This window comes from Neorhizobium petrolearium, assembly GCF_017873175.1.
In the GTDB taxonomy this organism is placed as follows: Bacteria; Pseudomonadota; Alphaproteobacteria; order Rhizobiales; family Rhizobiaceae; genus Neorhizobium; species Neorhizobium petrolearium.
The window spans coordinates 1-55,933 of sequence record NZ_JAGGJW010000008.1 but is presented as its reverse complement, the minus strand read 5'-3'; the positions used below and the strand labels follow the sequence as shown (position 1 = coordinate 55,933).

Sequence of the window (55,933 nt, the reverse complement as noted above, 5' to 3'; positions counted from 1 at the left end):
CACCGCATCACCAACCGCCTTCTTCATTCTGAAGACCGGCGGGGCGGCCTATCTTCTCTGGCTGGCCATTCAGGCGATCCGTTTCGGCTCCAGCTTTTCGGTCGAGAAGATGGAACGAACGAAGAGCAGCGTGCTTGCCAACATTTCGACCGGCTTCTGGGTCAATATCCTCAACCCGAAGGTCATCATCTTCTTCATGACCTTCCTGCCGCAATTCGTCACCGCCGGCGATCCGGCCGTGACTGAGAAGCTGATCTTTCTCGGCTTCTATTTCATCGTAATCGGCATGCCGGTGAACCTGATCGTCGTGCTCGCGGCCAACTGGCTCGCCGGCTGGCTGCAGGCCAATCCGAGGGTTTTGCGCGGCATCGATTACACGTTCGCCGGCGTCTTCTCGATCTTCGCGGCAAAGATCTTCTTCACCCAGGCGCGCTGAGCGGATCAGCCGATCAGCAGCGCGTCATCATCCAGGGTTTGCCCGCGCATCTTGCGGAACATTGCGATCAGATCCTCCACCTGCAGGTTCTTGCGGCTGTCTCCCGCTACATCGAGGACGATCTCGCCACCATGCAACATGACCGTGCGATGGCCGAAATCCAGCGCCTGGCGCATGGAATGGGTCACCATTAGCGTCGTCAGCCTGCGCTCGGAGACGATCTTCTGGGTGAGGTTCATGATGAATTCCGCCATGCCGGGATCGAGTGCTGCGGTATGCTCGTCGAGGAGCAGTACCTCCGAGCCGGCAAGCGTCGCCATGACCAGCGAGACCGCCTGGCGCTGGCCGCCGGAGAGCAGATCCATCCGGTCGCCCATACGATTTTCGAGGCCGAGGCCGAGGTCGGCGATCCGTTCCCGGAAAAGTTCGCGGCGGCGTGGACCGAGTGCGGTCGCCAGACCGCGCCTCTCGCCGCGTCGGGCGGCAAGGGCAAGATTCTCCTCGATCGACAGCGATCCGCAGCTACCCGTCAGAGGGTCCTGGAAGACGCGTGCGACCAGCCCGGCCCTCGCAGCGGTTCCCTTCCGCGTGACGTCGCTGCTGCCGATCATCACCTGGCCTTCGGTGGCGATGACATCGCCCGCGAGAACCCCGAGCATAGTGGACTTTCCGGCACCATTGGAGCCGATCACCGTCACGAAGGAGCCATCCTCGATCGTGAGGTTGACACCGTTCAGCGCCTGCTTCTGCAGCGGCGTGCCACGCCCGAAAACAACCTTGATATCCCTGAGCGAAATCACGACGCAGCCCCTCCTCGGCGAAGGCGCGGCAAAACGAGCGCCACGGTAACGAGCACCGCCGTCACGAAATTGAGATCGGACGCCTGCAGCCCGAGCATGTCGGTCGAAAGCGCAAGCTGGATGGCGATGCGATAGAGGATCGAACCGAGCACGCATCCGATCAACGCGACGAGGATGCCGCGGGCGCCGAGCAGCGTTTCTCCGATGATCACGGCGGCGAGACCGACAACGATCGTGCCGACCCCGGATGTCACGTCCGCAAAACCGTTCGTCTGGGCGAAGAGCGCGCCTCCCAGCGCGACGAGCGCATTCGAAAGCGCCATGCCGAGATAGATTTGCCGGCTCGTATCGATGCCCTGAGCGCGGGCCATGCGGGAATTGGCGCCCGTCGCCCGCATCGAAAGGCCCATATCGCTTTCAAGGAAACGCCAGACGAGAATGACCGCAAAGAGGACGAGCACGCCGACGAAAAGCGGCCGCACATAGAAGTCCCTGAGCCCTAGCCCGAAAAACGGGCTGAGCATCGTATCCGCGTTGATCAGCGCGACATTCGGCTTTCCCATGACGCGCAGGTTCACGGAAAAAAGCGCGATCATCGTCAGGATCGAGGCAAGCAGGTTGAGAATGCGGAAACGGACGTTGAGAAGCGCCGTGACCATCCCGGCGATGGCCCCCGCGACCATTGCCACAGCCGCGGCAAGCCAGGGGTTGACGCCGGCAATGATCAAAACCGCCGTTACGGCCGCGCCGAGGGGAAAGGACCCGTCGACGGTCAGATCAGGGAAATCCAGGACCCGGAAGGCGAGGAGAACGCCGATGGCGACGAAGGCATAGACCAGCCCCAACTCCACGGCTCCCCAGAAAGCGATCTGACTCACGTTGTCAGCCCTTTGTTTCGCGTCTCTGCGCCCCAACATGCCGGAGCGGCAGCAACTTCGTTTAAAATAGCACGAACCGCTCCCACCGGGATGGGAGCGGTCTGCCTGACTATCTCCGGCGCGAGCTTACTCGATCACACGGCTCGCCCGGCTAAGAACGCTTTCCGGCAACGTGACGCCCATCTTTGCCGCGGCGCTTTTGTTGACGACCAGATCACTGCCTCTGGCGAGCTTGACCGGGATATCGCCCGGGTTTTCGCCCTTGAGGACGCGCACGACCAGTTCGCCGGTCTGCTTGCCGACATCGTAGTAGTTGAAGCCGAGCGCCGCCAGCGAGCCGCGCGAGACGGAATCCGTATCCGCCGTGAAAAGCGGCAGCTTGCTTTCCTGGGCAACGGCGACTGCGCCTTCCAGCGCGGATATGATCGTGTTGTCGGTCGGAATGTAGATCGCATCGGCGCGGCCGACCAGCGCGCGGGCAGCACCTTGCACCTCGGCCGACTTGGTGGCCGCCGATTCGACAATCTTCACACCTGCCTTTTCGGCTTCTACCTTCAGCACTGCGAGAAGCGCGACCGAATTGGCCTCGCCGGAATTGTAGAGATAGCCGATGGTCTTCGCTTCGGGCAGGATCTCCTTGATCAGAGCGACATGCTCGCCCACGGGAGACATGTCCGAAAGGCCGGTCACATTGCCGCCCGGCTTTTCCATGTCCTTAACAAGCTGCGCGGCGAGCGGATCGGAAACAGCCGTGAAGACCACGGGGATATCGCGGGTGGCGGATACGACCGCCTGCGCAGAGGGGGTGGAGATCGGAACGATCACGTTCGGATCTTCGCCGACGAACTGGCGGGCGATCTGCGCAGCCGTAGCGGGATTGCCCTGCGCCGATTCATACATGAACTTGAGGTTTTCGCCGTCCTTGTAACCGGCTGCGGCCAGTGCATCCCGCACGCCATCGCGCGTCGCATCAAGTGCTGGATGTTCCACGATCGCCGTCACCGCAACCGTCACATTTTCCGCCTGAACCGGCAGAGAGACCGCCAGAGTGGCGGCAAAGGCAAGCAGAACCGAACGCATGGGATTTCCTCCGTTTAGATTTCAGCGCTTTTAGGAAAAGGAAGCGCCAAAATCAATCGACGGGGCCGATGTAACCGCCAATCCGGCTTATTCTTCATCCTCGCCATGGCCGGCGATCATCATCGCCTCGAAGGCAAGCCGCTCGGTCTTACGCATGCGCTCCGATTCCGACTTCAACTGGCCGCAGGCGGCCAGGATGTCCCGGCCACGCGGCGTGCGGATCGGCGAAGCATAACCCGCCTGATTGATGAAGTCGGCGAATTTCTCGATCTGCGCCCAGTCGGAACACTGGTAGTTCGTGCCCGGCCAGGGATTGAACGGGATGAGGTTGATCTTGGCCGGAATGCCCTTGAGCAGTTGCACCAGCAGCTTGGCGTCCTCCAGGCTGTCGTTGACATCCTTCAGCATCACATATTCGAAAGTGATGCGGCGAGCGTTCGACAGGCTCGGATACTTGCGGCAGGCTTCAATGAGCTCTTTCAGCGGATATTTCTTGTTGATCGGCACCAGCATGTCGCGCAGTTCGTCACGCACCGCATGCAGCGAGATCGCCAGCATGACGCCGATCTCCTCGCCGGTGCGGTAGATTTCCGGCACGACGCCGGAGGTCGAAAGCGTGATGCGGCGCTTCGAGAGCGACAGCCCGTCGCCGTCCGAGGCGATCAGCAGCGCCGTCTTGACGTTCTCGAAATTGTAGAGGGGTTCGCCCATGCCCATCATGACGATATTGGTGATCTTGCGCTCGCCGGTCGGCACGAATGCGCCAGGCGGCGTATCCGTACCCGGGAAATCGCCGAGCCGGTCGCGCGCGAGCAGAAGCTGGGCAAGGATTTCCTCCGCCGTCAGGTTGCGCACCAGACGCTGTGTCCCGGTATGGCAGAAGGAACAGGTGAGCGAACAGCCGACCTGGCTCGATATGCAGAGCGTGCCCCGGCCTTCTTCCGGGATGTAGACGGTTTCGACCTCCACCGGGCGGCCTGCCCCCCGTGGCGGAAAACGTAGGAGCCATTTGCGGGTACCGTCATTGGAGACCTGTTCCTCGACGATCTCCGGACGCGCGATGGTGAAATGCACTTTCAGCATTTCGCGCATGTCTTTCGCGACATTGGTCATCGCATCGAAGTCCGATACGCCGCGGATATAAAGCCAGTGCCAGAGTTGGCTGACCCGCATGCGCACCTGCTTTTCCGGCACACCCTTTTCCTTCAACGCGTCCGCCATCGCCTCGCGCGTCAACCCGATCAGCGACGGTTTGCCGCTCATCAGGTCCGGACGCGGCACGAGCGGCGTCTTGAGGGGGGCCATCACGGCCTCGGAAACCGACATCTTGTTATCCCATCGAATACATCACCCCGTCCCGCGCTCCTGCAGGGAGAGGAAAGGCATGTCTGTCTGTGAAATCTGGATTGGTCCGGAAGGCAATTCAAGCGCCGCACCATTGTTGAGGCGGGGCTTTATCATCAAATTGCCGCCGCGTCACTATTCTTGCAGAAATACGAAAGGCCGGTCGAGGACCGGCCTTCACGGGATAGCATGGAACGGGCTTACTTGCAGGATTCGATCTGCTTGAGCGCAGCGGAAATGCCCGACAGCGAATAGGCATAGGACGTCTTGGTACCGCGGCTGGACGTCGCGCTCACACTCATGTTGTGACCGGTCTTCATCGCCGCAACCAGTGCCGGCTCCTCCGCCGCATTCTCGACCCAGGCAGCCTTGTCCTTGGTGAACATCACGAAATTCTTGCCGTCGATCGTCACGTTGACCTTCGAATTCGCCTGCAGCGGATAGCCCATCATCGCCTGTGGCTCGTAGGAGATGTTCTGGCCAGGGCGCTGCGACACGATGAAGAAGATATCGCCATGATCGACCGCAGCCGGTTCCTTGGTGGTCGGAACCGAAAGCACGTAGCAGACGGTGCTGCTGCCCGACTTGTAGGAATAGGCACCCCAGGCCTTGAACTGCTGTATGCGGGTGGGCGTCTGGGCTGAAGCGATGCCGGTGCCTGCCAGCGTCAGTGCCAATGCGGTTACAATTATTCTTACAGACATGGTCTCCTGCCGGTTTTGTCTTCTTACAACGGCCCGAGCGGGCAAGCCTTGCCAGGCATGATCCTGATTCGGCCCATTTTGACTTGTTTCTGGTTACCAAACCGTCAATCGCGCCGTTGGAATTCGATGAATGTCCCAATCCGCCACTTTACCCATGCGCGGTTTCTCTCTCCTCGCAATGGCCCCGACCCCTCACCCGGCAGGGAATTTCGTGCGTTTCGTCGATGCCAGTGACACAAGGATTGGGGCAAGAGTTTGTCCTTTTCCTAATTGTTCCAATGACATTAGAATGGTCGAATATGACGCGAATCTCATCAGAAAGTTTGCGCAGAATAAATGGACCTGGACAAGAAAGACCACTTCGTCAGCTTGGCAAAGGCAGTGGCCTATGAGCGCGATCAGATGGCTTTCGCGGCGCTGTTTGATTACTTTGCGCCGCGTCTTAAGTCCTGGCTCGTTAAACGCGCAATGAAGCCGGATGAAGCGGAGGAGCTGGTACAGGAAGTGATGACCATCCTCTGGCACCGTGCCCACCTCTACGATCCGGCCCAATCCTCCTTGTCTACATGGCTTTTCCGTATCGCACGCAATCGCCGCATCGATACGGAACGCCGCGCCAGATATCAGCGGATGGAAGCCTATGAGCCCTTGTTTCTCGTTACCGAGGCGCCGGGTGTCGATACCCTCTTTGAAAGGGAGGAGCGGGATGCGCGCGTGCGCGCAGCACTCTCCAAAATTCCCGACGAGCAGATGGAACTTGTACGGGCGGCCTTCTTCCTCGGCCAGTCCCATTCGGAAATCGCATCTTCCACCGGCCTGCCGCTCGGCACGGTGAAATCGCGGATCAGGCTCGCCTTTGAACGCCTTCGAAGGGCGCTGGAAGAGCCGTCATAAAAGCGCGAGTCTATCTGCGACCATCCGCCGCAGGTCCGGCAGCTACCTCCGGATCATCCGTGAGGGCCAGATCGGCGGCCTCATAGTGGCGGTCGGCGATGTGCCCCTGAATCATCCGGAAGGCTGCGGCCAGCACCGCGAGGTCGTCGGTGAATCCTACCACGGCAAAAAAGTCGGGCAGAAAATCGACCGGCAGGACAAAATAGGCGAGTGCTGCGAGCAGCACGCCACGCACGCGTACCGGTGTCCGGGGATCGATCGCGCAATAGTACGCGGCAATCAGGTCGCGGCTGAGCGGTATTTGCCGGACAGCCCGCTTGAGGGTTGGCCAGAATTTGGCGCGCACCTGCCGCTCCTGGCGGTTCTGTGTATCCTCGTCGCCCGGCAAGAGGATCTCGCCGATCTTCACGTCGTCCATACCTGCTCCGTTCGCTCAACGCATGCCTCAATATGGGAGCTGGACGGTGAAGTTCAATTGCGACGGAAGGATGCCTTGTCCATCGCACAGGCAAGCTTGCGATCGCAATCGGGCGGGCTTCCCGCCACGTGCGCGGTCAAAAGCACGTCCACCTTCGAGTGGCTGTTGAGCCATTCCGGCTCAAATTAAAGGAGGCCTTTCACCGGCGCGAGATCGGCACCATAGGCGTGACTGTAGCCAACCTCCCGCAGCGGGAAAACCTCTTCCGTGAGGTAGGGGCCGCCACCGACTGATTCCTTCGATGAGAGCAGCACAAAACGTCCCACGGTGAAGGGCGCCGTATAGAAATTGCCGCGACCGGAGAGGTAATGCACCACATCGTCCAGACGGCAATTTTTAAGCCGCGCCAGCGTCACATGCGGCATGAACTTGCGCGGATCGGGAGGCAGGCCGATCCGCTGGCAGATCCGCTCTATTTCCGCTTGGAGCGCATGTATTTCCGGCGAAGGAGCAACGCCGGCCCAGATAGAATGCGGCTTCTTGGAACCGAAAGAGCCGATCCCCGTCAACGTCGCCTGGAATTCCGGCCTGTCGATCCTATCCAGCCGGTCAACAATCTCGTCGGCCGTACGTCCATCGACATCGCCGATAAAGCGTAGCGTGATGTGGTAATTCTCGACATCGATCCATCGGGCCCCGGGAAGCCCGCCGCGCAGAAGTGAGAGGCTCATGGCCACGTTGCGCGGAATTTCGAGGGCGGTGAAAAGTCTCGGCATGGGGACCTCCTCGAATCTCTTGCAGATGCTAACAGCGAATCACGCAACAGGCTTCCGTGCAAGATATTATTTTCGTTTAGCCTTGATCTCCCCCAGGAAGCTTTCGACAGGTTGGATCGTCTTCTCGACCATCACCGAAACCCCTTTGGCGTTCGGATGCATACCATCATCCAGCTGCATGCCCTCCACCGTGGTCACACCGTCGAGGAAAAAGGGGTAGAGCGGAATTTCATATTTGTCGGCAAGCCGCTTGTAGATCGGATTGAAGCGTTCCCCGTAATCGCCACCCATGTTCGGTGGAGCGAGGATGCCGACCAGGAAAACCGGAATGTTCCGCTCCTTGAGGCGCGCGAGAATCGCATCGAGATTCTTCTCCGACTGCTCCGGCGAAATCCCGCGCAAGGCGTCATTGGCGCCAAGCTCCAGGATCACGCCATCCGTCCCATCCGGCACCGACCAGTCGATACGGGAAAGTCCCCCGGATGTCGTATCACCTGAAACCCCGGCATTGGTGACGGCGACATCATGGCCCTTCGCTTTCAGCGCTGCCTCGAGCTGCGCCGTGTAGGATTCGGAAGGAGCAAGCTGATATCCCGCCATCAGACTGTCCCCGAAGCCGACAAGCTGAATCGGCTCGCTCCGACCTCCAGTGTCCTGTGCGGCCGCCGGAAATTCAGCAAAGCAGAGTGTGAACATGACGATGAAGTGAAGGAGGCTTGCTTTAAAACTCACGATCCGTCTCCTAGATTGGACGCTACCGCAACGCGGCATTCGGGTTCAGCTTCACGGCTAATATAGGACGGTTCGCTTTGACTAAAACAATCATCACGCTGAAGAAGGCTGACCTGACATTGGGTAGTGCGGCAGCCTCCGTGCATGTATTGAAGAAGATCGACCTTGAAATCCGTGCCGGCGAAGCGGTCGGAATTGTCGGCCCTTCAGGCTCGGGCAAGTCAACGCTTCTGATGGTTCTGGCCGGCCTGGAGCGCCTGGACAGCGGTGAAATATTCATCGACGACGTTGCTCTCCACAGGCTCTCCGAGGATGCTCTGGCCGACTTTCGTGGCCGCAATATCGGCATCGTCTTCCAGTCCTTTCATCTGATCGCCAACATGACGGCGCTGGAAAATGTCGCCGTGCCGCTCGAACTCGCCAATGTGAAGAACCCATTCGATATTGCCAAAAGGGAGTTGACCGCCGTAGGCCTCGGCGAGCGGCTGACCCACTATCCGGGCCAGCTTTCGGGCGGCGAACAGCAGCGCGTAGCGATCGCCCGGGCGCTGGCTCCTTCGCCCGCCGTATTGATCGCCGACGAACCGACCGGCAATCTCGACACGGAGACCGGGCGGCAGATCGCCGATCTCCTGTTCGCCAAGCAGGCCGAACGCGGCATGACCATGCTGCTCGTCACCCACGACAATGCGCTTGCGGCCCGCTGCTCGCGGCAGATCCGTGTCCGTTCCGGCGAGATCGTCGGAGATACGGTGCCTCAGGTTCCGGTCCAGGCGGTTTCCGCATGAAACGCACACTCCCCCGCATTGCCATTTCCTTCCGCCTGGCGCTCAGGGAGATGCGCGGCGGCCTGGCGGGCTTCTATATCTTCCTCGCCTGCATCGCGCTTGGCACTGGCGCGATTGCGGCGGTGAATTCCGTCTCGCGCGCCATTACGGACGCCATCGCAAGCCAGGGCCAGGAGATTTTGGCAGGAGACGTCCGCTTCGAACTCAACAATAGGGAAGCGACGGGCGAGGAGCGCGCCTTCCTCGATAGCCTCGGCCAGGTTTCGGTTTCCACCAGCCTGCGCTCCATGGCACGCAAGCCGGACGGTTCGGATCAGGCTCTGGTGGAGGTTAAAGCTGTCGACAACGCCTATCCGCTATACGGCACCTTCGGTTCCGAACCATCGGCGCCGCTTCCCGATCTCCTTGCAAGGAACGGTGACGCGTTCGGCGCTCTGGCCGCTCCTCTGCTTTTGGAGCGCCTCGGCATCAAGGACGGCGACCCGATCCTTCTCGGCAATGCCAGGCTGATCTTGCGCGGCACCATCACCGCTGAGCCCGATGCTCTTTCCGACGGCTTCGGTTTTGCGCCGCGCCTGCTCGTCAGCCGCGATGCGCTCGTTGCGTCTGGCCTGATCACCACCGGCAGCCTCGTCGAACATGCCTATAAGGTGCGGCTTGACGATCCATCCACGCGTTCGACGCTTCAGGCTCGTGCCAACCGGGAGTTCCCAAGCGCTGGCTGGTCGATACGTGTAAGCGATCGTGCGGCGCCGTCGCTGACCGAGAATGTCGACCGTTTCTCGCAATTCCTGACGCTCGTCGGACTGACCGCCCTGATCGTCGGCGGAGTGGGTGTGGCCAATGCCGTGCGGGCCTTCCTCGATGCGAAGCGCACGACAATCGCGACGTTCAAATGCCTAGGCGCACCAGCTCCGGTTGTCACGCTGATCTACCTCATCCAGATTCTAGCTCTTGCCGGGATCGGCATCGTCATCGGGCTTGTCATCGGTGCAGCTGCACCTTTTGTTGCGCTGCAATTCCTGGAAGGCGTTCTGCCCGTACCGAAGGAGACGACCTTCTATCCGTCGGCGCTGGCGCTCGCCGCTCTGTTCGGCCTCCTGATCACCTTCGCCTTCGCCATCCTGCCGCTCGGTCATGCGCGTGAGGTGCCCGCAACGGCGCTCTTCCGCGAACAGACATTCGACAACACACGCCTGCCCTCCTGGCCCTATATTCTCGCCGCAGGTCTGGCGCTGGCCGCGCTCGCCGCGCTTTCGATCGCCTCGGCCGAAGATAGGTTCATCGCCTCGGTCTTCCTGGCCGCGGTGGCAGGCGCTTTCATTCTGCTTCGTCTCGTCGCTGTCCTCATTGCCACCCTCGCGAGAAGAAGCCCGCGTGTGAACTCGCCGGCCCTGAGGCTTGCGATCGGCAATATCCATCGGCCCGGCGCTCTCACGCCCTCCGTCGTCCTGTCGCTGGGTCTCGGTCTTGCCCTCCTCGTGACGCTGGCGCTGATCGACGGCAACATGCGCCGGCAGCTCACAGGCCAGATCGCCCGGCAGGCGCCGAACTTCTTCTTCGTCGATATTCAGGGGGCCGAACGGGATGGTTTTCTGAATATCCTGAAACAGCAGATGCCTGAAGGAGAAGTGACCCAGGTGCCGATGCTGCGCGGCCGCATCCTTGCCTTCAACGGTCAGGATGTGACGCAGATGAATGTGCCGCCCGCCGGCCGCTGGGTACTGCGTGGCGATCGCGGCATCACCTACGAGGAAAAGCTGCCCGAGAATTCGACGTTGACGGCAGGCGAGTGGTGGCCGGTCGACTACTCAGGCGAGCCACTCGTCTCCTTCTCGGCGGAAGAAGCCGGCGAGCTCGGCCTGAAGCTCGGCGACACCGTCACTGTCAATGTGCTCGGCCGCAACATCACGGCTCGCATCGCCAATTTACGCCAGGTGGAATGGGAATCGCTCTCCATTAATTTCGTGATGGTCTTCTCGCCCAATACGTTCCGCGGCGCTCCGCATGCCTGGCTAGCCACGCTGACCGATCCCTCCGCCACGGCTCAGCAGGAGGCCTCGATCCTCCGGGCCGTGACCAATGCCTATCCGACCATCACCAGCGTCAGGGTGAAGGACGCGATCGACATTGTCGACCGGCTCGTCGGCCAGCTGGCGACGGCGATCCGCGCCGCAGCGGCTGTCGCGCTCATCGCCTCCGTCCTGGTTCTGTCCGGCGCCCTCGCCGCGGGCAACCGGGCCCGCACCCATGATGCGGTCATCCTGAAAACCCTCGGTGGTACACGAAACATGCTGATGCGCGCCTTCAGCTACGAATACATGATTCTGGGCGCCGCGACCGCTGTCTTCGCCCTTTTCGCCGGCGGCATCTCTGCCTGGTTCGTGGTGAGCCGTATCATGAAGATACCGTCGGCCTTCCTGCCCGATGTCGCAGTCGTCACGCTCGTTGTCTCACTGGTTCTGACGGTCGGAATCGGGCTTGCCGGCACCTGGCGCATCCTCGGCCAAAAGGCCGCGCCGGTCCTTCGGGAGCTCTGATTCAAGCACCGGTAGCATTTTCCGTTAACTCTCGGATCAAATTCCTGTCAAAGCGTCCCATAGGTTGCTAAATTGCCGCTTTGGTTTGCGTTTTCGCTTCTCACGCCTCTTGTATGTAAATCGATCTCACATCATATTGACAGCAGGCTTGCTGGAGCTCCGCAGCGGCGCCTGGGTCTGTTGAAAAAGGGGGCCCGACACCGTGAATAATTCCGGAGCTTAAAGAGGAAACAATGGCTGACTTCAATAACTACCAGAACCGAATGGCGCAGACCCGCGCCCAATCCGGTGCCATGATCGACGAAGGCCTTCGCGCCTACATGCTCAGGGTTTACAACCTGATGGCGCTCGGTCTGGCGATCACCGGTGTAGCTGCCTATGGCACCTACGCTCTGGCGGTTTCCAATCCGGCCTTCGCCCAGCTTCTCTATGCTTCTCCGCTCAAGTGGGTGGTCATGCTGGCTCCGCTGGCGATGGTCTTCTTCCTGAGCTTCCGCATCCATAAGATGAGCGTCCCCGCTGCGCAAATGACCTTCTGGGTCTATGCTGCGCTGATGGGCCTGTCGCTGTCCTCAATCTTCCTGGTCTTCACCGGCCAGAGTATCGTCCAGACCTTCTTCGTCACCGCGGCCTCGTTCGGCGCCCTGTCGCTCTACGGCTACACGACCAAGAAGAGTTTGTCCGGCTTCGGCTCGTTCCTGATCATGGGCCTCTTCGGTCTGATCATCGCCTCGATCGTCAACATCTTCCTGCAGTCATCTGCGATGGGCTTTGCCATCTCGGTGATCGGCGTCCTGATCTTCGCAGGTCTTACCGCCTACGATACGCAGAAGATCAAGGAGATGTACTACGACGGCGACGAGGTCGCAGTCATGGGCCGCAAGGCGATCATGGGCGCCCTGACGCTTTACCTCGACTTCATCAACCTCTTCATGTTCCTGCTGCAGTTCCTCGGCAATCGCGAAGAATAACGGCGTGGAACAAGAACTGAAAAAGCGGCCTTCGGGCCGCTTTTTTATTGCCCGCTCGCGCGCCTCGGCATAGGTTCGATCGTCACCTTCCACAAACCCGCCCGCCAATGACCTTCCGCCTCCGCGACACCACAGAAGCCGATCTTCCAGCCATCACCGAAATCTATCGCGACAGCGTGCTGAACGGCACCGCGAGTTACGAGATCATCCCTCCCGATCAGGCCGAGATGACGAGCCGTTACGAGGCGATCAGGGCCAAGGCCTATCCCTATATCGCTGCCGAAGATGAGGAAGGCACGCTTCTCGGCTATGCCTATGCTTCGGCCTTCCGGACCCGCCCCGCCTATCGCTGGCTGGTAGAGGATTCGATCTACCTCGCCCCGGCGGCCCGTGGCCAGGGCGTGGGAAAGGCGCTTCTGCGAGAACTGCTCGCCCGTTGCACCGCGCTCGGCTTCCGGCAGATGGTGGCTGTCATCGGTGGCGCGAGCCCGACGTCCGTAGCGCTGCATCAAAGCCTCGGCTTCGAACTGACCGGCACGCTCAAGGGCACCGGCTTCAAGCACGGCAGATGGTTGGACACGGTCATGATGCAGATTGCACTGGGCGAAGGTAACACGACCAGCCCCGACCCGGCTGTTTATCCCGGGACGCTCTTCACCGAATAGATCAGTCGATGAGCTTCAGCATCTTGTCGAAGACCCTGAGGACCTGCGGCAGTTCGTGGCCGCGCTTCAGGGTCATGCCGTGCGTATTGAGCACACAGTAGGCGCCCTGCTTGTTGGCCAGTTTGGGATTCTTCTCGATCCGGAAGAGCGGCGTCTCGCCCGACCGTTTGAAGATGGAAAAGACCGCCCGATCCTTGAGGTGATCGATCGCGTAATCCTTCCATTCCCCTTCTCCGACCATGCGGCCGTAGATTTTTAAGATCGCGTCAAGCTCGCGCCGATGAAACGTCACCGGAACGGGATCGCGGCTCTGCCGGTATTCGCTGAGATTGACGACGACGGGTGCATCCTGGGATCTTTCTCCCCCGGGCAATTCCGGCTGATCGGTCATCAAGGCTCCCAAATCACTAGATGTCGGAGATGTGACAGTGTGCCCGAGAGCCTTAAAAAAGCAACCCCGGGCCGAAGCCAGCCTCATGCGCGTTCGTACGTTTTTATTCTTGCCCCATTTCGAACAAAACAGTGCCTGATTTCGAAGCGAGATTGCTTCGCGTTGGTTGGCGCGATTTCAGCGCCATATGGCCCGGTCTGGTGCATTGACCCTTACCCCCAGCCCCCCAATGTTCCTGGACCGGGCCGCCGACACCTTATTCCGAAAACACGGTGAGCCGGCGAACCGCTTCGCGGTCAGTATTTCTTGCGGCCCGCCATCAGGATCGTTGCGCCGAGGATTGCCGCCGGCTCACCACCCGGGCCGGACGTCTGCAACAGGATCGCGCAGCCATCTTTCTTGGACTTGCCCATCAGCTTGCCCGGCAGCGTGAGTTTCATGCTCTGGCCGTTCCACGTCCCGACTGACTGCACGTCATAGACGCTGTGCCAGTAGTCCATGGTCTTGCCGCTGTTCTCGCCCTTGGTGATTTCCACCTGCTGACGTTTTGTGAAATAGGCGACGACGACATCGGCCTGCCCCTTGCCTCCGCCGATCTCGATCTCGATCTCGTCGCCGCGCATGGCAGCCGTTACCGGCACGATGAGCCCTTTGTCCGTCTCGCGGAGTTCCTTCACCTTGCCGTTTATGATGGAGAGATCCTTGCCTTTGACATGATCCCGACCATTGATGACCGCCTGCGGCGTATAAACGCCGCTGCGGCCGAATGTCTTGGCATAGCCGTATTGCCGCTCGGTGTTTTCCTTCGAGCTCAACGTATCGGTCCAGCCGAGATAGTTCCAATAGTCCACGTGGTAGGAGAGCGCGATAATATCGCCCTGCGCCACCAGCTCACCTAAAGTGGCGTCCGCCGGAGGGCACGAAGAACAACCCTGAGAGGTAAAAAGTTCGACAACGCCCTTCGGCGCCCTCACTTCCCCCGCCGGAGCGACGCCCGCATAAAGCAGGCCCGCAAGCACGATAATGGAGCGGAGACGGAACAGCATGGGTGGCAGACCTTTTTTATCAGGGCAACTGTTATCCACGATTGCCCTTGGTGATCAAGAACAATCGAATGGCCTGGAGGATCGGATGGCGGAAGGTAACCGTCCCGCCCCCTCAAGAGAAAGTCACGAAGGGGTGAGGACCGGATAATTGATCGGCTTTGTCAGCGGCGATTGTGGGCATGCCACACCCTCCTCCACAGGTCCCGGCAAAGTCAGATCAGTTTCAGCAGCCCTTGGGTGAAATAGACGGCTCCGATGCCGGTGACGATCCAGCGTGTCCAGGCGCGGAAATTCTGATCCGTCATTCTTTGCAGGATGTCGTTGCCCGCCCGCGTGCCGAGGATGGCGATTGGCGCGGCGATCAGGATCGAGATCCAGTCGGTCGGCGGCAGTGCGGTTGCCGCGTTCCAGTAGAACGCCACCTTTGTTGCATGCGAGGCGACCTGCACCGCGGCTTTGGTGGCGATTACCTTGCGCCGGTCCATCATCGTTCGGATGAAGAAGATATCGATCGTCGGGCCGGAAACGCCAACGCCCACGATCAATGCTCCGGCGATCAACCCGCAGATGAGGGCATGGTGAGGCTTGGACGCATCGAGCTGCAGCTTCGAAACCGGCAGCCAGACGAGGATCGGCATCAGACCGATCGCGATCGATACGACGATGATATCCGGCTGATAGTCGACGATCAGGAGGATGATACTCGATATGACGAGGCCCAGGCCCAGGATACCGAGGATCCTGTAGTCGATATAGGCGCGGGAAAACCAGGCGCGCGAGCCGTTGGACACCATCTGGATGACGCCATGGATGGCGATTGCGGTCCCGACGGGAAACAGGAAAAGCAGCACCCAAAGCAGGATTAGCCCGCCCGCCATTCCGAAAATCCCCGAAAGCAGCGATGTCAGGAAAACGATAACGGCCATTCCAATGAGGATGACGACGGTCAAGGGCGGGACCTTAAGTTAGGGAATCTCACCTGGATGAGAAGAGATACATGTATTGGAGGCAGGGCTTACCCCTTCACCAACAAAATCAAGACTTAGCTACGCCAAGCTCTTGATTTTGTAACCTCTCCCACCAAGGGAGAGGTAGACTCGTGGCAGCGCGGCATCCCTATCTCTCCCCTTGCGGAAGAGAAAGCGATTTCAACATCTTAGCTGAAAGCTAAATGTTAGAAATCGCAAGTGAGGGGATTTGAGTGGGAATCTACACTCTTCCGCAATTCACCCGCCGACCTTCGCCGGCGGGTGACCATCCGACAAGATCAGGCGGCAAGATCGCGAAGAACGGTCTGCAGGATGCCGCCATTGTTCATGTAGATGACCTCGTCGAGCGTATCGATGCGGCAAAGGATGTTGATCTCCTTCACCGTGCCGTCGCCGTAGGTGATCTTGGCGGTCTTCCACTCGCGCGGCTTGATGTCGCCTTCCAGGCCCTCGATGGTGACGGTCTCGTCGCCCTTGAGACCAAGGCTTGCCCAGGTCATACCTTCCTCGAAAACGAAGGGTACGACGCCCATGCCGACCAGGTTCGAACGGTGGATGCGCTCGAAGGACTGGGCGATGACCGCTTTGACGCCGAGCAGGTTGGTGCCCTTGGCCGCCCAGTCGCGCGACGACCCGTTGCCGTATTCGACGCCGGCGAAGATGACGAGCGGAACGCCCTCAGCCTTGTACTTCATGGCCGCGTCATAGATCGACATCTCTTCCTTCGACGGATAGTGGATGGTGTAGCCACCTTCCTTGCCGTTCGGGCCGAGCATGTGGTTGCGGATGCGGATATTGGCGAAGGTGCCGCGCATCATCACCTCATGGTTGCCGCGCCGCGTACCGTACTGGTTGAAGTCGGCGACCGCGACCCCGTGCTCCGTAAGGTAGGCACCGGCAGGCGAAGCTGCCTTGATCGAACCGGCCGGAGAAATGTGGTCGGTGGTGATCTTGTCGCCGAAGAGACCGAGGACGCGGGCGCCCTTGATGTCCTTGATGCCGCTGCCCTTCTTGCCCATGCCAACGAAGTAGGGCGGGTTCTGGACATAGGTCGAGTTGTCGTCCCAGGCATAGGTCTGCCCCGGAGGAACGTTGACCGCCTGCCAATTTGCATCGCCCTTGAACACGTCGGCATACTTGGTTTCGTAAAGTTCGCGGGTGACGTATTTCAGGATGAATTCCTGCACTTCCTTCGAGGTCGGCCAGATGTCCTTGAGGTAGACCGGGTTGCCGTTCTGGTCTTCGCCGAGCGGCTCGGAAGTCAGGTCCTTCTGCACCGTGCCGGCGAGCGCATAGGCCACGACGAGCGGCGGCGACGCGAGGTAGTTCGCCTGCACGTCCGGCGAGATGCGGCCTTCGAAGTTGCGGTTGCCCGAGAGCACGCCCGAAACGATGAGGCCCTTGTCGTTGATCGTCTTGGAGATCGGCGCCGGCAGCGGACCGGAATTGCCGATGCAGGTGGTGCAGCCGAAGCCGACGAGGTTGAAACCGAGCTTGTCGAGGTCAGCCTGCAGGCCGGACTTTGCGAGATATTCGCCGACGACCTGGGATCCGGGTGCGAGTGAAGTCTTGACCCAAGGCTTGGTCTTCAGGCCCTTGACGACCGCATTGCGGGCGAGAAGGCCGGCAGCGATCAGCACCGACGGGTTGGAGGTGTTGGTGCAGGACGTGATGGCGGCAATCGCCACATCGCCATGGCCGAGATCGAAGTCGGTACCTTCGACCGGATAACGGTTACCGAGCTGGCCGGGCTTCTTGTAGTCGGTGTCCATCGAACCGGCGAAGCCGGATGCGATGTTTTCGAGCGCGATGCGGCCTTCGGGACGCTTCGGGCCGGCCATCGACGGCACGACATCGCCGAGATCGAGCTCCAGCGTATCGGTGAAGACAAGGTCGGAACCGTCACCCTCGCGCCACATCCCTTGCGCTTTCGAATAGGCTTCGACGAGCGCGATGCGCTCCTTCGTGCGACCGGACATGTTGAGATAGTTGATCGTTTCGCCGTCGACCGGGAAGAAGCCGCAGGTCGCGCCGTATTCCGGCCCCATGTTGCCGATCGTGGCGCGGTCGGCGAGCGGCATGTTGTCCATGCCAGGGCCGAAGAATTCGACGAACTTCGAAACCACGCCCTTCTTGCGCAGCATCTGCACGACGGTCAGCACGAGGTCGGTCGCGGTGACGCCTTCCTTCAGCTTGCCGGTCAGCTTGAAGCCGATAACCTCCGGCAAGAGCATCGAGACCGGCTGGCCGAGCATGGCAGCCTCTGCTTCGATACCACCCACACCCCAGCCGAGAACGCCGAGGCCGTTGATCATCGTGGTATGCGAATCGGTGCCGACGCAGGTGTCCGGATAGGCGATCGTTTCGCCATCCTCTTCCTTGGTCCAGACGGTCTGGCCGAGATATTCGAGGTTGACCTGGTGACAGATGCCGGTGCCGGGCGGGACGACGCGGAAATTCTTGAACGCCTGCTGGCCCCATTTCAGGAAGCGGTAGCGTTCGCCGTTGCGCTGGTATTCCAGCTCGACGTTGCGGGCAAAGGCCTGCGGCGTGCCGAATTCATCGACGATGACCGAGTGGTCGATCACGAGGTCGACGGGTACGAGCGGATTGATCTTTTCCGGATCACCGCCGAGCGCCTTGATGCCGTCGCGCATCGCGGCGAGGTCGACCACCGCCGGAACGCCGGTGAAATCCTGCATCAGCACGCGGGCCGGGCGATAGGCGATTTCGGCTTCGGTCAGGCCCTTGTTGTTCAGCCATTCGGCGACAGCGAGGATCTGTTCCTTGGTGACGGACTGGCCGTCTTCGAAGCGGAGCAGGTTTTCAAGCAGGACCTTCATGGAGAAGGGAAGCTTCGAGACGCCCGGAAGACCGTTCTGCTCTGCCTTGGGCAGGCTGTAATAAACGTAGTCCTTGCCGCCCACGGTCAGGACGGAACGACAATTGAAGCTGTCGAGAGATTTGGTCACGGAAAACAACCCCGCTGATATAGAGCCAACACGCGCGTGCGGACGCCTATGCACTTCATGCACATCAGGATGCGGGTGCGACCATTTCCGCTGTCCGCACGAGAAGATTTGTGAGTCTTCAGGTTCGGCGCAAGATGGAAATCACGCCGGCCGCTGGCGTGGTTGCAGTGCTTATAGATAATTTCTAAGAAGGGTTCCAGACACTTGAAGCCCCTTCTCGAACAATTTTTTGGGTGGGGGTGAGCGAAACCCGAATGAAGGTCTCCGACATGCGGCTAATGGCCGAAAATTTGAGCGCCAGACGCGGTCAGGACCTGATCTTCAAGGACATCTCCTTCAATTTGGAAGTCGGTGAAAGCCTCGTTCTGACCGGGCGGAACGGATCGGGAAAATCAACGCTGCTGCGTGTGGTGGCGGGATTGTTGCACCCGGAAACCGGTCGGGTGACGTGGCATTCCGACGCAGCCGAATCGGGGATGCGTGCGGCCGAGGCCTGCCACTACCTCGGCCACCGCAACGCCATGAAGGCGGAACTCTCGGTCTTTGAAAACCTCTCCTTCTGGAAGGAGTTCTTCGGCGATTTCCAGGGCAGGAAAGGCGTTTCCGTCGGCGAAGCGGCCGACGCGGTGGGCCTTGGCGGAATCGCTCATCTTCCCTTCGGTTACCTCTCGGCGGGTCAGCAGCGCCGCATGGCCTTCGCCAAGCTGCTTGTCGTTCATCGGCCGGTCTGGATACTCGACGAGCCGACTGCGGCACTCGATGTGAATGCAGAGAAAGTGTTTTCGACCCTGATCAAAGCGCATCTTGCAGAAGGCGGCATCATGCTCGCCGCAACTCATCAGCCGCTCGGGCTGGAGCATGCGAAGGAACTGCGGATGACGGGATTTGCGGGTGTGATGGAGGATAGGTGGTGATGAGTTTTCATTCTCCTGCCCGCGCTCTCGTTACTCCCCTCAGCCCTACCGGCAGCCACATCACACGATCACCCCTCATCCGGCTTGCCAGCCACCTTCTCCCCGTTTTGACAGGGAGAAGGAAATATGCCGCGCGCTTTTCCCCAGCCATAACTGTTCGATCGGGCACGTTCCCTCTCCCCGCTGGCGGGGAGAGGGTGAGGGGCAACCTCGAAAGCTCGTTCGCATGATCTCCCTCCTCCTTCGCGATCTCAAACTTTCGGTGCGCGCCGGCGGCGGGGCGCTGATCGGCGTCTTGTTCTTCATGACGGTCGTCGCCGTCATCCCCTTCGGTGTCGGACCGGACCTCAATCTCTTGTCCCGCATCGGCCCGGCGATCGTCTGGATCGGCGCGCTGCTTTCCGCCCTTTTGGGCCTCGACCGGATGTTCCAGACCGACCGTGAGGATGGCTCGCTCGACCTTCTCCTCATGCAGGAACACCCGCTGGTGCTGACGGTGCTCGTCAAATGCATGGCGCACTGGCTGGGTAACGGCCTGCCGCTCGTCATCGCCTCGCCGCTGCTCGGCCTCTTCATGAACATGAACGAGCTGGCGATCGGCGCCACCATGCTGACGCTACTGGTCGGCACACCGGCGCTCACCTTCATCGGCGCGGTCGGCGCGGCGGTCGCGGTGGCACTGCCTCGCGGCGGCCTTCTGGTCTCGATCCTCGTGCTGCCGCTTGCAATTCCGGTGCTGATCTTCGGTGTCAGCGCCTCTTATGCGGCAGTCGAGGATCCTGCCCCGTTTATGCCGCCTTTCCTGATATTAGTGGCGATCACGATGTTTTTTGCCGTTCTCGGCCCGGTCGGTGCGGCACTGGCGTTGAAGAATGCCGGCGATTGACTAGGATCAAGACATCCAGCGCTATGGCAGTTTAGAAAGATTCCATGTCAGAAAGCCTCGCCATCACTAAGTTCAGCGATCTCGCCAATCCGACACGCTTCCTGGCACTTGCGGCCCGGATATTGCCCTGGATGGCGTCGATCACGGCGATCCTTTTTGCCATAGGGCTTTATCTGAGCTTCACGACGGAAGGCGATTACCAGCAGGGCCAGACGGTGCGCATCATGTACATCCATGTGCCGGCCGCCTGGCTGTCGATGATGTGCTACACAGTTATGGCCGCTTCGGCGATCGGCACGCTGGTCTGGCGCCATCCGCTCGCCGACGTCAGCCACAAGGCGGCGGCTTCGCTCGGCGCCGCCTTCACGCTGATCGCGCTCGCTACCGGCTCGCTCTGGGGCAAGCCCATGTGGGGCACCTGGTGGGTCTGGGATGCACGGCTGACCTCCGTCTTCGTGCTCTTCCTCATGTATCTCGGCCTGATCGCGCTGAACCGCGCCATGGACGATCCCTCCAGGGCAGCGCGCGTCTCCGCCGTTCTCATCCTCGTCGGCTTCGTCAACATTCCGATCATCAAGTTTTCGGTCGACTGGTGGAACACGCTGCACCAGCCGGCGAGCGTCGTTCGCCTCGATGGCCCGACCATCGATCCGGAGTTTCTCCGGCCCCTGCTGATCATGGCCATTGCCTTTACGCTGCTCTTCTTCACCCTGCATGTTATGGCGATGCGCAATGAGATCTGGCGCAGGCGCATCGCCGCCCAGCGCCGCATGGCGGCGCGCATGGCCGGACGGGAGGCTTAAAGATGATGACGCATACGTTCTACATCTCCGTGTCCTATGCGGTCACCGCCTTGATCACCCTCTGTCTGATCGGCTGGGTATGGCTTGACGGCCGCGCCCGGCAAAGGGAGCTGGCCGAACTCGAAGCCTCCGGTATCCGTCGCCGTTCAGCACAGCCCAAGGGCGACCTGGCGAAGAGCGACGCATCATGAGCATCGAGACCGAAAACCAGCCGGTACAGCGCAAGGGCTTCGCACGCTATGCGCTGGCGCTGATCCCCCTCGTCGTTTTCCTCGGCTTTGCGGGCGTTGCCGGCAAGATGCTCTACGACCAGGATGTCAACGGCCGCGACATTTCCGCCATCCCCTCGGCGCTGATCGGTAAAAAGGCCCCGTCACTTTCGCTCCCGCCGCTCGAAGGCTCGAACACGGCCGCTCTGACCGACGCGGCGATCACCGGCAAGCTGACGCTGGTCAACGTCTTCGCATCGTGGTGCGTGCCCTGCCGGCAGGAACATCCGATCCTCAAGGCCCTGGCTGATGACAGCCGGCTGAATATCGTCGGCATCAACTACAAGGACCGCAATGACAACGCGCTGCGGTTCCTCGGCGAACTCGGCAATCCCTACAAGGCGATCGGCGTCGATCCGAACGGCAAGGCGGCGATCGATTGGGGCGTCTACGGCATTCCGGAGAGCTATCTCGTCGGGCCGGACGGCACGATCCTCTACAAGCGCGTCGGGCCTTTCGACGAACGCAGCCTAACCCAGGAACTCATGCCGGCGATCGAAAAAGCGACAGCCGCCACGAGCTGATCAAGGCAGCGCCGCCTGCCATTCGCGGATCGCATCGACCGGCCAGATGAGCATCAGCACGTTGAGGGTCAGGTTGTCGCGGATGATGAAGCCGGTCAGCAGCTCGAAGAAGATCGCCATCACGACCGTCAGCCAGACCGGCAGGCGCGCGGCGAACAGAAAGCCGATCACCATGAAGACGGTATCCATCGCCGAATTAATAATGCTGTCGCCGGTATACCCGAGCGCCATCGTCGCAGTGCGGTAGCGGTCGATGATGACCGGCGAGTTTTCCGCAATCTCCCAGGCCGCCTCGATCAGGATCGCCAGCGAAAGCCGGCCGGTGAGTGGCGCGCGGCGCAGGATCAACCATCCGAGACCGTAGAAGAGGAAGCCGTGGATGATGTGGGACGGCGTGTACCAGTCGGACAGGTGCTGCGAGTTGCCGCTGGTGTTCACCCCGCCTTCCCAGAGCTTCACGAACCCGCACTCGCAGATCGGAATACGGCCCATCCAATAGAGAATGGCAATCTGGCCCAGGAAAAGGATAAGCGCGGCAAGCAACCAGCGCTTTGAAGAGGAGCCGGAGGAGGAAAGGTCGACTGCCGTCACTTTTCGGTTTCCACAGCCGGCTCGGCAATCGTGTGCCGCATGATGAGCGGCATCTGGGCGAGTGTGAAGGCGATGGTGATCGGCATCGTGCCCCAGACTTTGAAGTTGACCCAGACCGCATCGGAGAAATTACGCCAGACCACCTCGTTCAGCACGGCGAGGAACAGGAAGAAGATGCCCCAGCGGAGGGTCAACTTTTTCCAGCCTGTCTCGTCAAGCTGGAAGGCTGCGTTGAAGACATAGCCGAGCAACGATTTGCCGAACATCAGACCCACAAGCAGCGTCACGCCGAACAGCGAATTGACAATGGTCGGCTTCATCTTGATGAAGGTCTCGTCCTGCAGCCAGATCGACAGCGAACCAAAAATCATGACCACGATGCCGGAAACGAAGGGCATGACCGGCAGGTGATGGAAAACGATCTTCGAGATGATTAGCGAAATGACGGTCGCGACCATAAAGAGGGCCGTCGCGATGAGAAGCGGCCCACCAATCGCCGAAAGCGCCGGGAATTTAGCGACGAGCCATTCTCCGCGCAGGTTGCCGAAGAAAAAGACGAGAAGCGGGCCGATCTCCAGCGCCAGCTTCAGCATCGGATGTTGCTTCTCTTCCTTGGTCGGCGTGATGTCGCTTTCAATCGTCTGCATGGGTTCCAACTTTAAACTCGTACCGGCAAAGCCAAATCGTCTTTCTGTGTCATCAATGCGTCAAACCGGCAATAGCGCTGGCAAAATCCTGCGCCTCGAACGGTTCGAGGTCGTCGACGCCCTCGCCGACGCCAATGAAATAGACCGGCAGCTTGTGCTTGGCGGCGATGGCGACCAGGATACCCCCGCGCGCCGTGCCGTCGAGCTTAGTCATGATCAGGCCGCTGACGCCCGCCACGTTGCGGAAGATTTCCACTTGGCTCATGGCGTTCTGGCCGGTCGTGGCGTCCAGCGTCTGGAGAACCGTGTGCGGCGCATCCGGATCGAGCTTACCCAGCACCCGGACGATCTTTTCGAGTTCGGCCATCAGCTCGGTGCGATTCTGCAGCCGGCCGGCCGTATCGATGATGAGGACATCCGATTTGTTGGCGCGCGCCTGTTCGTAGGCGTCATAGGCAAGCCCTGCCGCATCCGCACCGAGCCTGGTACCGATGAATTCCGATCCCGTGCGGTCCGCCCAGATCTTCAACTGCTCAATGGCCGCGGCACGAAAGGTGTCGCCGGCGGCGAGCATGACCTTGAGGCCGGCACCGGAGAGCTTTGCTGCCAGCTTGCCGATCGTCGTCGTCTTGCCCGTGCCGTTGACGCCAACGACGAGAATGACATGCGGCTTGTGATTGAGATCGAGCTGTAGCGGCTTGGCGACCGGAGACAGGACCTTGGTGATCTCGCCAGCCATGATGCGCGAGACGTCCTCGCCGGTGACGTCCTTGCCATAGCGCTCCGAGGACAGCGCACCGGTGATGCGCATGGCCGTCTCGACGCCGAGATCTGCCTGGATCAGCAGGTCTTCCAGTTCCTCCAGCGTGTCCTCGTCCAGCTTGCGCTTGGTGAATAGCGCCGTGATCTGGCCGGTAAGCTGCGATGAGGTGCGGGCAAGACCTGCCCGCAGGCGCTGGAACCAGGTGAGTTTTGGCGCCAGGGCGACGAGGGTGGGTTCCGGTTCGGGTTTGGTGGTGGAGAAGCCTTTGGGAAGGGAGGGCTCATTGGCCCGGCCCAGCCCCTCGCTTTCGCTCGGGGCGTTCGGCGCTGCAATCGATTCACCGGATCGATTGCTCTGCTCCGCAGACGGTAGATCTTGCTGTTCAGCCTCAGCCTCGGCTTCTGCCTCCAGCAGAGATAACGGCGCCACACCGATGTCCGATGTGTCCTCCACGCCCGGAAGCAGCGCCGGCTCTTCGTCCCCTGCTGTTTCCGGTTCGTAAAGCTGAATATTTTCCGCCGCCGCATCCGCCGCGGGTCCACCCGCCGTCTCGATCTCCGTTGGCGCGACCGGATCGACGGGCGAAACCGGCAGGTCTTCTTCGCGGGATTTGGGTTCGAGCTCCGCTTCTACGGCTGCAACGTCTTCCGGCCTTTCCGCCTCCGGTGCCGGCTCCTCGGCAGGCTTGCCGAAGGTGAAGACGCGTTTGATGAAGCCCAATGCCATGAGAGATCAATCCGTTCCGGTTATGCTGCCCAGGAGGGGACACTGGCAGGCATCACCTGCATGTCCAGATGTCTGCCGTCATGGCCGGTAATGATAACGCGCTTGAAGTCGCGGGGAATAAGGCCGGGTGCCGCAACCAGCGAAAAGTTTTCGGTATGGGCCATGCCATTGTTTTCGACGATGACCGACTGCTCGGTGCCGATCATGCGATCAAGGTGTGCCCGATGCAGCACCTCGCCACGGGCACGCAGCCTTGCTGCGCGGTCCTTGACCAGCGTCCGGTCGAGCTGCGGCATGCGTGCCGCCGGCGTGCCGGGCCGCGGGCTGTAGGGGAAGACGTGCAGGAAGGAAATGCCGGCTTCTTCCGCAAGCATCGCGGCGTTCTCGAACATTTCTTCCGTTTCTGTCGGAAACCCCGCGATCATGTCGGCCCCGAAAGCAATATCGGGTCTGAGGCGCCGCGCCTGCTCGGTAAAGGCGAGCGCATCGGCGCGCGAATGGCGGCGCTTCATCCGCTTCAGGATCAGGTCGTCGCCGTGCTGCAGGGAAAGATGCAGATGCGGCATGAAACGCGGCTCGTCGGCGATCAGGTCCCAGAGGTGCTTGTCCGCCTCGACGCTGTCGATAGAGGAGAGACGCAGGCGAAGAATCTCCGGCACCTGTTTCAGCAACGTCTTCGCCAGGTAGCCAAGTGACGGCTGACCGGGAAGATCGGCGCCATAGCTGGTGGCATCCACGCCGGTCAAAACGATCTCGCGATAGCCGCTTTCGGCGAGTTTGCGGGCCTGATCGACCACGGCGCCCATCGGCACGGACCGGGAATTGCCGCGGCCATAGGGGATGATGCAGAAAGTGCAGCGATGGTCGCAGCCGTTCTGCACCTGGATGAAGGCGCGCACATGCCCGTCGATGTGTCTGACCATCTGCGGCGCCGTGGCCCTGACACTCATGATGTCGTTGACGCGGAGCTTCTCTTCCGCCGAAACGCCGAAATCCGGCAGCCCGCGATAGGAGGCGCTTTTCAGCTTCTCATCGTTGCCGAGCACGGCATCCACTTCCGCCATGTCGGCAAAGGTCTGCTTTTCCGTCTGGGCGGCGCAGCCGGTGACGATGATGCGGGCATGCGGATTTTCACGCCGGGCGCGGCGGATCGCCTGGCGGGCCTGGCGGACGGCCTCGCCGGTGACGGCGCAGGTATTGACGAGGATCGCATTGTTGAGCCCCGCCTTTTCGGCTTCGGCCCGCATCACTTCCGATTCATACGTGTTGAGCCGACAGCCGAAGGTGATGACATCGACGCCGCTCAATTGACCCCGGCCTCCCGCTCCTGGTCTCGTGTGAAGCTGCCTGTTTGCGGATCGACCTTGCCGGACCATTCCCATTCGGCCGGGCCGGTCATCACCACATGGTCGTCTTCCCGCCATTCGATGACGAGCGGCTGGCGGACCGGGCTGGAAGCGACATCGATCGTCACCTTGCGGCCGGTGCGGCCGGTGCGCGCGGCGGAGACAGCAGAGGCGCAAGCCGCCGAACCGCAGGCGAGCGTCAGCCCGGCAGCGCGCTCCCAGGTGCGGGTGCGGAGCGACGAGGGGGATGTGACCTGCGCCAGCGTGATATTGGCCTTTTCCGGAAACATCGGGTGGTTTTCGAGGAGCGGCCCGAAACGTTCGAGATCGAAGCTCATCGGGTCGCGATCAACCCAGAAGATCGCATGCGGATTGCCCATCGACATGACCGACGGCGAATGCAGCACCGGCTGATCGATCGGCCCGATCTGCAGTTCGATACGGCTCGTATCGAAGAATTCTTCCGCGAGTGGAATGCGGTTCCATTCGAAGACCGGCTTGCCCATATCGACGGAGATGGTGCCGTCTTCGTGCTCCTGAGCGTTCAAAATGCCCGCGACCGTCTGGAAGGTGAAGGCCTTGCGGCCGGTCTCAGCGGCAAGCGCCTGGACGACGCAGCGCGTTCCGTTGCCGCAGGCCTGCGCCTTGGAACCGTCGGAGTTGAGGATGTCGATAAAGGCATCGGTGCCTTCCGCCTTCGGATCGTGGATTGCCATGATCTGGTCGAACCGGGTGGCGGGATCGGCGTTCAGAGCAATGGCGGCCTCCGGCGTCACCTTGCCGGTGCGGCCGCGCATGTCGATAACCAGGATCTCGTTGCCAAGCCCGTTCATCTTCGCGAATTCGACCATGTCTGCCATGACGCTCAATCCATTCCGGGCGAAATGCCCGTCTCTTGGGGCGTATATGGCGGAAATGCGGGGAAATTACCAGTGGGCGCAGATGGACAGACTCACCCCTTGGTGATGATCGAATCTTCGAAATCGGACGGGACACTGAAAGCTGCCTCTTAAGTTTTAGTTTTAGGTGACACCTCTCAGCGTCCCGTTCGGCGGTTTTTATCAGCGACTCCGGTCCCTCTGCCTTGGCCCTTCCGGACGGTTTTCTGCCGCCGGTTCCCGACGCGTTCGGCGGACTTTTGAAAAATCCGGCGAAACCAGCCGTCGGGCCACCATGTGTGCCGCCCCACCCCCCCCGCGATCAAAGATCGCGGAAAGCAGGCTTTGGCTCGTTGAGTGGAGCATGTACCTTTCGCCCGGCAAGGCGGGACATGCTTGCCACGCCCGGCGCGCTGTTCGGGCATCGGAAGCAGGCGGCCGGTCCGTAACCTTTTCGCTTCCCCCGTGTCGCCGGAGGGAGACCATTTTCCGCGGACCCGGACAATGAGGTTTCGCGTCCTACCCTCACCGCCCGCGCCGGCCCCGCCTCGCCGGAACGCCTTCCGGTGTATCCGATGCGGGACGGGATGATTGCAGGCACGGGTAAAGAGGGCGGGGAAACTGGAGCGATTTTTCCTGTCGATTTCTCGCAAGGCTTTGATTTGCCTCGCCACATCCCCCTCTGCCCTGCCGAGCATCTTCCCCCTCAAGGGGGAGATCGGATAGGCGCGCTGGTTTCCTCAGACAACCAATGCCGCCATATCCTTGCCGCAAACCGATTGCATAATACAATCAGATAAGAAGAGGGGTATATGGATAAGACGGAAACCGTTCGAAAGCTCTTCGCCAATTACCTGGCCAATCGAAAAGACCTGACCGATCCGCTGCTGACGGATGATTTTACCTTTTCGAGCCCACGCGACGACCATATCGACAAGGCCATATATTTCGAACGCTGCTGGCCGCAGCCGCCGGTCTTCAGCCATATCGTCGTGGAACGGCTATTCGTCAGTGGCGATGAGGTTGTCGTCGGATACAAGGGAGAAAAGGTTGCCGGCGGCGCTTTCCGCAATCTCGAACTGATGACCTTCCGGGGTGACCAGATCGCTTCGATCGAGGTTTACTTCGGGCGGGACGTTTAGGGACGTGCACTGGCAAGCCTTGACTTTCCCGCCCCTTTCCTGTTTAAGCCCGGCGATCTGCTGACAAGTCGAGAACTTGGAGCCGCCGACCGGGGCCGATAGACAGAGCCCGGAGGTCAACACCCGACAGCGCGTTGCGCCCTCGGGTGCTTTTTGGCTTTGTGTCTTGTTTTTGTCGTGGAGAGACCCGACGTTTCCGGAAATCCCCGAAACGCGAGAAGGAAGAAACGATGTTCGAAAGCCTCCAGGACCGTCTTGGCTCCATCTTGAGTGGACTGACCGGCCGTGGCGCATTGAGCGAAGCGGATGTTTCCGCCGCCCTGCGCGAGGTTCGCCGTGCGCTTCTGGAAGCGGACGTGGCGCTAGAAGTCGTCCGGTCCTTCACCGACAAGGTTCGTGAAAAGGCCGTCGGCGCCGAAGTCCTCAAATCGATCAAGCCCGGCCAGATGGTCGTCAAGATCGTCCATGACGAACTCGTCGAGATGCTGGGCTCGGAAGGTGTGGGCATCGACCTGCATGCAGTGGCTCCCGTCGTCATCATGATGGTCGGCCTTCAGGGCTCAGGCAAGACGACCACGACTGGCAAGATCGCCAAGCGGCTGACCGATCGCGAAAAGAAGAAAGTGCTGATGGCGTCGCTCGACACGCGCCGCCCGGCAGCCCAGGAGCAGCTCCGTCAGCTCGGCGTCCAGACCGGCGTCGACACGCTGCCGATCATCGCCGGCCAGTCGCCGACCGATATCGCCGCGCGCGCCGTGCAGGCGGCAAAGCTCGGCGGCCATGATGTCGTCATCCTCGACACCGCCGGCCGCACCCATATCGACGAACCGCTGATGCAGGAAATGGCGGAGATCAAGCGGAAGTCCAATCCGCACGAGATCCTGCTCGTCGCCGACAGCCTGACTGGTCAGGACGCCGTCAACCTCGCCCGCAATTTCGACGAGCGCGTCGGCATTACCGGCCTCGTCCTGACCCGCATGGACGGCGACGGCCGCGGCGGTGCAGCCCTTTCGATGCGCGCCGTCACCGGCAAGCCGATCAAGCTCATCGGCACCGGCGAGAAGATGACGGAGATGGAGGAATTCCATCCCCGCCGGATCGCCGACCGCATCCTCGGTATGGGCGACATCATCTCGCTGGTCGAGAAGGCTGCGGAAAACATCGATGCGGAAAAAGCCGCAGCGATGGCGAAGAAGATGCAGTCGGGCAAGTTCGACCTGAACGACCTCGCCGAACAGTTGAAACAGATGAAATCGCTCGGCGGCATGGGCGGTATCATGGGCATGATGCCTGGCATGGCCGGCATGAAGGACAAGCTCGCCGCCTCAGGCATGAACGACAAGATGTTCGACCGCCAGATCGCCATCATCCAGTCGATGACCAAGGCCGAACGCGCCAATCCTGATATTCTCAAGCATTCCCGCAAGAAGCGCATCGCTGCCGGTTCCGGCACCGATGCCTCCGACATCAACAAGCTTCTGAAAATGCACCGCCAGATGGCCGACATGATGAAAATGATGGGCGGCAAGGGCAAGGGCGGCATGATGAAGCAGATGATGGGCGGCCTTGCCTCGAAGATGGGTCTCGGCGGAATGGGCGGGATGGGCGGCATGCCCGACCTTTCCAAGCTCGACCCGAAGCAGATCGAAGCGCTGCAGAAGCAGGCCGAGGCCGCAGGCCTGAGGCCTGGCTCGATGCCGGGCCTGCCCGGCGGCGGCATGGGCGGACTTCCCGGCCTTGGCGGCAGCAAGCTGCCCGGCGGTTTGCCGGGTTTGGGCGGCGGCTTCCCGGGGCTTCCCGGCCTGCCCAAGAAGAAGTGATGAGGGAGGACGTTCGTGGTTGACCCCGAAGTCAAAGCAAGACTTTCAAGCTACCGCCAGTCCATCGACAACATCGATGCGGCGCTCGTGCATATGCTGGCGGAACGTTTCCGCTGCACCAAGGAGGTGGGCGTCCTGAAAGCCCAGTACGATCTGCCACCGGCCGACCCGGCGCGCGAGGAATACCAGATCCAACGCCTTCGTCGTCTGGCGAAGGAAGCGCATCTGGACCCGGATTTCGCCGAGAAGTTTCTGAACTTCGTCATCAAGGAAGTCATCCGGCATCATGAAGCCATCGCCGCCGAACATGGCGGCACGAAAGAAACCGCTTAGAACATATCGAAGACCAGCCCGCCTGATGGCGGCCTCAAGAAAAACCCAAGGAGTAAGTCAATGTCCCTGAAAATTCGTCTCGCCCGCGGCGGCTCCAAGAAGCGTCCGTACTATCATATCGTCGTTGCCGACGCCCGTTCGCCCCGCGACGGCCGTTTCCTCGAAAAGCTCGGCGCCTGGAACCCGATGCTCGCCAAGGACGATGCCAAGCGCGTCGAACTGAACGCCGAGCGCATCCAGGAATGGATCGCCAAGGGCGCCCAGCCAACCGACCGCGTGCTCCGCTTCCTCGCTGAAGCCGGTGTTGCCCAGCGCGAAGCCCGCAACAACCCGGAAAAGGCAAAGCCAGGCAAGAAGGCCCAGGAGCGTGCAGCCGAGAAGGCTCAGAAGGTCGCCGACGCAGCAGCCGAGGCCGCAGCGGAATAATTCTCCCTCCGTTCGGATCGCTTTTGACGGGTGGCACATCTTTGTGCCGCCCGTTTTGCTGTTTGCTTTTGATTGCACAAAGCTTAAATGAGGCGCGATACAACCGGAACGACCCGCATGACGAAGCTTGAAAACCCCGTTTTGATGGCAACGATCGGCACTGCTCAAGGCCTGAGGGGCGAGGTACGCGTGCGGTCCTATACGGCCGACCCGACGGCGCTCGGCGATTACGGTCACCTGTACAGCGAGGACGGGCGGGTTTTCGAGATCCTCGAAATCCGCGAAGCGAAGAATATGGCGATCGTCCGCTTCCGAGGCATCAACGACCGCAACGCTGCTGAAGCTCTGAACGGTCTCGAACTCTTCATCGAACGGGACAACCTTCCGGACGAGGAGTTGGAGGAAGACGAATTCTATTATGCCGATCTCGAAGGTCTCGAGGCGGTCGACGAGGCAGGCAAGAGCTACGGCACCGTGAGCGCCGTCTATGATTTCGGCGCCGGCGACCTGCTGGAGCTCAAAGGTCCCGGCCGTCGCCCGGCGCTGATCCCTTTTTCGGAAGCGGCAGTGCTGGAGATCGACCTCGAAAACGGCAAGATCCTCATCGATCCGCAGGCAGCAGGGCTGATCGAGAACCCGGATGACAGCCGCCGGGCCCCTCCCCACAAAGGCAAGTGATGACCTTCCGCGCGACGATCCTGACGCTCTACCCGGAAATGTTCCCGGGGCATCTGGCCTTTTCGCTGGCCGGCAAGGCGCTGGAGCGTGGCCAGTGGTCGCTCGATACGGTGCAGATCCGAGATTTCGCGGAGGACAGGCACCGCACGGTGGACGATACGCCGGCCGGCGGCGGTGCCGGCATGGTGCTGAGACCGGATATTCTGGCGAAGGCAATCGACCGTGTTTCCAAGGATGACGGCCGGCCTCGCCTGCTGATGAGCCCGCGCGGGCGACCGCTGACGCAGGCACGAGTGCGGCAGCTCGCTGCAAGCGATGGCGTGGTGATCGTCTGCGGCCGGTTCGAAGGGGTCGACCAGCGGGTGATCGATGCGCGCAACCTCGAAGAGGTGTCGGTCGGCGACTACATCCTCTCGGGCGGCGAGCCGGCTGCACTGACGCTGCTCGACGCCGTTATCCGCATCCTGCCGGGCGTCATGGGCAACGCGCTTTCGGGCACCCACGAGAGCTTCGAGGACGGCCTCCTCGAATATCCGCAATACACGCGGCCGCAGCTCTTCGAGGGCCGGGAAATCCCGGCCGTGCTCACCTCCGGCAATCATGCGGCGATCGAGAAATGGCGGCTCGAAGAAGCGAAGAAGCTGACGGCCGAGCGCAGGCCGGACCTTCTCTCCAATCAGCCCGTCACGAAATAATAGACCGTCAGGCCGATCCCGACGGCAACGACGCACCAGCGCATGACGGCCTGCGGCACGCGCCGCGCCATCCACACACCCGCATATCCGCCGAGTGCGCCGGCCGGAATCATAACAATGGCCTCGGCCCAGGCGATCACCCCGCCGCCCACGAAAACCACGATGGCGACTGCTGCGATCAGCACCGCCAACAGGTTTTTCAGCGCGTTGAGATGATGATACGTACCGCCGGTGGTGATGCCCAGCACCGCGAGCATCATGATGCCCATGCCGGCGCCGAAGAAGCCGCCATAGATGGATGTTAGAAACTGGCCGATGATGCAGGCGGGCGAATTTGCCGACCGTTCGGCGGAGGATTTCGGCTTCAGCCAGGGGCCGGCAGCAAATACAGCCGTCGCGGCAGCGAGCAGCCAGGGAACGATCTGTCGGAAGGAAGGATTGTCGAGCGACAGGAGCAGAAAAGCGCCGGCAAACGCGCCGACGACCGAGACGATGGCCAGTAGGAGGGCGCTGCGCCAGCGGTGGGCGATCTCATCCCGATAGGCGATCGTCGAGGTGATATAACCAGGAAACTGTACGATCGACGAGGTGGCGTTGGCGGAAATCGGCGGAACGCCCGCAAGCGTCATGGCTCCGAATGTCAGGAACGTGCCGCCGCCCGCGATCGCATTCACAGCACCGGACAGAAAGCCCGCGGCGGCGAGCAACGCTATCATCGTGATTGTCATGGTGTTTCCTCATCCCTTGCACGTGACATAGCTGCTTCGGAACCAGGCGGCAACGGCCGGCACATTCGTCACAAAATCGCTATGCAAGGGATGACAAGCGGGTTCGTTTCGTGTATTGGCCCACGCGGAAATGGGATCTGTCCCATCGACCGGCAACAAAGAATGGCGAACCCGCTCTGCCGACAAGGCAAATCCCGAGGCTTTGACCCAAGGATCATCGAGCGCTCTGGCTGTTTCAGAAGAACCAAAGGTTTGAAACGATGAACATCATTCAGCAGCTTGAGGCCGAACAGGTCGCCAAGATCGAAGCCAAGCGCACGCTTCCCGAATTCTCCCCGGGCGATACCGTCCGCGTCAACGTGCGCGTCACGGAAGGCAACCGTACCCGCGTGCAGGCCTATGAAGGCGTCTGCATCGCCCGCTCCGGCGGCGGCCTCAACGAAAGCTTCACCGTCCGCAAGATCTCCTACGGCGAAGGCGTCGAGCGTGTATTCCCGATCTGCTCGCCGATGGTCGAGAGCGTGGAAGTGGTCCGCCGCGGTAAGGTCCGCCGCGCCAAGCTCTACTACCTGCGCGATCGTCGCGGCAAGTCGGCCCGTATCGTCGAGAACACCAATACCCGCGCCCGCAAGCTGAACGAAGCAGAGCGCGCGGCAGCCGCCGAGGAGCGTGCACGCATCGAGGCCGAGAAGGTCGCAGCCGCCCAGGCCCTCGCCGCGGAAAAGGCAGCAGCCGAAGCCGCAGAAGCAAAGGCAGCAGCGGAAGCTGCCGAAGCAGCCAAGGCTGCGGAAGCTTCTGCCGAATAAGCTTCGGACAATCATTTCGAAAAAGGCGGCCGGCGTGCCGCCTTTTTTGTTTGTGGCGCAGTCGACGCAATGACGCGCCTTGCCATCCGCTTTTGAAATGTGAGAATTTCGGACGACCGATCTTCTAGGAGTTTTTCGATGCTCGCCCGACGCACCGTTCTCGCCGGCTTTGTTGCACTCGCTCTCGCCCCGGCCCTGAGTATTGCCGCCGAATTGCCGGACCTGAAGGGTCGGACCGTCGTCATCGTGACCGAAAACGCCTATCCGCCGCTGCAGTTCGTGGATCCCAAGAACGGCCAGGCGATCGGCTGGGAATATGACGCGATGAATGAAATCGCCAAACGGTTGAATTTCAAGGTCGAATACCAGAACACCAGTTGGGACGCGATGATCCAGGCGGTTTCCGACGGCCAGTACGACATCGGCATGACCGGCATCACGATCAAGGACGACCGCAAGGAGAAGGTCGATTTTTCCGATCCCTACATGCGCTCGCAGCAGCTCATGCTGGTGCGCGGCGACGAGAAGCGGTTTACCGATGCCAAGAGCTTTGCCGCCCTGGATAACGGACTGATTGGCGCGCAACCGGGAACGAGTCCATTCTACACCGCGGTGTATGAGATCCTTGATGGCAATGAGCAAAACCCGCGGATCAAGCTCTTCGAGACTTTCGGCGCGACCGTACAGGCCCTGAAGGCGGGCGACGTCGACCTGGTGCTGACGGACAGCACTGCCGGCGAAGGCTATGTGAAAGCCTCCGGCGGTTCCTTGAAGACCATCGGCGAGCCGCTCGGCACGGAGGATTTCGGCTTCATCTTCAAGAACGGGTCCGACCTCGTCGCGCCGGTCAACGCGGCGATCGCGGCGCTGAAGGCCGACGGCACGCTGGATTCGCTCAACGGGAAATGGTTCCTCGACTACAAGATGGGCGAATAAGGGCATGGCGCCTCTGCGCCGCAAAGCCGCCGGGCCTGAGGATTTCCCCTGGTGGCTGATGGCCTTCGGGCTCCTCTGCCTGGCCCTTGCGGCAATCATCGCCTTTAACGACCTCTATGCGCAGGTCTTCCGCATCGTCGTCAAGGGCATCGGCATCACCATCGGCGTGACGCTGGCGGCCTTCGCGCTGGCGACCGCACTGGGTCTGGCGATCGCGCTGGCCGGACTTTCCGGAAACGTCGTGCTGAGGCAGATCGCTCGCTTCTATGTCGAACTGATCCGCGGCATCCCGATCCTCGTCCTGCTCTTCTATATTGCCTTCGTCGGCGCACCGGGTTTCGTAGCGCTCTACAACTGGGCGCTGGCGCCGCTGATCGCGCGGGGATGGGCGGAGGCGCTTCTCGTGCGTGACGTTTCGCTGCTGTGGCGGGCGGTGATTGCCCTGACGATCGGCTATGCCGCCTTCATTGCCGAGATTTTTCGCGCTGGCTTTCAATCGGTGAATGAAGGGCAGATCGAGGCAGCCAAGGCGCTCGGTCTCACGCGCTTTCAACGCTTCCGCTTGATCGTCTTTCCGCAGGCGATGCGGGTGATCTTCCCTCCTCTTTCCAACGATTTTGTTTCGATGGTGAAGGATTCATCGCTCGTCTCGGTGCTTGGCGTCGCCGACATCACCCAGATGGCCAAGGTTTATGCGGCCGGGTCCTTCCGCTTCTTCGAGACCTATTCCATCGTCACCTATATCTACCTCATCCTGACGATCGGCCTGTCACTGGCCCTCCGGGGTCTGGAGGGCCGGATGCGCAGGCGAGCGGAGCGGTGACGAAACGCAAGAGGCGATGGTGACAGCCCGGCTCAGTAGGCTTCCGGAACGTACATGTCCGCCGGCACCGGATGACGGATATAGTCCGGATGGCGGACGCGTTCGGGAAGCATGACCGTCTCTTTCGGCACCGTCTCGTAAGGAACCTGCGCAAGAAGGTGGGCGATCATGTTGAGCCGTGCCCTCTTCTTGTCGACGGCCTGCACGACCCACCACGGCGCTTCCGGAATGTGGGTGCGCTCCATCATCTCCTCCTTGGCCTTGGTATATTCCTCCCAGTGAACGCGGCTTTCGAGGTCCATCGGGGAGAGCTTCCACTGCTTCAGCGGGTCGTGGATGCGCATCTTGAAGCGGAATTCCTGCTCCTCGTCGGTGATCGAGAACCAGTATTTGAGGAGAATGATGCCGGAGCGGACAAGCATGCGCTCGAATTCCGGCACTGAGCGAAAGAATTCCTCCAGCTCGTCCGCCGTGCAGAAGCCCATGACCCGCTCGACACCGGCGCGGTTATACCAGGAGCGGTCGAACATCACCATTTCGCCGGCCGTCGGCAGGTGCGGCACATAGCGCTGGAAATACCACTGGTTCTGCTCGCGCTCGGTCGGGGCCGGGAGTGCCACGACGCGGCAGACACGCGGATTGAGTCGCTGGGTGACGCGTTTGATCGCCCCGCCCTTGCCGGCGGAATCGCGGCCCTCGAAAATCACCACCATCTTCAGCTTCTTGTACTGGACCCAATCCTGCAGGCGGACAAGCTCATGCTGGAGACGGAAGAGCTCGCGGAAATAGATCCTGCGGTCCAGCGTTTGCTCGGCGGGGCCTGACATGCCCTCGACGACCAGCTCATCAAGCTGATCTTCCTCCATCTGCATTTCCAGCTCTTCATCGAAGCTGTCGGCAATCTCTTCCTTGATGCGGCTGAGCTGTTCGTGAATGGGTTCGGACATTAGGCATCCCTCCGTTTGGAAGGCCAGATCAAGCACGTTTCGGCGAAAACTTTATGACAGCGATGCGACATGTCCTCTGCAACGCAACTCCATTGCCGATTTCACCGGAAACTGATATGGAAGCCGCCATGGGATCGAAATTCGGATGCCTCGCGAACCAGTTCATCGTGCTGCAGGACCACAAACGCCTGCCGGCACGCTTCTTCGCGCGCGTTTCTGGGGCGCTTTGCGACCGACTTAGCTGATCTTTTTCAGCTTGAAGGCAGCCTGCGGCTGCCGGACCCTCATCCCTCGTTCCATTCAGCTTTACGGATAGCAGCCATGAGCGCACCCCGCACCCTTTACGACAAGATCTGGGACGACCACGTCGTCTCCGAAGACGAAAACGGCACCTGTCTTCTCTACATCGACCGTCACCTCGTGCACGAAGTGACGTCGCCGCAAGCTTTCGAAGGCCTGCGCATGGCCGGCCGCAAGGTCCGCGCGCCTGAAAAGACGCTCGCCGTCGTCGACCACAACGTGCCGACCACCGCCGACCGCCACGAAGGCATCAAGAACGAGGAAAGCCGCATCCAGGTGGAGGCGCTCGCCCAGAACGCCAAGGATTTCGGCGTCGAGTATTATTCCGAAAAGGACGTCCGCCAGGGCATCGTCCATATCGTCGGTCCCGAACAGGGCTTCACCCTGCCCGGCATGACGATCGTCTGCGGTGACAGCCATACCTCGACGCATGGTGCTTTCGGCGCGCTGGCGCACGGTATCGGCACGTCCGAAGTCGAGCATGTTCTCGCCACCCAGACGCTGGTGCAGAAGAAGGCGAAGAACATGCTGGTGCGCGTCGATGGCCAGCTTCCGCCGGGCGTCACCGCCAAGGACATCATCCTCGCGATCATCGGCGAGATCGGCACTGCCGGCGGCACCGGCCACGTCATCGAATTCGCCGGCGAAGCGATCCGCTCGCTCTCCATGGAAGGCCGTATGACGGTCTGCAACATGACGATCGAAGGCGGCGCCCGCGCCGGCCTGATCGCGCCGGATGAAACGACCTTCGCCTATATCAAGGACAAGCCCCGCGCCCCGAAGGGCAAGGCCTGGGACATGGCGCTCGACTACTGGAAGACGCTGAAGACGGATGAAGGCGCACATTTCGACAAGGTCGTCGTGCTCGATGCCGCCAACCTGCCGCCAATCGTATCCTGGGGCTCCTCACCCGAAGACGTCGTCTCCGTCCAGGGCGTGGTCCCGAACCCGGACGACATCCAGGACGAGACGAAGCGCGCTTCCAAGTGGCGTGCACTGGAATATATGGGCCTGAAGCCGGGCACGAAGATGACCGACATCGCGGTCGACCGTGTCTTCATCGGTTCCTGCACCAATGGCCGCATCGAGGACCTGCGCGCCGCCGCAAAGGTCGTCGAAGGCAGGAAGGTGGCCTCCACGGTCAATGCCATGATCGTACCGGGCTCGGGCATCGTCAAGGAACAGGCGGAAGCCGAAGGCCTCGACAAGATCTTCAAGGAAGCCGGTTTCGAATGGCGTGAGCCGGGATGCTCCATGTGCCTTGCGATGAACGACGACCGTCTGAAGCCGGGCGAACGCTGCGCCTCCACCTCGAACCGCAATTTCGAGGGCCGCCAGGGCTACAAGGGCCGCACCCATCTCGTCTCGCCGGCCATGGCCGCCGCAGCCGCGATCGCCGGTCACTTCGTCGATATCCGCGGGTGGAAGTAATCATTCGCCGCATGAGATCAGACGCATGCCGCCCGTTCCGCGGGCGGCATTTTTTGTTGATGCTGGCCTGAAAGGCAGACAAGCGTCCGCTTTGCCCTCATAATGGCCACCATGTCCAAGCGACCGCAAAAACAGTCGAATGAAACGGACCGCAGGCTGATCCTCCTGCGGCATGCGAAATCAGCCTGGCCGCAAGGCGTGGCGGACAAGGAACGGCCTCTCGCGACACGCGGCAGCAAAGCCGCTTCGCTGATGGGCGACTATATGGCCCATGAAGGGCTGATCCCGGATCTTGCCCTCATATCCACGGCACGACGCACGCAGGAGACCTGGGCACTGGTTCGCGAAAAGTTGCCCAGGGACGTGGAAGCGCGCAATCTCTTCGAACTCTATGCCGCACCTGCAACGACGATTCTCGATATCCTGGCGCAAGTCGAACCCGGTTGCCGCAGCGTTCTGATCATCGGGCACAATCCCGGCATCGAACAACTTGCGCTCACCCTGATCGGGACGGGCAATGCAGACGCCCGACAGGCGATGGCGGAGAAATACCCGACCGCCGGCCTTGCCGTGATCGATTTCGACGCGGCAGACTGGCAAAGCATGGGCAAGGGGTCAGGTCGCCTGGAGCGCTTTGTCACGCCACGTTCCCTTGAGTGAGCAACGGCGCCCCGGAATCAGCCGATCACTTGCACGGCCGTTCCCTTCCGCATGAACCGGATGAGCCGCTGCATGTCCCGCAGGCTGACGGCAATGCAGCCGGCGGTCGGCTGGTAGCCGGGCTTGATCAGGTGGAAGAAGATCGCCGAACCGCGATGGCGGCGTCGCGCAGTGGTGTTCCAGTCGAGCACGAGACAGATATCGTAAAGCCCGTCGGCGCGTATCATCTCTTCATGGCTCGGCCGGAAGGGCGCCTTGACGAGGCGATTGTAGGAAGGGTGATCCGGCTGGTCGCACCACAGCATGTTCTTCCGAATGCGCCTGATTGGCAAGGCCGTCGGCGACAGTCGCACCCGCTCGCCACGCACGAAACCATAAAGAAGGGGCATCGCGGCAATCGGCGTCGCGCCGTCTCCTTCCCGCTTGAAGGCACTTGTACCGGCGCGCCCGATCGCTGCCGGCATTACGATACCGCCGAAGGAGACGATCGCTCGCCGGCGATCGCGCGGCGCCGTCCTGACGGCGATCACATTCGGCTTGCGGCCCGGACCGCGAAAACGCTGTATTTTTCTCACAAGTTTTTGCTTTGAATATGATTTCGTTTGAATTCATAGCACATGAGAGCGTCGCGCGTCCTTATGGACGCACAACGCTCTACCATATTTGACTCGAGGCATCTTGCCTTCCGAAAATCGATTTCGATTTTCAGGTCGATGCTGTAGGGATTTAGATCGAAGACTCTGATCGCGCTCGGCACGCGGAAATTGCAGCCGCCGACGCGAACAAGACGAAAGGCAGGAAGCATGGCAGCCCGCACGATACTCCTGGTGGATGACGACGACGATCTGCGCGAGACACTGGTCGAGCAACTGTCGTTTTACGATGAGTTCTCGATCCTTCAGGAGCCGAATGCCGCCAAGGCGCTGCAAACGGCCAAGAGCGCCCAGATCGATCTCCTGATCATGGATGTCGGCCTGCCGGACATGGACGGGCGCGAGGCGGTGAAGCTCCTGCGCAAGAATGGCTTCAAGGCGCCGATCATCATGCTGACCGGCCACGATACTGATTCCGATACGATCCTCGGGCTCGAAGCTGGCGCCAACGACTATGTCACCAAGCCCTTCCGCTTCGCAGTTCTGCTGGCGCGTATCCGCGCGCAGCTTCGTCAGTACGAGCAGAGCGAGGACGCAACGTTCACGGTCGGCCCCTATCTCTTCAAGCCGAGCCAGAAACTGCTCACCACCGAGGACGGGAAGAAGATCCGGCTGACCGAAAAGGAAGCAGCGATCATCCGCTATCTCTACCGCGCCGGCCAGAAGGTCGTGACCCGCGACGTGCTGCTCGAGGAAGTCTGGGGCTACAATTCCGGCGTCACCACCCACACGCTGGAAACCCATGTCTACCGCCTGCGTCAGAAGATCGAGCGCGACCCTTCCAGCGCCGAAATCCTGGTTACCGAAAACGGCGGCTACAAGATCGTCCCGTGACAGGCAGGACCTGACCCATGTCTCTCGCCGAAGATATCCGCCTGTTGTCCCAGGTTCCGCTGTTCAAGAACATGAACAGCGACCAGCTTCGCCTTGTCGCATTTGGGGCGGAGCGGCGGCAGGTGGCGCCCGGCCAGGAACTGTTCCGAGAGAAGTCGCCGGCGGAATCAGCATTCATCGTTGCAAAGGGACGCTTTGAACTGCTGATGTCGGACCGCAACGGCGAGATGAAAGTGGAGGCGACGGTCGGTCCCGGCACGCTATTGTCAGAACTCGCGCTCGTCACCATGGTGGAGCGGAAGTTCACGGCCCTGGCGATCACGGAGTCCGAAGCGCTGAAAATCAGCCGGACGCTGTTCCACCGTCTTCTGGAAGAATATCCTGAAGTCGGCAGGGTGATCGAGAGCCGCATCCGCGACAATATCGCCAGCCTCGCCAAGGCGGCAGCAGCGATGGGCCATAGGTTCGCTTAAACCGCGTTTGATTTTGCCCCTCATTCGCCTGCCGGCACCTTTGCCCCGCTCGCGAGGAGGAGGAAGTATGCCGCGCCGTCTCCTTCATTCTCAACGGTGCATGTGGCACGTTCCCTCTCCCCGCAACGGTTAGGGTGAGGGACAAAGGCAATCGCAACCTAAAGTGTCAAAACTTGAATACCGCCGTCACCGGCACGTGGTCGGAAGGCTGGTTCCAGCCGCGCGCTTCCTTCAGCACGTCGATGCGGTCGAGGAACGGTCCGAGGTCGGGCGATGACCAGATGTGGTCGAGCCGGCGGCCCTTGTCGGCCGCCTCCCAGTCCTTGGCACGATAGCTCCACCACGTGTAGATCTTTGTCGGTTCCGGTGTGTGATGGCGCATGAGATCGAGCCAGCCGCCCTGCCGGATGACCTCCTTCATACCCTCGGTTTCGACCGGCGTATGGCTGACGATCTTCAGGAGCTGCTTGTGCGACCAGACGTCGTGTTCCAGCGGCGCGATGTTGAGATCGCCGACGAGAATGGAGGAAATGCCGGGCACCGCATCCGCCTTCAGCGCCTTCATCTCCTCGATGAAGTCGAGCTTGTGGCCGAACTTGGGGTTGATCGACCGATCGGGCTCGTCGCCGCCAGCCGGCACATAGAAATTATGGAGCCGGATTCGCCGCGGACCACGTTCGAAGATCGCCGAAATATGCCGGGCGTCGCCGACGCCGCAATAATCCTGTCGGTGATCTTCAACGAGCGGCACTTTCGAGGCGATGGCGACGCCATGATATCCCTTCTGACCGTGAATAATAATGTGCCGGTAACCCAGATCCTTGAGCGGCTGCAGCGGAAATTCCGCCTCCCGGCATTTGATCTCCTGCAGGCAGAGGATATCCGGCTTGTGGCGGACGAGGAACTGCTCGACGATCGGCATGCGCAGCCGAACGGAATTGATGTTCCAGGTGGCGATGGAAAATGTCATGATTAAACCTCGACGTGTTGCCGAGGTTTAGGAAATTTTTCATGCCGTGAGAAGCGAAAAGGGCCACGCTTTCCATATGGCCCTTCGTTTCGAACAGCGCTCGGCGCTACATCTTCCTGACTTCCGCATAGGGAATGGTGAAGACCTTCTCGTCGAATTTCACGCCGTTCTGGACATTGTAGATCATCACCGACGTGTCCTTGTTCTGGGCGTCGGTGATCGTCCACTGGCGCAGGTCATAGGTCTTCGAATCGAACATCATGGTGATGGTCGAATCGCCGAACACCGTCTTGTTGCCGAGCACGATGGTGGTGAGATCGGACTCTTCCTCGACATCGCGGACCATCTGGTTGCCGAGATCGATGCGGTTGGCAAGCAGCAGGCTGAGCGGCGTCTTGGAGAGCGGGTAGATGTCCCACGTCTTGAGCTTGAGGTTGCCGATCACGACATTCTTGCCATCGGCGATCACCCGGATCGGTGACGGATCCTCGAAATTGAAGCGCAGCTTGCCCGGCCGCTCGATATAGAACTTGCCGCCGGTCTGCTCGCCGCGCGGACCGAACTGGACGAACTCGCCCATCATGGTTTTGACCGACGAGAAATGATCGGCGATCTTCTGCGCCGCAACCGAGCCGGGAGCGCCCTGGGCAAAGCCCAGGCCCGGCGCAAATGTCGCCGCCGCCAATCCCGCAAGCCCGAGAGAAAACTGCCTGCGGCCGATCGCGTTTGAACGGAAATTTGAAAGGATGGTTTTTTCGTTCTTCATTCAGGTCTCCTTCCGTATATTCCTCCGTGCGAAAGGCGGCGGCTTGATGGCCAACTTTCGTTTATCACGAAAGCCTTACCGGTCGAGAATATCGCCTTCGGTCGGCACGAGGATTTCGCGCTTGCCGGCATGGTTGGCCGGCCCGATAAGCCCCTCCTGCTCCATCCGCTCGATGAGCGAAGCCGCCCGGTTGTAGCCGATGCCGAGACGGCGCTGGATATAAGAGGTGGAAGCCTTGCCGTCGCGCAGCACGATCGCCACCGCCTGATCGTACGGATCATCCGAATCGGACAGGTTGGAGGTGCCTGCGGGGCCTCCGCCATCCCCGTCCTCGTCGTCGTCGGCCGTGATCGCGTCAAGATATTGGGGCGCACCCTGCGTTTTCAAGTAGGCGACGATGTCCTCCACTTCCGTATCGGAAACGAAAGGACCATGGACGCGCTGGATACGGCCGCCACCGGCCATGTAGAGCATGTCGCCCATGCCGAGAAGCTGTTCCGCACCCTGTTCGCCGAGAATGGTGCGGCTGTCAATCTTTGACGTCACCTGGAAGGAGATTCGGGTCGGGAAGTTCGCCTTGATCGTACCGGTGATGACGTCAACCGAGGGGCGCTGTGTCGCCATGATGACGTGGATGCCGGCCGCACGCGCCATTTGCGCCAGACGCTGCACGGCCCCTTCGATATCCTTGCCCGCGACCATCATCAGGTCGGCCATCTCGTCGATGATCACGACGATATAGGGCATCGGCTCGAGATCGAATTCCTCCGTCTCGTAGACAGCCTCGCCCGTCTGCCGGTCGAAGCCGGTCTGCACGGTACGGGTCAGGATCTCGCCCTTTTCCATCGCCTGCTCGACGCGGCTGTTGAAACCGTCGATATTGCGCACGCCGATCTTCGACATCTTCTTGTAGCGCTCTTCCATCTCGCGGACGGTCCATTTGAGCGCAACGACCGCCTTCTTCGGGTCGGTGACAACCGGCGAAAGCAGATGCGGAATGCCGTCATAGACGGAAAGTTCGAGCATCTTCGGGTCGATCATGATCAGGCGGCACTTCTCCGGCGTGTAACGGTAGAGAAGCGAAAGGATCATGGTGTTGATGGCGACCGATTTACCCGAACCGGTCGTGCCGGCGACCAGAAGATGCGGCATCTTGGCAAGATCGGCCACGACCGGTTCGCCACCGATCGTCTTGCCGAGCGCCATGGCAAGCTTCGCCTTGCTGCCCTCGAAATCCTTGCTGCCGATCATCTCCCTGAGATAGACCGTCTCGCGGGTGCGGTTCGGCAATTCGATGCCGATCGCATTGCGGCCGGGAACGACCGCGACGCGGGCGGCGATCGCGCTCATCGAACGGGCGATATCGTCCGCCAGACCGATCACGCGCGAGGATTTGATGCCCGGGGCGGGTTCAAGTTCGTAGAGCGTGACGACCGGGCCGGGACGGACGTGGATGATCTCGCCCTTGACGCCGAAATCCTCGAGCACACCTTCCAACAGGCGGGCGTTCTGCTCCAGTGCGTCTGCCGAGAGCGATGCATCGCGGGCAACGGCCTTCGGCTCATTGAGAAGATGAACGGAGGGAAGCTGGAAGCCGTCCGGGGAAATGAACGAGGCTTGAGCTTCACGGGCCACGCGAGCGCTGGGCTTCGGCGGCGCGGCAGCCGGCGCTATACGCGGTTGCACGCGACCGGCCAGAGGTGCGCGGGAGGAGACGAATGGCGCGTCATCGTCGTCGTCCGACAGTATGCCGGCTGGACGCGGCGGCATATCATCCATGTCGAATGGCGGATCGTCATCATAGTCATCGTCGTCATGAGCGGCAATCGGCGGCGACGCCACGATCCGGCGCGAACCGGCGACTCGCTCCGCAGGACCGTCGAGAGAGGGCTCCAGACGACGTCCGCCAGTCACGACAGACGTCTTGGCGCGGACCGGCTCATTCAGAGTGCCGAACTCATCCTCGTTGAAATCGTAGGGCTGATCGAAACCCGAGCGGGCCCGGGGCTTGATGCCGGCAAGGCGACGGAGCCGCGCCTGGGCTATATACCAGTAATGGGTGAGCGCGCCGAATGCCAGGAAACCGGCAAAGCCGCCCTCTTCATCGTCCTCATCATCCACTTCCTCGCGCTTGGAACGGGTCTTTGCGGCTGCCACCGGCTGATCGTCGTCTTCGGCGTTTTCATCGAAAGCTGCGCCTACCAGGCCGGCCGCAAAGAGCATCAGCCAGACGCAGGGAATCGTGAAGATGCAGCCGAGCACGATTGCGACCATGCCGGTCGGATAGGCACCGACGAAAAGCGCGGGAAACCGCAAGATCATGTCGCCGATGACGCCGCCGATGCCATTCGGGATCGGCCAGGTGGGCGGGGCGGGAAAACATCCGAGCGTGGCCGATGCGAGCAATGTGCCGCCCCCCCACGCTGCAAGCCGGGCCGGAATGCGATGATAGGTGCGGCCGGATATCAACGCTAGCGCGAAGGCAAGCACCGGCAAAAGCGACACAAGGCTGGCAAGTCCCAGGAACTGCATCATCAGGTCGGCAAAGGCAGCGCCGGGAAAGCCGAGGATATTGGTGGGGGCGTTATCGGTCGCGTAGGAAAAGCTCGGATCTGCGACATTCCAGGTGGCCAAAGCCGCAACCGCGAGCGCCAGCGCAATGAAGATGCCGAAACCGGCGAGCGCAAGCGCCTGCCTCCAGACGAAGGCGGTGAGTACCAGGCGGGTTGACCGGTTTGCCATAGCCGCCGAACTGCTTCTGCCCATCGTGTCTGTCCGCTATCCTTGGAACGCAACCCTTCGCGCGAATCGGCAGACGCCGGCCAATTCACACAGTTCCGTCGAAGATTAGCGCAGCGATAGTTAATGCGGCTTTAACCACGATGAACGGCGGAAGACCTGAAAATACGAATAAAAAGGCCCGGACCGAAGTCCGGGCGAATGCAGCTTCGGGGGGAAGCTGCGACGGGACCAAGAGCGGCGGCGATAACCGCCACCGCCAGTTCCGGATCAGGAGTGGTAGGCGGCTTCGCCGTGGGTGGCGAGGTCGAGGCCTTCGCGCTCGGCTTCCACGGTGACGCGCAGGCCGACGATGACATCCGTGATCTTGTAAAGGATGACCGAACCGACACCGCACCAGGCGATGGTGATGATGACGGCATAGAGCTGCGTCATGAACTGGCCGCCCATGGTGACGCCATCGGCGTAACCAATGCCGCCCAGCGACGACGAAGCGAAGATGCCGGTGGCGAGCGCGCCAAAGAAACCGCCCACGCCATGGATGCCGAACACGTCTGCCGTGTCGTCATAGCCGAACTTGTTCTTGATGACCGAAACGAAGAAATAGCAAAGCGGCGATACGATCAGACCCATGATGATCGCTCCCATCGGACCGGCAATGCCGGCTGCCGGGGTAATGGCAACCAGACCGGCGATCATGCCGGAGACAGCACCCAGCAGGGAAGCCTTGCCGCGGGTGAAGGTTTCAACGATGCACCAGGAGATGACGGCCGCAGCTGTGGCAACGAAGGTGTTTACGGTTGCCAGCATCGCGCCACCGGAAGCTTCGAGGTTGGAACCGGCGTTGAAGCCGAACCAGCCGACCCACAGCATTGCAGCGCCTACAAGCGTAAGCGTCATGGAGTGCGGTGCCATCATATCCTTGCCGTAACCGGTACGCTTGCCGATCATGATCGCGCCGATCAAACCGGCAAGACCGGCGTTGATGTGAACGACCGTGCCGCCGGCGAAGTCAAGCGCACCCCAGCCGAACAGAAGGCCGTTCGCATCCCATACCATATGGGCGATCGGGAAATAAACGAAGGTGACCCAGAGCAGGCAGAACAGAATGGAGGCGGAGAACTTGATGCGTTCTGCAAAAGCACCGACGATCAGGGCAGGCGTCAGCGCTGCGAAGGTCATCTGGAACATCACGAAAATGAACTCCGGAATGACGACGCCGTCGGAGAAGGTCGCAGCCGTGGAGTCCATGGTCACGCCGGAAAGGAACATCTTGGCCGTGCCGCCCCAGAAGGGAGAGGTCCCGCCCCCGAAGGCGAAGGAATAGCCATAGATGACCCAGGCCAGCATGATGGCCGAACCGGCGACTGTGCATTGCATGAGCACGGACAACATGTTCTTGGCACGCACCAGGCCGCCGTAGAAGAGCGCAATGCCCGGCATCAGCATGAACAACACGAGAAGGGTGGAAATGAACATGAAGGCGGTGTCGCCCTTGTCCGGAACCGGAGCGGCCGCGGCAGCCTCGGCAGCCGCCGGCGCAGCTTCCTGTGCAAAGGCAACCACCGGCGCAAGCAAAGCGCCAACGGCCGCACCCATGCGCCCGATCATAGAAATCTTGTTAAATTGCATAGCTTGAGAACTCCCCTGTCAGCCCGTGCTTCAAAGCGCTTCTGTGTTGGTTTCGCCGGTACGGATGCGCACGGCCTGCTCGATCGAATAAACGAAGATCTTGCCATCACCGATCTGGCCGGTCTTGGCGGCCGAGGCGATCGCTTCCACGGCCTTGTCGACGAGGTCGGAGGGGACAGCGATTTCGATCTTCAGTTTCGGCAGAAAACTTACGGCATATTCGGTGCCGCGATAGATTTCGGTATGTCCCTTCTGGCGTCCGTAACCTTTGACTTCGGTGACGGTCAGGCCCTGGATACCGACAGCCGTGAGGGCTTCGCGCACCTCATCCAGCTTGAACGGCTTGATTATGGCCATCACGATTTTCATCTGGCTTCCCATCCTTTGTTTGTCCTCGGCATGCAGGCCGACTCTCCTCATCGCCGGCAGATCATGACAGCGACTGGAAGGATACATTCAAAGGGCGTGCCAGATTCGAAGACAGCTATAACTTATTGAAAAGTAAAGATTTCTGGAAACAGTTCCAAGAAACGGGCATTTGGATGGCGCAAAGGCGGCCAAAACTTGTGCAAATTTCAAAATTTGCACAATTATTATTCATTTGCCTTTTTCCGAATCAATCCTTCCTGCGCAACGGAAGCGATCAGCGCGCCGGAACGCGTGTAGAGGCTGCCGCGGGTCATGCCGCGGGCACCAGACGCACTCGGACTATCCTGCGTATAGAGCAGCCAGTCCTCGAATGTGACAGGCCGATGAAACCACATGGCATGGTCAAGGCTCGCGGCCTGAAGCGCCGGATCGAAGATCGACGTGCCATGCGGATAGAGGGAGGCATCGAGCAGCGTCATATCGGAGAGGTAGGCAAGCACGGCAGCCTGATAGTGGCGGTCGGCCGGCACCTCGCCGACCGTTCGCACCCAGATGTCCTGACGTGGTTCGAGCTTGTCCCTGGTCAGATAGTGAAGAAGCGAGGTCGGCCGCACTTCGATCGGTCGCTCCCGGCTCCAATACCGCCGAACTGCTTCCGGAGCGTGCTCGAGGAAAAGCGCCTTGAACTCTTTCTCCCCCATCAGATCCTCCGGCTGAGTGACGGAAGGCATGTCGATCTGGTGCTCGTACCCTCCCTCCTCGATCTGAAAGGAAGCCGACATGGAGAAGATCGCCTTGCCGTGCTGTATGGCCACCACCCGCCTCGTCGTAAAGCTTGATCCATCCCGAATGCGCTCCACCTGATAGAGGATCGGCACGGAAGGATCGCCCGGGCGCATGAAATAGGCATGCAGCGAGTGAACGAAACGATCGACTTGCACGGTGCGCTGGGCGCCCATCAATGCCTGGGCGATGACCTGGCCGCCAAAGACTCTTTGCCAGCCGACGTCCGGGCTGAGGCCGCGATAGAGATTCTCCTCGAGCTTCTCGACGTCCAGCGTCGCGATCAACTGCTCCATGGGGGACGAAGATTCGGCCTGACGCGACATTATGACGAACTCCGGCGATAGGAAGCAGCTAACCGATGGTCTATATGGATGGCATGATATTCTCAAGTCTCACGGGAGCTTAAGCCGATGCTGGATATGCTGGTTGCAGGCGGTGGTTATGTGGGCCTCGCGGTCGCGGTCGCGGTCAAGCAGGCGGCTCCGCATCTGAAGGTCGAAGTGGTCGAGGCCGCGCCGGCGGGCGCCTGGGAGAAAGACGAGCGCGCTTCCGCCATCATCGCCGCGGCGACACGCATGCTCGAAGTATTCGGCGTCTGGGACGAAATCGCACCCGACGCCCAGCCGATCAACAGCATGATCGTGACCGACAGCCGCACGTCCGACCCCGTGAGACCGGTCTTCCTGACATTTGAGGGAGAAGCCGAGGAAGGCCGGCCCTTCGCTCACATGATCCCGAATGTCACGATCGTCAGGGCGCTGCGCGGAGTGGCGGAACGGCTCGGCATATCCATCCGGCATGGCTTTTCCGTCACCGGCTTTGTGACGGAAAGCACCCGTTGCACCGTTTCCCTTTCGGATGGCTCCGTCATTGAAACCCGCCTGCTCGTCGCCTGCGACGGCGTGCGCTCCAAACTCCGGGACATGGCCGGCATCAGGACCGTTACCTGGGACTACGGCCAATCCGGTATCGTTGCGACGGTTGCCCATGAGCGGCCGCACGAGGGCGTGGCGGAAGAGCATTTCCTGCCCTCCGGCCCCTTCGCCATCCTGCCCCTCACCGACAACCGCTCGTCTCTCGTCTGGACCGAGCGGACGCCGGAAGCGGAGCGCCTGGTCGCCTCCGACGACCTGGTGTTCGAGGAGGAACTGCAGCGGCGCTTCGGCCACAAGCTCGGCGAATTGCGGCTGGTCGGCGGACGGCGCGCCTTCCCGCTCGGCCTGACGCTGGCACGTGCTTTTGTCGCACCGCGCTTCGCTCTTGCCGGCGATGCCGCGCATGGGATCCACCCGATCTCCGGCCAGGGCCTCAATCTCGGCTTCAAGGATGTCGCAGCACTTGCCGAGACGGTCGTGGAAGCCGACCGGCTCGGCCTCGATGTCGGAGCGCTGAATGTGCTGGAGCGCTACCAGTCCTGGCGGCGCTTCGACACGTTCCGCATGGGGGTCACGACCGACGTCCTGAACCGCCTGTTCTCGAACGATATCACCCCGATCCGCATTGCCCGCGACTTCGGTCTCGGCATCGTCGACCGCCTGCCAAGGCTCAAGGGCTACTTTGTCGATCAGGCAGCGGGTAAAACCGGCGAGGGCGGACCGAAATTGCTGGCCGGGCAGGCAATCTGAGGCGCCGGCCAGCGCATTCCTCCTTATCCGGTTCCCAGCCCCTCTCCCGCCTGCGGGGGGAGGGTTAGGGGCATTTAAGGGATAAGGACAGGCCTCAGTCCTCGATCCGGCGAGCCTCGGAAACCAGCATGATCGGGATGCCATCGCGGATCGGATAGGCCAACTGCGCCGCCTGCGAGATCAGTTCGTTGGTCTCACGGTTGAAGGATAGCCGCCCCTTGGTCAGCGGACAGACGAGCAGGTCGAGGAGCTTGGGATCAACCTTGCTGAGCTTCTCGTCCATGACAGCCTTACTGGAGTATCGTGTCGGTATCGCTCAACTCCCGCGCCAGGAAGATTTCCGTGATGGCGATCAGGGTTTCGGCGCGGGTTTTGAGGTCGGGGGCTTCGAGCAGGGCTTGCTTCTCGGCCGGACCGAAAGGCGACATCATGGAAAGCGAATTGACGAGCGTGCGGTTGCCGGCGCGCTCGACGCTTTCCCAGTCCGCTTCGAGCTTGTTGGCATCGAGATAGGCCCGGAAGACGCGCAGAAGTTCGCCGCGATCGACGGTGCTCTCATCATCTTCTGCCGAAAGATCGGTCATGAATGGCGCGATCTTGAAGGTGCGATAGGGATGACCCTCCCCCACTTCCTCAAGCAGCCGGAAACGGCACACACCGCTGATCGAGGTGATATAGCGGCCATCACCTGTCTCTGCAAAGGACGTGATGCGACCGATGCAACCGACGCTCGACAGTGCGGGCCGAGGGCTTTCCGCAGGATCGCCGGTCTCCAGAAGTGACGGCTGGACGATGCCGATCAACCGGTCGGATGCAAGCGCCGCATCGAACATTGCAAGATAGCGCGGCTCGAAGATGTTGAGAGGCAGCTGGCCGCCAGGCAAAAGCAGAGCACCCGTCAACGGAAAAACGGGAACCGTTCCCGGCAGATCCTCTCGCTTCACATATCGCGCATTTCCCACATGCATGGGACCGACACCTCCCAGACGACGGGTCAAAATCCGTCGCCGCTCAAGTTAATGTGGGGCACCAGCAGAAGAACGCAAGACCGTTCCCTGGCCGAATCGATCCCCGCTTACGAAAAGAGGATCGAGGACAGGCGGCGGCGGGCGGAAATCGTGGCCGGATCCTTCGGCCCCCAGACTTCGAAGAACTCCAGAAGCTGGCGGCGCGCACCGTCATCATCGAAGCTGCGATCCTTGCGCATGATCATCAGCAGGTGCTCGGCAGCCTCCTCGCGCTTGCCTTGAACATTCAGGATCTTCGAAAGCATCAAACGTGCCTCGTGATCGTCCGGGTTCAGCGCGAGCCTATGCTCCAGCGAGGCCGGATCGCCGAGCTTGCGAGCCTCCTCGATCTGTTCGAGCTTCCTGGCAACCGCCTGGATTGCCGGGTCCTTGGAAAGGGTCTCCGGAAGCGATGCGAGCATCTGACTTGCGCGGGCCATATCGCCCATGGCGATCAGGCACTGCATCATGCCTGCCGCGGCCTTTGCATTTTCCGGATCGGCCTGGAGTACCGCTCCATAGAGCTGGGCTGCCCCTTGGACATCACCGCCGGCAAGCATCGTCTCGGCTTCGGCAAGCGCCGCGTCAATCTCGGCCGCCTGATCGGCGCCGGCGGGCCCCGCAATCCGGTCGATGAACTGGCGTACCTGGCTTTCCGGAACTGCCCCCATGAACCCATCGACGGGACGGCCGTCGACAAAAGCAATGACGGCCGGAATCGACTGGATGCCGAGCTGGCCAGGGATCGACGGATGATCGTCGATGTTCATCTTGACGAGCTTGACCCGACCCTTGCCTTCATTGACCACCTTTTCGAGAATGGGCGTGAGCTGCTTGCAGGGGCCGCACCAGGGCGCCCAAAAATCCACAAGGACCGGCTGACCGCGCGATTCCTCGATGACATCCTTGGCGAAGCCGGCCGTCGTCGTATCTTTGATAGGGGAACCGCCAGCTGAGGTCGCGGCAGGTTCCGCGCCGTACTTCGCCGAAGCGGTCATCTGCCCGCCATAGCCGCTGGCGCCGAAGGAACCGCCATAGGGGTTGTCTGTACCGCTCATGAATGCTCTCCAGGGAACGCTTTATGGTTCTATCTTGGCCACAAAGATCGTATGTCAGTCTGTCACTTTCAAGACAAGCGGCGTGTGGCCGGTTGCCCCCAGAAAGCGGATGAGATCGTCGCGGCCGATCGATGTCGTGGCGTCGTTCGATAGCGGATGACCATTGATGATGCCGTGCCTCATAAGGTCTTCATCCAGCACGAAGGTAACATGTCGCCCGGTATCGTTGAAGGCGCCGAATATCGTCACCGACCCCGGAATGACGCCGAGATATTCCATCAGCTTTTCCGGCCTGCCGAAAGAGACGCGGCCTGCGGCGCCGATCACCTTGTGAACCGTCTTCAGATCGACCGTGGCGTTCTCTTCCACCGTCAGGACAAAATACCGGTCCTTCTTGTCTTTTATGAAGAGGTTCTTGGTATGGCCCCCGGGAATCTCGTCACGCAGGCTTTCCGATTCCGCCACGGTAAAGACCGGCGGGTGGGTCTTGGTGGAATGGGAGATGTTGAGGCTGTCGAGGAAACGGAACAGGTCCTCGGCGGTTTTCGGAGCGGTGTCGGTCATTCTTGAGGGGTGGGCTCTGTTGGTGGGCAGGCGAACTATAACCCCAATGTTGCCGCCGGCCAAGCAAGTGCACACGATTTCGTGAGACGCTTGATCTTGCCAAGCTGTTCGACCAACCTAATCTAACCGGAGGGTCATCCGATTGGAGCGGCCTCCACAAACATCATAAAAATAAGAAGCCTCAATTTTTCATTTGATTCCGGCGCATCGTTTTCCGCGTCCCGAATATCGGCTTTCGGCCGATAATAGCCGCTTTCATCCATCCCCCGGCGCAGCTTGCCGGCTTCTCACAAGAAAGGTCCGCTCATGGTCACCTTCACGCTCAACGGACAGGAACGAACGTTCGACGGCGACCCCGACACGCCCCTCCTCTGGGTCATTCGTGATTTCGAAAAACTCACCGGAACGAAGTATGGCTGCGGAATAGCCCAATGCGGCGCATGCACCGTGCATCTCGACGGCATGCCGCACCGCTCGTGCATCTTGCCGATCTCGGTGGTCGAAGGCTCCGAGGTCATCACGATCGAGGGCGTTTCCGGAAAAGAAGCCGAAGCCATCAAGACCGCCTGGGCTGGCCTGGACGTGCCCCAATGCGGTTACTGTCAATCCGGGCAGATCATGTCGGCGGTCGCCCTGCTCCAGATGGTGCCGAAGCCGACGGATGCGGATATCGACGGGGCGATGACCGGCAATATCTGTCGATGCGCCACCTATCATCGCATCCGGGCGGCGATCCACAACGCCGCCAATTCGATGGAGGGCTGAGCCATGACACTGCATGATATCGCTGCAACCCGCCGCGGCTTTCTGGCCGGCTCGGGCCTTCTCATCGGCGTGGCGATCGCACCCAAGTTTCTTGCCGCAGCGCCGACCGGCGTACAAGCGGGCGGAGATTCAGCACTGACCCCGATGAACGCCTTCGTGAAGATCGGCACCGACGACACGGTGACGGTGCTGTCGAAGCATATCGAATTCGGCCAGGGCCCGTTCACCGGCCTCGCAACACTGGTTGCCGAGGAGCTCGACGCCGACTGGGGCCAGATGCGCGCCGTTCACTCGCCGACGGACAACAAGATCTATGCAAACCTGCTCTTCGGCCTGCAGGGCACCGGCGGTTCGAGTTCGATCGCCAATGCCTATGAGCAGATGCGGAAAGCCGGCGCGACCGCGCGTGCCATGCTGGTTGCCGCCGCGGCCGACGACTGGAAGGTCCCCGCTTCCGAGATCACTGTCGAAAAGGGCCGCATCAGACATGCCGCATCCAACAGGGAGAGCGGTTTCGGGGCATTCGCCGAAAAGGCGGCCCTACAAACTCCCCCTGCGGAGCCGAAGCTCAAGGACCCGAAGGATTTCGTGCTGATCGGCACCGATCTGCCGAAGCTTGACACGCTTGGCAAGACGAATGGTTCGGCGATCTTCACGCTCGATATCACCCCGGACAACCTTCTGATCGCAGTGGTCGCCCACCCGGAGCATTTCGGTGCGACGGTAAAGAGCTTCGACGATACCGAAGCCCGCAAGGTGCAGGGCGTCGTCGACGTGAAGCAGGTGCCTCAAGGCGTCGCTGTCTATGCGGAAAACACCTTCGCCGCGCTCAAGGGCCGCGATGCGCTGAGCGTCGAATGGGATCTCTCCAAGGCCGAGACCCGCTCCTCGGAGGAACTGTCCGCCGACTATGTCAAACTCTTCCGCGAGAAGGGGCTTGAAGCAGCCGGCAAAGGCAATGTTGAGGAAGCCTTCAACGCATCAGGTCTGCAGACGGTGGAAGCCGAGATCGTCTTCCCCTTCCTGGCGCACGCACCGATGGAACCGCTGGACGCCGTCTTCATCAAGGCGGATGACGGCTCGGTGGATATCTACAACGGTGCGCAGTTCCCGGGCATGGACCAGGCGACGACCGCCCAAATTCTCGGACTCGACGAATCGAAAGTGCGGGTCAACACCCAGCTCGCCGGCGGCAGTTTCGGCCGCAGGGCGCAGTTTGGCTCGCCCTATATGCAGGAAGCGGCGTCGGTTTACGCCGCCAGCGACCGCAGCCGTCCCTTGAAGCATATGTGGACCCGCGAGGACGACATTCGCGGCGGCTTCTATCGCCCGATGTATGCTCACAGGATGCGCGGCGCGATCAATGCTGATGGCGAGATCATGGCCTGGGAACAGGTGATCGTCGGTCAGTCGATCATGGGCAAGGCCGATCTCGATCAGACATCGGTCGAAGGTGCTTCGAACCTGCCCTATGCGATCCCCAACCTGAAGGTAACCTCACACAACGTTCCACTCGCCGTGCCGCCGCTCTGGTGGCGTTCGGTCGGCCACACGCATACGGGCTTCGCGGTCGAGACTTTCGTGGACGAACTCTTCGAGAAGATCGGCAGGGACCCTGTCGAGGGGCGGCTTGCCCTCCTGAAAGAGGAGCCACGCCATGCAGGTGTGCTCCGGAAGGCCGCCGAGATGGCGAACTGGGGCGGACACGTGCCGGAAGGCCGCGCTCGCGGCGTTGCGGTGGTCGAGAGCTTCAGCACCTATGTTGGTCAGGTCGTCGAAGTCTCGGTCGGGACCGATGGCGCTCCGCATGTCCACAAGGTCTGGTGTGCGGTCGATTGCGGAATGGCCGTCAACCCGAACGTCATCAAGGCACAGATGGAGGGTGGTATCGGCTACGGCCTCGGGGCAGTCCTCTTCGATGCGGTGACACTCGGCAAGGGCGGCAAGATTATCCAGTCGAACTTCCACGACTACCGGTCCATCCGGATCAACGAGATGCCGGATGTGGAGGTGGAGATCATCAAGTCGACCGAAAAGCCGACCGGCGTCGGCGAACCGGGCGTGCCGCCCGTCGGCCCGGCGGTTGCCAATGCCTGGCGGCGCCTCACGGGCGCACCTGTCAGGAAGCTCCCGATCGTCAACATTGTTTCGGCTTGAGGATCAACGCCCGATGAATTGGAAACTTGCATTCACCGGCGTTGCCGCCGCCTGTCTTTTCGTGGGTGCCGGCATGGCGCTGTCACCCGTCTCGGTGGCGCAGGACGCCCAGGCCGATGCCAGGACGCTGAAGCCAGCCGCCTCCTTCCAGTCGATCGCCAGCGAGCAGGAACGCTCGGTGGCGCTCTTCCAGGAAGCGGGCAAGGTCATCCAGCACCCGCGCTGCGTAAACTGTCATCCTGCCACCGACCGGCCGCTGCAGGGCGCGTCGATGCGCCCGCATCAGCCGCCGGTCTTCCGCGGCGATGGCGGTATGGGTCTGCCCGGCATGCAGTGCACGACCTGCCACGGCGCCGAGAATATTCCGGTCGTGGGCCAGGCAGACACGATCAAGAGCATCCCGGGCAATCCTGCCTGGCACCTTGCGCCGATCGAAATGGCCTGGGAAGGCAAGACGCTTGGCCAGATCTGTCAGCAGATCAAGGATCCGGCACGCAATGGCGAGATGACCATGGACGAACTGGTCGAGCACATGGCGCATGACGAACTCGTCGGCTGGGGCTGGGCACCCGGCGCCGGCCGCGAACCGGTGCCGGGCACGCAGGCTGAATTCGGCGAACTCATCGATGCCTGGGTGAAAACCGGCGCGGCCTGTCCCACCTCCTGAGGCACAAAGCGGCCGCCGGTTCACGTGCGGAACCGGCGGTTTGTCAGGAGTTTGGGCGGATCGCGATTTTTCTTGCCGCCAATCGTCATTTCCCTGTTGCATTTGAAAAAAGTCTGGGCCATATAGCGCCCGTCGTCGGCAACAGCCGCGACCCACGGTCCAAGCGATCTACCCCGGACCGGTGGCTTGATGAGCGGGTGTAGCTCAGGGGTAGAGCACAACCTTGCCAAGGTTGGGGTCGTGGGTTCGAATCCCATCGCCCGCTCCAGTTTTTCTCTTGTCCATACCGGAGACATAGGTAACAGATCGTCCCTAAGACATGGGTGACAATCTCGTGCCGAACGGATTGTCGATGGTTTGCAAAGTTCGCTG

General features: G+C 61.0%; 57 protein-coding genes, 1 tRNA gene and 1 pseudogene (1 of these 59 cut by a window edge). 29 read left to right on the top strand and 30 right to left on the bottom strand.

Annotation, left to right across the window (positions count from 1 at the left end; genetic code table 11):
- A protein-coding gene (locus tag J2046_RS16355; protein ID WP_210053978.1) for a LysE family translocator crosses the window boundary here: on the top strand, positions 1-436 show its 3' portion. It extends 206 nt beyond the left edge of the window; 436 of the gene's 642 nt are visible here — the last part of the coding sequence; its start codon lies beyond the left edge, outside the window; the stop codon is at positions 434-436.
- A 5-nt stretch (positions 437-441) separates the two neighbouring features.
- Here J2046_RS16355 and J2046_RS16350 read toward each other — a convergent pair whose 3' ends face one another.
- The 5 genes from J2046_RS16350 to J2046_RS16330 form a co-directional block, all read right to left on the bottom strand.
- Positions 442-1,236, bottom strand: a complete 795-nt coding sequence (locus J2046_RS16350) for an ABC transporter ATP-binding protein (RefSeq protein ID WP_210053543.1) — start codon at positions 1,234-1,236, stop codon at positions 442-444.
- Entirely contained in the window at positions 1,233-2,114 is an 882-nt protein-coding gene (locus tag J2046_RS16345; RefSeq protein WP_210053540.1) for an ABC transporter permease, read from the bottom strand. Before J2046_RS16345 ends, J2046_RS16350 begins: the two co-directional genes overlap by 4 nt.
- Before the next feature lie 126 nt (positions 2,115-2,240).
- Positions 2,241-3,194 (bottom strand): ABC transporter substrate-binding protein, encoded by a 954-nt coding sequence (locus J2046_RS16340; protein ID WP_210053539.1) that lies wholly within the window; start codon positions 3,192-3,194, stop codon positions 2,241-2,243.
- A gap of 87 nt (positions 3,195-3,281) precedes the next feature.
- Complete coding sequence (gene rlmN / locus J2046_RS16335; RefSeq protein ID WP_233469889.1) at positions 3,282-4,499, bottom strand: dual-specificity RNA methyltransferase RlmN; 1,218 nt, start codon at positions 4,497-4,499, stop codon at positions 3,282-3,284.
- Between the two features lie 239 nt (positions 4,500-4,738).
- Positions 4,739-5,242: an invasion associated locus B family protein gene (locus J2046_RS16330; RefSeq protein ID WP_210053536.1), complete on the bottom strand. Its 504-nt coding sequence runs from the start codon at positions 5,240-5,242 to the stop codon at positions 4,739-4,741.
- A gap of 336 nt (positions 5,243-5,578) precedes the next feature.
- Here J2046_RS16330 and J2046_RS16325 point away from each other — a divergent pair, with 336 nt between their 5' ends.
- A complete protein-coding gene (locus J2046_RS16325; RefSeq protein ID WP_210053534.1) occupies positions 5,579-6,136 on the top strand; it encodes a sigma-70 family RNA polymerase sigma factor in 558 nt (185 codons plus the stop codon).
- Between the two features lie 10 nt (positions 6,137-6,146).
- On the opposite strand, the gene J2046_RS16320 is transcribed toward J2046_RS16325, so the two are convergent.
- The 3 genes from J2046_RS16320 to J2046_RS16310 all read right to left on the bottom strand — a co-directional run bounded on the left by J2046_RS16320 (position 6,147) and on the right by J2046_RS16310 (position 8,062).
- Complete coding sequence (locus J2046_RS16320; protein ID WP_210053532.1) at positions 6,147-6,554, bottom strand: YkvA family protein; 408 nt, start codon at positions 6,552-6,554, stop codon at positions 6,147-6,149.
- Positions 6,555-6,739: 185 nt separating this feature from the next.
- Positions 6,740-7,330 (bottom strand): RNA 2',3'-cyclic phosphodiesterase, encoded by a 591-nt coding sequence (thpR, locus tag J2046_RS16315; protein ID WP_210053530.1) that lies wholly within the window; start codon positions 7,328-7,330, stop codon positions 6,740-6,742.
- 66 nt (positions 7,331-7,396) lie between these two features.
- A complete protein-coding gene (locus J2046_RS16310) occupies positions 7,397-8,062 on the bottom strand; it encodes an arylesterase (RefSeq protein ID WP_210053528.1) in 666 nt (221 codons plus the stop codon).
- Between the two features lie 77 nt (positions 8,063-8,139).
- Here J2046_RS16310 and J2046_RS16305 point away from each other — a divergent pair, with 77 nt between their 5' ends.
- The 4 genes from J2046_RS16305 (at position 8,140) to J2046_RS16290 (ending at position 13,026) form a co-directional block, all read left to right on the top strand.
- Positions 8,140-8,850, top strand: a complete 711-nt coding sequence (locus J2046_RS16305) for an ABC transporter ATP-binding protein (protein ID WP_210053527.1) — start codon at positions 8,140-8,142, stop codon at positions 8,848-8,850.
- Positions 8,847-11,390: an ABC transporter permease gene (locus J2046_RS16300; RefSeq protein ID WP_210053525.1), complete on the top strand. Its 2,544-nt coding sequence runs from the start codon at positions 8,847-8,849 to the stop codon at positions 11,388-11,390. The genes J2046_RS16305 and J2046_RS16300 overlap by 4 nt, the downstream gene beginning before the upstream one ends.
- 233 nt (positions 11,391-11,623) lie before the next feature.
- Positions 11,624-12,361, top strand: coding sequence for a Bax inhibitor-1/YccA family protein (locus J2046_RS16295; protein WP_210053523.1), 738 nt, complete (start codon positions 11,624-11,626; stop codon positions 12,359-12,361).
- Between the two features lie 107 nt (positions 12,362-12,468).
- On the top strand, positions 12,469-13,026 hold the full coding sequence (locus tag J2046_RS16290) for a GNAT family N-acetyltransferase (RefSeq protein WP_210053520.1): 558 nt from the start codon (positions 12,469-12,471) through the stop codon (positions 13,024-13,026).
- Between the two features lies 1 nt (position 13,027).
- Here the strand turns inward: J2046_RS16290 and J2046_RS16285 are convergent, their stop codons facing one another.
- From J2046_RS16285 to acnA, 4 genes are all read right to left on the bottom strand, one after another.
- Complete coding sequence (locus J2046_RS16285; protein ID WP_210053518.1) at positions 13,028-13,417, bottom strand: DUF2794 domain-containing protein; 390 nt, start codon at positions 13,415-13,417, stop codon at positions 13,028-13,030.
- A 296-nt stretch (positions 13,418-13,713) separates the two neighbouring features.
- Positions 13,714-14,463 (bottom strand): DUF1223 domain-containing protein, encoded by a 750-nt coding sequence (locus J2046_RS16280; protein WP_037156694.1) that lies wholly within the window; start codon positions 14,461-14,463, stop codon positions 13,714-13,716.
- A 212-nt stretch (positions 14,464-14,675) separates the two neighbouring features.
- Positions 14,676-15,413 (bottom strand): sulfite exporter TauE/SafE family protein, encoded by a 738-nt coding sequence (locus J2046_RS16275; RefSeq protein ID WP_210053516.1) that lies wholly within the window; start codon positions 15,411-15,413, stop codon positions 14,676-14,678.
- Between the two features lie 317 nt (positions 15,414-15,730).
- Complete coding sequence (gene acnA / locus J2046_RS16270; RefSeq protein ID WP_210053513.1) at positions 15,731-18,424, bottom strand: aconitate hydratase AcnA; 2,694 nt, start codon at positions 18,422-18,424, stop codon at positions 15,731-15,733.
- Positions 18,425-18,693: 269 nt separating this feature from the next.
- On the opposite strand from acnA, the gene ccmA reads away from it, so the two are divergent.
- From ccmA to J2046_RS16245, 5 genes are all read left to right on the top strand, one after another.
- Positions 18,694-19,338, top strand: coding sequence for a heme ABC exporter ATP-binding protein CcmA (gene ccmA / locus J2046_RS16265; RefSeq protein WP_210053976.1), 645 nt, complete (start codon positions 18,694-18,696; stop codon positions 19,336-19,338).
- 226 nt (positions 19,339-19,564) lie between these two features.
- Positions 19,565-20,224 (top strand): heme exporter protein CcmB, encoded by a 660-nt coding sequence (gene ccmB, locus J2046_RS16260; RefSeq protein WP_210053512.1) that lies wholly within the window; start codon positions 19,565-19,567, stop codon positions 20,222-20,224.
- Between the two features lie 44 nt (positions 20,225-20,268).
- A complete protein-coding gene (locus tag J2046_RS16255) occupies positions 20,269-21,027 on the top strand; it encodes a heme ABC transporter permease (RefSeq protein ID WP_210053510.1) in 759 nt (252 codons plus the stop codon).
- A gap of 5 nt (positions 21,028-21,032) precedes the next feature.
- Positions 21,033-21,218 carry a heme exporter protein CcmD gene (ccmD, locus tag J2046_RS16250; RefSeq protein WP_210053974.1) on the top strand — a complete coding sequence of 62 codons (186 nt, stop codon included), beginning with the start codon at positions 21,033-21,035 and terminating at the stop codon, positions 21,216-21,218.
- Positions 21,215-21,820, top strand: a complete 606-nt coding sequence (locus J2046_RS16245; protein WP_210053508.1) for a DsbE family thiol:disulfide interchange protein — start codon at positions 21,215-21,217, stop codon at positions 21,818-21,820. The genes ccmD and J2046_RS16245 overlap by 4 nt, the downstream gene beginning before the upstream one ends.
- Here the strand turns inward: J2046_RS16245 and J2046_RS16240 are convergent, their stop codons facing one another.
- The 5 genes from J2046_RS16240 to dapF are packed head-to-tail and all read right to left on the bottom strand — an operon-like array spanning position 21,821 to position 26,753.
- Complete coding sequence (locus tag J2046_RS16240; RefSeq protein ID WP_210053505.1) at positions 21,821-22,411, bottom strand: DUF2585 domain-containing protein; 591 nt, start codon at positions 22,409-22,411, stop codon at positions 21,821-21,823.
- Complete coding sequence (locus J2046_RS16235; protein ID WP_210053504.1) at positions 22,408-23,058, bottom strand: septation protein A; 651 nt, start codon at positions 23,056-23,058, stop codon at positions 22,408-22,410. Before J2046_RS16235 ends, J2046_RS16240 begins: the two co-directional genes overlap by 4 nt.
- A gap of 52 nt (positions 23,059-23,110) precedes the next feature.
- The gene (gene ftsY / locus J2046_RS16230) at positions 23,111-24,547 is read right to left on the bottom strand and encodes a signal recognition particle-docking protein FtsY (RefSeq protein ID WP_210053502.1); all 1,437 of its coding nucleotides are present in this window, start codon (positions 24,545-24,547) and stop codon (positions 23,111-23,113) included.
- Positions 24,548-24,567: 20 nt separating this feature from the next.
- Complete coding sequence (gene mtaB / locus J2046_RS16225) at positions 24,568-25,854, bottom strand: tRNA (N(6)-L-threonylcarbamoyladenosine(37)-C(2))-methylthiotransferase MtaB (protein WP_210053500.1); 1,287 nt, start codon at positions 25,852-25,854, stop codon at positions 24,568-24,570.
- Positions 25,851-26,753 (bottom strand): diaminopimelate epimerase, encoded by a 903-nt coding sequence (gene dapF, locus J2046_RS16220; RefSeq protein ID WP_210053497.1) that lies wholly within the window; start codon positions 26,751-26,753, stop codon positions 25,851-25,853. The genes mtaB and dapF overlap by 4 nt, the downstream gene beginning before the upstream one ends.
- 830 nt (positions 26,754-27,583) lie before the next feature.
- Between dapF and J2046_RS16215 the strand changes: the two genes are divergently transcribed.
- The 6 genes from J2046_RS16215 to trmD all read left to right on the top strand — a co-directional run bounded on the left by J2046_RS16215 (position 27,584) and on the right by trmD (position 31,865).
- Positions 27,584-27,913: a nuclear transport factor 2-like protein gene (locus tag J2046_RS16215; RefSeq protein ID WP_210053495.1), complete on the top strand. Its 330-nt coding sequence runs from the start codon at positions 27,584-27,586 to the stop codon at positions 27,911-27,913.
- Positions 27,914-28,143: 230 nt separating this feature from the next.
- A complete protein-coding gene (gene ffh, locus J2046_RS16210) occupies positions 28,144-29,733 on the top strand; it encodes a signal recognition particle protein (protein WP_210053493.1) in 1,590 nt (529 codons plus the stop codon).
- Positions 29,734-29,748: 15 nt separating this feature from the next.
- Complete coding sequence (locus J2046_RS16205; protein WP_210053491.1) at positions 29,749-30,066, top strand: chorismate mutase; 318 nt, start codon at positions 29,749-29,751, stop codon at positions 30,064-30,066.
- Between the two features lie 60 nt (positions 30,067-30,126).
- Positions 30,127-30,492, top strand: a complete 366-nt coding sequence (gene rpsP, locus J2046_RS16200) for a 30S ribosomal protein S16 (RefSeq protein WP_210053489.1) — start codon at positions 30,127-30,129, stop codon at positions 30,490-30,492.
- Positions 30,493-30,609: 117 nt separating this feature from the next.
- Positions 30,610-31,170, top strand: coding sequence for a ribosome maturation factor RimM (rimM, locus tag J2046_RS16195; RefSeq protein ID WP_210053487.1), 561 nt, complete (start codon positions 30,610-30,612; stop codon positions 31,168-31,170).
- On the top strand, positions 31,170-31,865 hold the full coding sequence (gene trmD / locus J2046_RS16190; RefSeq protein WP_210053485.1) for a tRNA (guanosine(37)-N1)-methyltransferase TrmD: 696 nt from the start codon (positions 31,170-31,172) through the stop codon (positions 31,863-31,865). Before rimM ends, trmD begins: the two co-directional genes overlap by 1 nt.
- Here trmD and J2046_RS16185 read toward each other — a convergent pair.
- A complete protein-coding gene (locus tag J2046_RS16185) occupies positions 31,847-32,593 on the bottom strand; it encodes a sulfite exporter TauE/SafE family protein (RefSeq protein ID WP_210053482.1) in 747 nt (248 codons plus the stop codon). The genes trmD and J2046_RS16185 overlap by 19 nt on opposite strands.
- Positions 32,594-32,853: 260 nt before the next feature.
- Between J2046_RS16185 and rplS the strand changes: the two genes are divergently transcribed.
- From rplS to J2046_RS16170, 3 genes are all read left to right on the top strand, one after another.
- Positions 32,854-33,399, top strand: coding sequence for a 50S ribosomal protein L19 (gene rplS / locus J2046_RS16180; RefSeq protein ID WP_037156656.1), 546 nt, complete (start codon positions 32,854-32,856; stop codon positions 33,397-33,399).
- 138 nt (positions 33,400-33,537) lie between these two features.
- On the top strand, positions 33,538-34,335 hold the full coding sequence (locus J2046_RS16175) for a transporter substrate-binding domain-containing protein (protein ID WP_210053480.1): 798 nt from the start codon (positions 33,538-33,540) through the stop codon (positions 34,333-34,335).
- 4 nt (positions 34,336-34,339) lie between these two features.
- Positions 34,340-35,158, top strand: a complete 819-nt coding sequence (locus tag J2046_RS16170; protein ID WP_210053478.1) for an amino acid ABC transporter permease — start codon at positions 34,340-34,342, stop codon at positions 35,156-35,158.
- Between the two features lie 32 nt (positions 35,159-35,190).
- Here the strand turns inward: J2046_RS16170 and ppk2 are convergent, their stop codons facing one another.
- Positions 35,191-36,105 carry a polyphosphate kinase 2 gene (gene ppk2 / locus J2046_RS16165; RefSeq protein ID WP_210053475.1) on the bottom strand — a complete coding sequence of 305 codons (915 nt, stop codon included), beginning with the start codon at positions 36,103-36,105 and terminating at the stop codon, positions 35,191-35,193.
- A gap of 321 nt (positions 36,106-36,426) precedes the next feature.
- On the opposite strand from ppk2, the gene leuC reads away from it, so the two are divergent.
- Together leuC and J2046_RS16155 are read left to right on the top strand one after the other, a co-directional pair.
- Positions 36,427-37,836 carry a 3-isopropylmalate dehydratase large subunit gene (gene leuC / locus J2046_RS16160; RefSeq protein ID WP_210053472.1) on the top strand — a complete coding sequence of 470 codons (1,410 nt, stop codon included), beginning with the start codon at positions 36,427-36,429 and terminating at the stop codon, positions 37,834-37,836.
- A gap of 111 nt (positions 37,837-37,947) precedes the next feature.
- Positions 37,948-38,496, top strand: a complete 549-nt coding sequence (locus J2046_RS16155; protein ID WP_210053470.1) for a SixA phosphatase family protein — start codon at positions 37,948-37,950, stop codon at positions 38,494-38,496.
- Positions 38,497-38,513: 17 nt separating this feature from the next.
- Here J2046_RS16155 and J2046_RS16150 read toward each other — a convergent pair whose 3' ends face one another.
- On the bottom strand, positions 38,514-39,062 hold the full coding sequence (locus J2046_RS16150) for a L,D-transpeptidase family protein (protein ID WP_325169765.1): 549 nt from the start codon (positions 39,060-39,062) through the stop codon (positions 38,514-38,516).
- Between the two features lie 237 nt (positions 39,063-39,299).
- Between J2046_RS16150 and J2046_RS16145 the strand changes: the two genes are divergently transcribed.
- The gene (locus J2046_RS16145; protein ID WP_037156642.1) at positions 39,300-39,983 is read left to right on the top strand and encodes a response regulator transcription factor; all 684 of its coding nucleotides are present in this window, start codon (positions 39,300-39,302) and stop codon (positions 39,981-39,983) included.
- Between the two features lie 17 nt (positions 39,984-40,000).
- On the top strand, positions 40,001-40,456 hold the full coding sequence (locus J2046_RS16140; RefSeq protein ID WP_210053468.1) for a cyclic nucleotide-binding domain-containing protein: 456 nt from the start codon (positions 40,001-40,003) through the stop codon (positions 40,454-40,456).
- 166 nt (positions 40,457-40,622) lie between these two features.
- Here the strand turns inward: J2046_RS16140 and J2046_RS16135 are convergent, their stop codons facing one another.
- The 6 genes from J2046_RS16135 to tesB form a co-directional block, all read right to left on the bottom strand.
- Positions 40,623-41,426 (bottom strand): exodeoxyribonuclease III, encoded by an 804-nt coding sequence (locus J2046_RS16135; RefSeq protein WP_210053466.1) that lies wholly within the window; start codon positions 41,424-41,426, stop codon positions 40,623-40,625.
- A gap of 106 nt (positions 41,427-41,532) precedes the next feature.
- A complete protein-coding gene (locus J2046_RS16130) occupies positions 41,533-42,192 on the bottom strand; it encodes an outer membrane lipoprotein carrier protein LolA (protein WP_210053464.1) in 660 nt (219 codons plus the stop codon).
- A gap of 75 nt (positions 42,193-42,267) precedes the next feature.
- A complete protein-coding gene (locus tag J2046_RS16125; RefSeq protein WP_210053462.1) occupies positions 42,268-44,958 on the bottom strand; it encodes an FtsK/SpoIIIE family DNA translocase in 2,691 nt (896 codons plus the stop codon).
- Between the two features lie 243 nt (positions 44,959-45,201).
- Positions 45,202-46,563: an ammonium transporter gene (locus J2046_RS16120; protein ID WP_210053460.1), complete on the bottom strand. Its 1,362-nt coding sequence runs from the start codon at positions 46,561-46,563 to the stop codon at positions 45,202-45,204.
- A gap of 30 nt (positions 46,564-46,593) precedes the next feature.
- Complete coding sequence (locus J2046_RS16115; RefSeq protein WP_037156631.1) at positions 46,594-46,944, bottom strand: P-II family nitrogen regulator; 351 nt, start codon at positions 46,942-46,944, stop codon at positions 46,594-46,596.
- Positions 46,945-47,156: 212 nt separating this feature from the next.
- Positions 47,157-48,041 (bottom strand): acyl-CoA thioesterase II, encoded by an 885-nt coding sequence (tesB, locus tag J2046_RS16110; protein WP_210053458.1) that lies wholly within the window; start codon positions 48,039-48,041, stop codon positions 47,157-47,159.
- An 84-nt stretch (positions 48,042-48,125) separates the two neighbouring features.
- Between tesB and J2046_RS16105 the strand changes: the two are divergent.
- Positions 48,126-49,343, top strand: a pseudogene (locus J2046_RS16105) (ubiquinone biosynthesis hydroxylase); the annotation flags it as partial.
- A 94-nt stretch (positions 49,344-49,437) separates the two neighbouring features.
- Here the strand turns inward: J2046_RS16105 and J2046_RS16100 are convergent.
- The 4 genes from J2046_RS16100 to J2046_RS16085 form a co-directional block, all read right to left on the bottom strand.
- The gene (locus J2046_RS16100; protein ID WP_037156625.1) at positions 49,438-49,626 is read right to left on the bottom strand and encodes a Trm112 family protein; all 189 of its coding nucleotides are present in this window, start codon (positions 49,624-49,626) and stop codon (positions 49,438-49,440) included.
- A 7-nt stretch (positions 49,627-49,633) separates the two neighbouring features.
- Positions 49,634-50,311: an LON peptidase substrate-binding domain-containing protein gene (locus J2046_RS16095; RefSeq protein ID WP_210053454.1), complete on the bottom strand. Its 678-nt coding sequence runs from the start codon at positions 50,309-50,311 to the stop codon at positions 49,634-49,636.
- Positions 50,312-50,418: 107 nt separating this feature from the next.
- Positions 50,419-51,408 carry a thioredoxin gene (gene trxA, locus J2046_RS16090; RefSeq protein ID WP_210053451.1) on the bottom strand — a complete coding sequence of 330 codons (990 nt, stop codon included), beginning with the start codon at positions 51,406-51,408 and terminating at the stop codon, positions 50,419-50,421.
- 54 nt (positions 51,409-51,462) lie between these two features.
- A complete protein-coding gene (locus J2046_RS16085) occupies positions 51,463-51,972 on the bottom strand; it encodes a prolyl-tRNA synthetase associated domain-containing protein (RefSeq protein WP_210053449.1) in 510 nt (169 codons plus the stop codon).
- Between the two features lie 306 nt (positions 51,973-52,278).
- Between J2046_RS16085 and J2046_RS16080 the strand changes: the two genes are divergently transcribed.
- The 4 genes from J2046_RS16080 to J2046_RS16065 all read left to right on the top strand — a co-directional run bounded on the left by J2046_RS16080 (position 52,279) and on the right by J2046_RS16065 (position 55,829).
- The gene (locus tag J2046_RS16080) at positions 52,279-52,737 is read left to right on the top strand and encodes a (2Fe-2S)-binding protein (RefSeq protein ID WP_037157263.1); all 459 of its coding nucleotides are present in this window, start codon (positions 52,279-52,281) and stop codon (positions 52,735-52,737) included.
- A 3-nt stretch (positions 52,738-52,740) separates the two neighbouring features.
- Entirely contained in the window at positions 52,741-54,894 is a 2,154-nt protein-coding gene (locus tag J2046_RS16075; protein ID WP_210053447.1) for a xanthine dehydrogenase family protein molybdopterin-binding subunit, read from the top strand.
- Positions 54,895-54,907: 13 nt separating this feature from the next.
- Positions 54,908-55,561 carry an Isoquinoline 1-oxidoreductase subunit gene (locus J2046_RS16070; protein WP_210053445.1) on the top strand — a complete coding sequence of 218 codons (654 nt, stop codon included), beginning with the start codon at positions 54,908-54,910 and terminating at the stop codon, positions 55,559-55,561.
- Between the two features lie 193 nt (positions 55,562-55,754).
- Positions 55,755-55,829, top strand: a tRNA-Gly gene (locus tag J2046_RS16065).
- Positions 55,830-55,933: the final 104 nt, after the last annotated feature.

What these genes read in the sequence shown, in the direction of transcription:
- rpsP (WP_210053489.1), top strand. Translation starts at nt 30,127, where the DNA reads ATGTCCCTGAAAATTCGTCTCGCCCGCGGCGGCTCCAAGAAGCGTCCG.
- J2046_RS16095 (WP_210053454.1), bottom strand. Translation starts at nt 50,311, where the DNA reads ATGCATGTGGGAAATGCGCGATATGTGAAGCGAGAGGATCTGCCGGGA.
- J2046_RS16235 (WP_210053504.1), bottom strand. Translation starts at nt 23,058, where the DNA reads ATGCAGACGATTGAAAGCGACATCACGCCGACCAAGGAAGAGAAGCAA.
- J2046_RS16170 (WP_210053478.1), top strand. Translation starts at nt 34,340, where the DNA reads ATGGCGCCTCTGCGCCGCAAAGCCGCCGGGCCTGAGGATTTCCCCTGG.
- ppk2 (WP_210053475.1), bottom strand. Translation starts at nt 36,105, where the DNA reads ATGTCCGAACCCATTCACGAACAGCTCAGCCGCATCAAGGAAGAGATT.
- J2046_RS16075 (WP_210053447.1), top strand. Translation starts at nt 52,741, where the DNA reads ATGACACTGCATGATATCGCTGCAACCCGCCGCGGCTTTCTGGCCGGC.
- J2046_RS16155 (WP_210053470.1), top strand. Translation starts at nt 37,948, where the DNA reads ATGTCCAAGCGACCGCAAAAACAGTCGAATGAAACGGACCGCAGGCTG.
- trxA (WP_210053451.1), bottom strand. Translation starts at nt 51,408, where the DNA reads ATGAGCGGTACAGACAACCCCTATGGCGGTTCCTTCGGCGCCAGCGGC.
- rplS (WP_037156656.1), top strand. Translation starts at nt 32,854, where the DNA reads ATGAACATCATTCAGCAGCTTGAGGCCGAACAGGTCGCCAAGATCGAA.
- J2046_RS16185 (WP_210053482.1), bottom strand. Translation starts at nt 32,593, where the DNA reads ATGACAATCACGATGATAGCGTTGCTCGCCGCCGCGGGCTTTCTGTCC.
- J2046_RS16100 (WP_037156625.1), bottom strand. Translation starts at nt 49,626, where the DNA reads ATGGACGAGAAGCTCAGCAAGGTTGATCCCAAGCTCCTCGACCTGCTC.
- J2046_RS16330 (WP_210053536.1), bottom strand. Translation starts at nt 5,242, where the DNA reads ATGTCTGTAAGAATAATTGTAACCGCATTGGCACTGACGCTGGCAGGC.
- J2046_RS16085 (WP_210053449.1), bottom strand. Translation starts at nt 51,972, where the DNA reads ATGACCGACACCGCTCCGAAAACCGCCGAGGACCTGTTCCGTTTCCTC.
- J2046_RS16130 (WP_210053464.1), bottom strand. Translation starts at nt 42,192, where the DNA reads ATGAAGAACGAAAAAACCATCCTTTCAAATTTCCGTTCAAACGCGATC.
- J2046_RS16140 (WP_210053468.1), top strand. Translation starts at nt 40,001, where the DNA reads ATGTCTCTCGCCGAAGATATCCGCCTGTTGTCCCAGGTTCCGCTGTTC.
- J2046_RS16245 (WP_210053508.1), top strand. Translation starts at nt 21,215, where the DNA reads ATGAGCATCGAGACCGAAAACCAGCCGGTACAGCGCAAGGGCTTCGCA.
- J2046_RS16290 (WP_210053520.1), top strand. Translation starts at nt 12,469, where the DNA reads ATGACCTTCCGCCTCCGCGACACCACAGAAGCCGATCTTCCAGCCATC.
- J2046_RS16255 (WP_210053510.1), top strand. Translation starts at nt 20,269, where the DNA reads ATGTCAGAAAGCCTCGCCATCACTAAGTTCAGCGATCTCGCCAATCCG.
- J2046_RS16295 (WP_210053523.1), top strand. Translation starts at nt 11,624, where the DNA reads ATGGCTGACTTCAATAACTACCAGAACCGAATGGCGCAGACCCGCGCC.
- J2046_RS16325 (WP_210053534.1), top strand. Translation starts at nt 5,579, where the DNA reads ATGGACCTGGACAAGAAAGACCACTTCGTCAGCTTGGCAAAGGCAGTG.
- rlmN (WP_233469889.1), bottom strand. Translation starts at nt 4,499, where the DNA reads ATGGCCCCCCTCAAGACGCCGCTCGTGCCGCGTCCGGACCTGATGAGC.
- J2046_RS16135 (WP_210053466.1), bottom strand. Translation starts at nt 41,426, where the DNA reads ATGACATTTTCCATCGCCACCTGGAACATCAATTCCGTTCGGCTGCGC.
- J2046_RS16080 (WP_037157263.1), top strand. Translation starts at nt 52,279, where the DNA reads ATGGTCACCTTCACGCTCAACGGACAGGAACGAACGTTCGACGGCGAC.
- dapF (WP_210053497.1), bottom strand. Translation starts at nt 26,753, where the DNA reads ATGGCAGACATGGTCGAATTCGCGAAGATGAACGGGCTTGGCAACGAG.
- trmD (WP_210053485.1), top strand. Translation starts at nt 31,170, where the DNA reads ATGACCTTCCGCGCGACGATCCTGACGCTCTACCCGGAAATGTTCCCG.
- J2046_RS16175 (WP_210053480.1), top strand. Translation starts at nt 33,538, where the DNA reads ATGCTCGCCCGACGCACCGTTCTCGCCGGCTTTGTTGCACTCGCTCTC.
- ccmA (WP_210053976.1), top strand. Translation starts at nt 18,694, where the DNA reads ATGCGGCTAATGGCCGAAAATTTGAGCGCCAGACGCGGTCAGGACCTG.
- ffh (WP_210053493.1), top strand. Translation starts at nt 28,144, where the DNA reads ATGTTCGAAAGCCTCCAGGACCGTCTTGGCTCCATCTTGAGTGGACTG.
- thpR (WP_210053530.1), bottom strand. Translation starts at nt 7,330, where the DNA reads ATGCCGAGACTTTTCACCGCCCTCGAAATTCCGCGCAACGTGGCCATG.
- J2046_RS16125 (WP_210053462.1), bottom strand. Translation starts at nt 44,958, where the DNA reads ATGGGCAGAAGCAGTTCGGCGGCTATGGCAAACCGGTCAACCCGCCTG.
- J2046_RS16280 (WP_037156694.1), bottom strand. Translation starts at nt 14,463, where the DNA reads ATGCTGTTCCGTCTCCGCTCCATTATCGTGCTTGCGGGCCTGCTTTAT.
- J2046_RS16115 (WP_037156631.1), bottom strand. Translation starts at nt 46,944, where the DNA reads ATGGGAAGCCAGATGAAAATCGTGATGGCCATAATCAAGCCGTTCAAG.
- leuC (WP_210053472.1), top strand. Translation starts at nt 36,427, where the DNA reads ATGAGCGCACCCCGCACCCTTTACGACAAGATCTGGGACGACCACGTC.
- ftsY (WP_210053502.1), bottom strand. Translation starts at nt 24,547, where the DNA reads ATGGCATTGGGCTTCATCAAACGCGTCTTCACCTTCGGCAAGCCTGCC.
- rimM (WP_210053487.1), top strand. Translation starts at nt 30,610, where the DNA reads ATGACGAAGCTTGAAAACCCCGTTTTGATGGCAACGATCGGCACTGCT.
- tesB (WP_210053458.1), bottom strand. Translation starts at nt 48,041, where the DNA reads ATGTCGCGTCAGGCCGAATCTTCGTCCCCCATGGAGCAGTTGATCGCG.
- J2046_RS16145 (WP_037156642.1), top strand. Translation starts at nt 39,300, where the DNA reads ATGGCAGCCCGCACGATACTCCTGGTGGATGACGACGACGATCTGCGC.
- J2046_RS16320 (WP_210053532.1), bottom strand. Translation starts at nt 6,554, where the DNA reads ATGGACGACGTGAAGATCGGCGAGATCCTCTTGCCGGGCGACGAGGAT.
- J2046_RS16215 (WP_210053495.1), top strand. Translation starts at nt 27,584, where the DNA reads ATGGATAAGACGGAAACCGTTCGAAAGCTCTTCGCCAATTACCTGGCC.
- J2046_RS16070 (WP_210053445.1), top strand. Translation starts at nt 54,908, where the DNA reads ATGAATTGGAAACTTGCATTCACCGGCGTTGCCGCCGCCTGTCTTTTC.
- J2046_RS16120 (WP_210053460.1), bottom strand. Translation starts at nt 46,563, where the DNA reads ATGCAATTTAACAAGATTTCTATGATCGGGCGCATGGGTGCGGCCGTT.
- ccmB (WP_210053512.1), top strand. Translation starts at nt 19,565, where the DNA reads ATGATCTCCCTCCTCCTTCGCGATCTCAAACTTTCGGTGCGCGCCGGC.
- ccmD (WP_210053974.1), top strand. Translation starts at nt 21,033, where the DNA reads ATGACGCATACGTTCTACATCTCCGTGTCCTATGCGGTCACCGCCTTG.
- J2046_RS16300 (WP_210053525.1), top strand. Translation starts at nt 8,847, where the DNA reads ATGAAACGCACACTCCCCCGCATTGCCATTTCCTTCCGCCTGGCGCTC.
- J2046_RS16285 (WP_210053518.1), bottom strand. Translation starts at nt 13,417, where the DNA reads ATGACCGATCAGCCGGAATTGCCCGGGGGAGAAAGATCCCAGGATGCA.
- J2046_RS16340 (WP_210053539.1), bottom strand. Translation starts at nt 3,194, where the DNA reads ATGCGTTCGGTTCTGCTTGCCTTTGCCGCCACTCTGGCGGTCTCTCTG.